Raw genomic sequence first — 57,671 nt, 5'->3', positions numbered from 1 at the left:
CATCGGCGCCGAAGGCATGGGCGACGAGCAGCCCTGGCCTGGGGCAATCGCCCACAGCGCGACGGCCCTGGCCGCAGCCGCCGTCGCGTTGTACGAAGACCCGCAAGCCTGGACCATGGCCCAGCAACGTGGCCGGGAGCTGCTTGCCCAGCGCTACACCACACATATCCATGGGCCTGCACTGGTCGAGCGTTTGCAACACTGTCGTGACGAATTGGCACAGCACCGGCGCAACAACTTTACCGGCAGCATGTTGCGCCACCATTTGCACAAAAGTACCCAATACATGGCGCAATGGATCGAGGCGAAAAACCGCGTGCTTTAAACACCCATGCTGGCGAGGTGGCACGCAACGGGGCATTATCGGCTGTGCAACCACAATAAAAGCGACGTCAGCATGACCCGAGCCGCGCGAATCACTGACCCTTCCTACGAGTTGATGGACGACCACAACGGCCTGTCCATCATCTATCGCCAGCACGGCTTCCCCTGCCCTCTGGTGCGCTGGCACTTTCACAAGGAGTACGAGCTGCACCTGATTGTTGCCAGTTCCGGCAAGGTGTTTATCGGCGACTATATCGGCAACTTCTACCCGCAAAGCCTGTTCCTCACCGGCCCCAACCTGCCCCACAACTGGATCAGCCAGGTGGAGGAAGACGAAGTGGTGCCAAAGCGCGACATGCTGGTGAATTTCACCGATGAATTGCTGGAGGGCGGCAGCCAGATCTTCACTGAACTCAAGAGCCTGGCACCGCTGCTGGAGCGAGCACAGTACGGCATCGAGTTTCGCTGTAAAAAAACCATCGCCCAGGCCATGACCCTGATGCAGCGTATCGAGGACGCCCAGGGCATGACGCGGCTGGGGCACTTTTTTATCTTGCTGGAGGCACTCAGTACCTGTGAGGACTACCAGTTGTTATCAGGTGTGACCACGGCGCAACTGGCCGATGAGCACAGCATCGACCGCACCAACCGTGCGGTGGACTATATTTTTGCCCACTACGCCCGCGATTTGTCCTTGGAGGAAGTCGCGCACTATCTGGGGATGAAGCCGACCTACTTCTCTCGGGTGTTCAAGCAAGCCACCGGGCGCACCTTCGTCGAGTTCGTCAATCGGCTGCGCATCAGCAAGTCCTGCGAGTTGCTGGCCGATGGCGATAAGGCCGTGACCGATGTGTGCTTTGAGTCAGGCTTCAACAACATTTCCAATTTCAACCGCCGGTTCCAGCAGCTCAAGGGCATGACGCCGTCCCACTACCGACGCCTGGCGGTGCAGCGCTTGACGGAGCAGAACCTGGCCTGAGCGTCCCCAGGGACGGCTAATTCACGACCACTCGTCGCCACTGTCAATGTTGACAGTTACCCGCAGCACCTCCGTGGGTGTGTGATTCCCTTGTCCAGTTTTCCCTGCACAAGGATCTCCCGCTATGAAGAAGCCTGTGTCATCCATCTCGACCTCTTTGCTCCGTGTACCTCATGACAATGGAACTTCTCGACCGACTGATGATGACGAGCTGGAGCCCCCTTTCGTCAATGACCCTGTGCGCCCGCTACCGGGAGCTGCTTTCGGCCTGGGTCTCCAGGAAACCACGCCTTTTCTGATTGTAAACATCCTACGCTGGCTCCAGTTCAGCGTAGGTGATAGCTACAAGCTGTACATGGGCAATGATCGCTTTGCCATTGCGGCGGGTGAGGTCAGGAACGAGGACCTGGACAAGGCGCAAGTACAGTTGGTAATCACTGCGAATCCCAACCCCGGCGGCCCTCCCAATACGCCGGTGGGCTTTGTCTATCCGTGTTTTTGCGAGGTAATTCGATCAGGCAGCAACACGATCAGTCGCTCTCCCAAACAAACCTGGTTTATCAAGTACACACGTCCAGGAGGGGTCAGTCGGGATCCAGGGTTGCCCTATCACACCGAGTTGATAATCCATCTGCCTCCAGACCTGGAGAACGGCGTGCTCGACCGCGAGCGTGCAAAGCATGGGGTGGAGTTGACAATCGACAGCTACCCCAACATAACCGAAGGCGACACGGTCGAGGTGTATTGGAACGGCTATCTCATAACGCTGACGATTGATCACGAGCATGTCATCGGCATCAAGCCGATCACCGTGTTGGTTCCTGAGTCAACCATCCTGCAGAAGCTCAACAACACGGCAACCATTCGTTTTCGACTCTATGACACAGTGTTCAACTTTTCCGGGCCAGAGCAGCAGTGGTCACAGGCCCTCACGCTCAAGACCACGCTGGACCCTAGCAAGCTCGAAGCACCACACTTCGTGGTGGACGGGGATATCGTCTACACAGTCAATCTTGATTTCCATGCAGACTTGATTTTCAACTTAGAAATGGTTGTTCCCAAAACGCTTCCAAATGGAACAGCGACACCTAGCGGTGCCTTGATCGTCATGAAATTGAAGTGGGCAGTTAATGGCATGCCCTTTGAAAAGACATTGCCACCGGTTAAGGCCCGAATTGGTCTGTCGACCTTGGTCGACGTCGATCGTAAAGACCTTGAGGCAGTGATCAATGGCCATATGGATTTCGAATACACGCTGACAACCTCCACGGGTGTGTTCCTTGCCATCTCCAACCCCCTGACCATTGGAGTCTCCGGTACGAAGAGCGCCATGCCCGCCATGCGCATCGAGCAAGACGAAGGTGGCAACATCGACCCTGAACACGACTACATCAGAGCCTTTTTCCCGCGCTACACCCCTTACGACCGTAACTACAATGTGACGCTGCGCATGGAGGCCATACGGTCAGGGGGCGGTCTGGTTTCCTATGGAGAAACACTATTAGCAGGTGCCGAACCACCACCGGAGCGCTTTCGCATTGTGCTCCAGGCGATTTTCGCTCGCTTCTTTGGCCTTGGCCCGGTCCGGGTGTACTACCTCGTTGACAACGGCATGATGCGGCCCATGGTTCCCGGCACTCAGGCAATACGCAAATCCGACGAGCTGATAGTGACCTTCGGCCCACGATACGCCGAGCTGCCAGCGCCGCAGATGCAATATGTCGACGAATTCAACAACCTGGACCCGGATCGCATAAAAGGGGGTCAGCTCCAGGTGACCCTGCCGTACACGCGCACGGTCCCAGGCGACATATTCAAGTGGACCTTACTAGGCGCGACCAGCAGCGGTAGCGCCAGTGGCGAGATACTGATCAATACGGGGACGGCAGGCAGGCTAATCCTGTTCATTCTGGAAGACACGTTGATCTATGCCAGTTTGAATCGGGAAATTCGCCTCAGCTATTCATTAGTACCCGCAAGCGGCGGCGATACACTTTACTCAGAGGTATTGATCGTCACCGTGGGGCAAGCCCTGGACCTGCTGCGACCAGAGGTGCTGCAAGCCCAGCGTTACCCCGACCAACTGCCACCCGAGGCGGTACTGCGTGGCGCAACCATCGCTGTCGCCTACCCGCAAATGCTCCCCAGCCATCGTATCCGCGCTTGCTGGACCGGTATTCCCGAGGTCGGTACCTATTGCGAAACGAAGGATGGCAACACCTCCAGAACCGTGCACTTCGAGGTTCCGCCAGAGGTCATTGGTGCCAATCTCAATGAATATGGGCGCTATATCAATGTGCAGTACTTTGTATTGCTGGGTACCCATCAGACACCATCGCCGGTACTGAGCCTGTATGTGTTACCACCGGTACTCCCCCTGCCCTACCTCGAAGGCCATACCAGCAGCGTACTGGACGTCAGCACATTGATCGGTACTGAACGCGCCATGGTCGATCGCTGGAGCTTTATCAATCGCAATCAACGGATGTGGTTTGAACTGCATGGCACCTATGCCAATGACGCCCCATTCTTTTTTGCGCTCTACAACGGCGACCTGGTGACGTACAACGGTGAACAGATCGGTATCCGGCCACAGGCGCCGGTGAGCGAGCTGCGCCAACTCAAGGATGGCTCGCAATTGCTCATGCGCCTTGGCGTAACGTTTGACCAAACGGCCGATGAAGCCAATGCCCTGTGGTTCCCGGAGCGCAGGTACACCGTGCAGGCGATTCCAGCGGAATTTCCGGTGCCCAAGGTGGTGCAGGCAACGGGTTCCGGCACTGCTGTAACGTTAACAGCGCTGAGTGTACAGTCCGGTGCGACGGTAGAAGTGTCCTACAGCCCAATGTACGCCAGCGACATCATCACCCTGGAAGTGAGAGGCGCCGATGGGGCAGGCTCGGCAGAACTTGGGCCAAAAGCTGGCGAAACCGATGGAACGGTCAATTTCAATCTGTCAGCGGCACTGATTGCCGCCAATATTGGCAACCGTGACACCACCTTTACCGTGAAATATACGGTCCTGCGCACTGGCCAACTCCGTTCGTCAGTCGTGTTGACCGTTACGCTGAAGGCCATCCCATTGGCCGAATTGAGCAAAACCGTAATCCGTATCGATGAAGCGGCTAACGGTGTACTCAATGTGGACGAGTTGATCGGTGATGCAACAGCAAGGTTGGGGACCTGGCCGTTCATTGCCAGGGACCAGCCCGTATGGCTGCGTTTGTTCGGTAACAAACCCGACGGCACGGCACACAACTTAACCCTGCTGGACGGTGCCCAAGGTGCCCGGGTGAGTGATACGTGGTTGAACCAAGGGTATCAACTGCTGACGGTACTCAATACTTACCTGAGAGACCTTGGAAACGGCACTCGACTGTCGATGCAGTTCAAAGTGGCCCTCAATCACAGTACCGATGAGTGGAAAGCACTTGAGTTTCCAGTGGTTACGTACTCCATATTGAGCCTGCTGATCTCAGACAAAACGCCCTTCACCGGTGGGTTCATGAATGGTTGGATCAGCCAGTACCCCAAAGAGAAAAGCATCCAGCGCGAGGCGGATGGCAACTATTACCTGCGGCACGGCCCTCTGACGGGGGATGGTGTCAGAATCTACAAAATATATACCCCGGTAGACTATGGGTATTATCGAGTCAGGTTCAAATACAGGATCAACAAGTTTGCCAGTATTGGTGGGCCAACCAGTATGTTCATTCACCTGGCTAATTTGACGCGCAACATTATCGTCCCCAACCTCAACACATGGAACTATGTCGATGAATACCTGGGTTATTGGAAAGGCGGGAATTTTCAAGCCTCAATAGCTGTTATGAACCCGACGACTGGTGGGATCTACGATATAGATGATGTCTGGATCCAACAGCGACACTTTCCGGGTTGAGTTGCAGCAAACAAGGGGATAGGTGCAATGCACTTATCCCCTGTTTTTTTGTGTTGATTCACCCTGCTGCCAGCGCTCTCCGAAAATGCTAGGGCCTTACACATGCCACCAGTTTTTCGTCAAATTCCAGCCCGATTGGGCATGTATAAGGATACTGAGTCCACCGTTGGGTCGCTGAGTTAAACACACATCGGTAGAACCCCCCCACTCTGTCAGTGCTTTTGAAATACCCCGCCCTCGTACAAGGAGGCTCTCGTGATTCCGGAGGTGTTGTTGTACAAGCACCGATAGAAACCGCCATGAGTAAGCCCAGTGCGATTTTATAGAGGGGGTGACCTTTGGGGTTTACGCGGGAACAGTTCATAAACATCTCCTGATTAGGTTTTGCCAAACTATTAACCCTCTGCTGTTCCCTTGCGTCTACTGTCAGAAATAACAGGTTGCTGCTCTCGTGTGAGGTTTTGACTGCCCAGCAGGCTCAGTGCAAAAAAGTATTAGTTAAAGTGTTCACAAGGATTTGTCACCACGCCTGCAGCAGGCTGTAATCAACGCACACTCTTCCTGCTGCCATGGAAGACACAACAACAATAACTGTCCTTCTGCAGCCCCCGGGCGCAGAACTGGAGTGCGCGATGAATCTCACAGCAAAAGCACTGCTTGCCTGTACCTGCATGACCCTCAGCGCCGTCAGCCTTGGCGCACAAACCCTGACCATTGCCACCGTCAATAACAGCGACATGATTCGCATGCAAAAGCTCTCGAAAACCTTCGAGGCCGAGCACCCGGACATCAAGTTGAACTGGGTAGTGCTGGAAGAAAATGTCCTGCGCCAACGCCTGACCACGGATATCGCGACCCAGGGCGGGCAGTTCGATGTATTGACCATTGGCATGTACGAAGCCGCACTGTGGGGCGCCAAGGGCTGGTTGGAGCCGATGAAGGATCTGCCGGCCTCCTACGACCTGGACGATGTTTTTCCTTCGGTACGCGACGGTCTTTCCGTCAAGGGCTCGCTGTACGCCCTGCCGTTCTATGCCGAAAGCTCCATCACCTACTACCGCACTGACCTGTTCAAGGCTGCCGGGCTGACCATGCCTGAACATCCGACCTGGGTGCAGATTGGCGAGTTTGCGCAAAAGCTCACCGACAAGAACAAGGAACAATACGGCCTGTGCCTGCGAGGCAAGGCCGGCTGGGGCGAGAACATGGCGCTGATTGGCACCCTGGCCAATGGCTATGGCGCCCGCTGGTTCGATGAGAAGTGGCAACCCGAATTCAACGGCCCCGAGTGGAAAGACGCGCTGAACTTCTACGTGGACAACATGAAGAAGTCCGGCCCGCCGGGCGCGTCCAGCAACGGCTTCAATGAAAACCTGGCGCTGTTCAACAGTGGCAAGTGCGCGATCTGGGTCGATGCCAGCGTCGCCGGTTCGTTCGTTACCGACAAAACCCAGAGCAAGGTCGCCGATCACGTCGGCTTCACCTTTGCCCCGCAACAGGTCACCGACAAGGGCACCTCATGGCTGTACTCCTGGTCGCTGGCGATCCCCACCAGCTCCAAGGCTAAGGAGGCTGCCAAGGTCTTCAGTGCCTGGGCGACATCCAAGGAGTACGGTGCGCTGGTGGCCAAGACCGATGGCATTGCCAATGTCCCGCCAGGCACCCGCGCCTCGACCTATAGCGAGGCGTACATGCAGGCCGCGCCATTTGCCAAGGTGACGTTGGAGTCACTGAAAGTTGCGGACCCAACCAAACCGACCCTCAAGCCAGTGCCTTATATCGGCATCCAGTTGGTGACCATTCCTGAATTCCAGGCCATTGGCACCCAGGTGGGCAAATTCTTCTCCGGCGCCCTGACCGGCCAGCAGACAGTCGACCAGGCCCTGGCTGCCGCACAAACCACCACCGAGCGGGAAATGAAGCGGGCCGGCTACCCCAAATAACCCAGGCTCACCCCTGTCAATGTGGGAGCAAGTCCACTCCCACACTGACCGCGCTCCGACTCTCGTTCTGCAAACTGGTTCTGATCCTATGAATGTGCAAACCGCTGCTGCGGATAAACCGCGCAAAAACCGCCTGCTCAACCCAGGCTGGTTCCTCGTCAGCCCCTCGGTAGGCCTACTGCTACTGTGGATGATCGTGCCCCTGGGCATGACCCTGTACTTTTCACTGATCCGCTACAACCTGCTCTACCCCGGCGAAAACCAATTTGTGGGCCTGGAGAACTTCACTTACTTCATCACCGATTCGGGCTTCCTGCCCGGTGCCACCAATACCTTGTTGCTGGTGGGCAGCGTGCTGCTGATCAGCGTGGTGCTGGGGGTGTTGATCAGTGCCTTGTTGGAGGCCAGCGAGTTTTTCGGCCGTGGGCTGGTGCGGGTGCTGCTGATCTCGCCGTTCTTCATCATGCCCACCGTCGGTGCGCTGATCTGGAAGAACCTGATTTTCCACCCGGTGTCCGGTGTGCTGGCCGCCCTGTGGAAGCTGTTTGGCGCGCAGCCGGTGGACTGGCTGGCGCACTACCCGCTGCTGTCGATCATCATCATTGTGTCCTGGCAATGGCTGCCCTTCGCGATCCTGATCCTGATGACCGCCATGCAGTCCCTGGACCAAGAGCAGAAAGAAGCGGCGCGCCTGGACGGTGCCGGCCCGATTGCGATCTTCTGGCACTTGACCCTGCCGCACCTGGCACGGCCCATTGCCGTCGTGGTGATGATCGAGACCATCTTCCTGCTCTCGGTGTTCGCCGAAATCTTTACCACCACCAACGGTGGCCCCGGCTACGCCTCGACCAACCTTGCCTACCTGATCTACAACCAGGCGCTGGTGCAGTTCGATGTGGGCATGGCTTCGGCAGGCGGCTTGATTGCCGTGGTCATTGCCAATATCGCGGCGATCATCCTGGTGCGGATGCTCGGCAAAAACCTGACTGACAAGCCTTGAGGGCCGCGCCATGACACTTCAACAATCCCGCCGCCTGCAAAGCTTGTTGCTCGGCACTCTGGCCTGGGCCATCGCGATCGTGATTTTCTTCCCGATCTTCTGGATGGTGCTCACCAGTTTCAAGACCGAAATCGATGCGTTTGCCACGCCGCCGCAGTTCATTTTCACGCCAACCCTTGAGAACTATCTGCACATCAACGAGCGCAGCAACTATTTCAGCTATGCCTGGAACTCGGTGTTGATTTCCTTCAGCGCGACCGCCTTGTGCCTACTGATTGCGGTGCCTGCGGCCTACTCCATGGCGTTCTACGAAACCCAGCGCACCAAGGGCACGCTGCTGTGGATGCTGTCGACCAAAATGCTGCCACCGGTGGGGGTGCTGATGCCGATCTACCTGCTGGCCAAGAGCATGGGCCTGCTGGACACGCGCCTTGCGCTGATCATCATCTACACCCTGATCAACCTGCCGATTGTGGTGTGGATGGTTTACACCTACTTCAAGGACATTCCCAAGGACATCCTCGAAGCCGCACGCTTGGATGGCGCCACGCTGTGGCAGGAAATGGTCCGGGTATTGCTGCCCATCGCCAAGGGCGGCCTGGCCTCCACCGTGCTGCTGTCACTGATCCTGTGCTGGAACGAGGCGTTCTGGTCACTGAACCTGACCTCGTCCAACGCCGCGCCATTGACCGCGCTGATTGCCTCCTACTCCAGCCCCGAAGGCTTGTTCTGGGCCAAATTGTCCGCCGTCTCGACCCTGGCCTGCGCACCGATCCTGATCTTTGGCTGGATCAGCCAGAAGCAACTGGTGCGCGGCCTGTCCTTTGGCGCTGTGAAATAACGACCCCTATAAAAAATGGAGGCCCATCATGGCCAACCTGAAAATCAAGAATTTGCAAAAAGGCTTCGAAGGTTTTTCCATCATCAAGGGCATCGACCTGGAAGTGAACGACAAGGAGTTCGTGGTCTTCGTCGGGCCGTCCGGGTGTGGCAAGTCCACCCTGCTGCGCCTGATTGCCGGCCTTGAGGAAGTCACTGAGGGCACCATCGAACTGGATGGCCGTGACATCACCGAAGTGACCCCGGCCAAGCGCGACCTGGCCATGGTGTTCCAGACCTACGCCCTGTACCCGCATATGAGCGTGCGCAAAAACATGTCGTTTGCCCTGGACCTGGCCGGCGTCGACAAACAGATTGTCGACAGCAAAGTCAGTGAAGCCGCCCGTATCCTTGAGCTGGGCCCGCTGCTGGAACGCAAGCCCAAGCAGTTGTCTGGCGGCCAGCGCCAACGCGTGGCCATTGGCCGGGCGATTGTGCGCAACCCGAAAATCTTCCTGTTCGATGAACCGCTGTCCAACCTCGACGCGGCGCTGCGCGTGCAAATGCGCCTGGAACTGGCGCGCCTGCATAAAGAACTGCAAGCGACGATGATTTACGTAACCCACGACCAAGTCGAAGCCATGACCCTGGCCGATAAAGTGGTGGTGCTCAACAGCGGCCGCATCGAACAGGTCGGCTCCCCCCTGGAGTTGTACCACCAGCCGGCCAACCTGTTTGTCGCGGGCTTCCTGGGTACACCGAAAATGGGCTTTCTCAAAGGTCAGGTCACCCGTGTCGATGGCCAGGGCTGCGACGTACAACTGGATGCCGGCACCCTGATCAGCCTGCCGTTGAGCGGGGCCAGCTTGAGCGTGGGCAGTGCGGTAACCCTGGGCATCCGCCCCGAGCACCTGGAGCTCGCCGCGCCGGGCGATACCACCCTGACCGTCACCGCCGATGTGGGCGAGCGCCTGGGCAGCGACACGTTCTGCCATGTGCTCACCAGCAGCGGCGAGCCGCTGACCCTGCGCATTCGTGGCGACATGGCCAGCCAATATGGCGAGACGCTGCAACTGCACCTGGACCCGGCGCACTGCCATCTGTTCGACACTGCTGGTGTTGCCGTGGCTCGTCCACTGCGCGCTGCCGCCTGATCTCGCGAGAACTTTTGATGAAACTGAACAAGCAAAACCTCACGCAGCTCGCGCCGCAAGTCCGCCTGCCGGCCTACGCCATTGCTGATACACGCCAGGGCATCGCCCACATCGGCGTTGGTGGTTTTCATCGCGCACACCAGGCGTATTACACCGATGCCTTGATGAATACCGGCGAGGGCCTGGACTGGAGCATCTGCGGCATTGGCCTGCGCGCTGAGGACCGCAAGGCGCGGGATGACCTGACTGGCCAGGACTATCTGTTTACCCTGTTTGAGCTGGGCGACACCGACGATACCGAAGTACGCGTGATCGGCGCCATCAGCGATATGCTGCTGGCCCAGGACGGTGCCCAGGCCCTGATCGACAAACTGGCCAGCCCAGAGATTCGTATCGTATCGCTGACCATCACCGAGGGCGGCTACTGCATCGACGACAGCAATGGCGAGTTCATGGCCCACCTGCCGCAGATCCAGCATGACCTGGCCCACCCCGACGCGCCCCAAACCGTGTTCGGTTTTATCTGCGCGGCCCTGACCCAACGCCGGGCTGCAGGTATTGCAGCCTTTACCGTGATGTCCTGCGATAACCTGCCCCATAACGGCGCCGTGACTCGCAAGGCACTGCTGGCCTTCGCGGCGCTGCACAATGCCGACCTGCATGACTGGATCAAGGAAAATGTGAGTTTCCCCAACGCCATGGTCGACCGCATTACGCCGATGACCAGCACTGCGCATCGTCTGCAACTGCATGATGAACACGGCATCGACGATGCCTGGCCGGTGGTGTGCGAGCCCTTTGTGCAATGGGTGCTGGAAGACAAGTTCGTCAACGGCCGCCCGGCGTGGGAACAGGTGGGGGTGCAGTTCACCGACGACGTCACGCCTTATGAAGAAATGAAGATTGGCCTGCTCAACGGCAGCCACCTGGCCCTGACCTACCTGGGCTTTCTCAAGGGCTATCGGTTTGTCCACGAGACCATGAACGACCCGCTGTTTGTCGCGTATATGCGTGCTTATATGGACCTGGACGTGACGCCCAACCTCGCGCCCGTGCCGGGTATCGACCTGGGCGACTACAAACAGACCCTGGTAGACCGCTTCTCCAACCAGGCGATTGCCGATCAGTTGGAGCGCGTATGTTCCGATGGCTCATCGAAGTTTCCCAAGTTCACCGTACCGACCATCAACCGCTTGATCGCCGATGGCCGCGAAACTGAACGGGCAGCACTGGTGGTGGCGGCCTGGGCCTTGTATTTGCAAGGTGTGGATGAGAACGGCGTACGCTACCGGATCCCCGACCCTCGCGCGGACTTCTGCCGGGCGCTGGTGGCGGACGATGCGTTGATCAGCCAGCGGTTGCTGAGTGTTGAAGAGATTTTTGGTACGGCGATTCCCAATTCACCCGCGTTTGTGGCAGCGTTTGAACGGTGTTTTGCCAGTTTGCGTGACAAGGGTGTCGCAGAGACCCTGAAGCTGCTGCTCGCCAACCTTCACTGACACAACTTGGGCAACATAATGTAGGAGCGAGCTTGCTCGCGAAAAACGTCAACGATAACGCGTGCTTACTGAATGAATGCGGCGCCTGTAAGTTTTTCGTCGGAACGCCGCCCGGAGACAAGCTCGCTCCTACAAAAAAGCCTTAACTGACTGGCATTAGGGCTTGCTCCCACATTTTGACCGCGTTCCACTGAGCGATAACTATGATCCGACAATCTCTGTTCCTCGGCATCGACTGCGGTACCCAAGGCACCAAGGCCATTGTCCTCGACGCTGCCAGCGGCAAGGTCCTGGGCCTGGGGGCCGCTGCGCACACCCTGATCAGCGGTGCCAATGGCCGTCGCGAGCAGCACCCCCAGGAATGGCTCGATGCATTTACCGAAGCCACCCACCGCGCCTTGCAACAGGCCGGTGTAGACGGCCAGGATATCCTCGGGATAGGCGTTTCCGGCCAGCAACATGGCCTCGTGCTGCTGGACGACAATGGCCAGGTACTGCGTCCGGCCAAACTGTGGTGCGACACCGAAACCAGCGCCGAAAACCAGCGATTGCTGCAGTACCTGGGCGGTGAAAGCGGCTCCCTGGAGCGCCTCGGTGTAGCGATTGCACCGGGTTACACCGTGTCCAAGCTGTTGTGGACCCTGGAGCAGCACCCGGATGTTTTCGCGCGTATTGCGCACATCCTGCTGCCCCACGACTACCTCAACTATTGGCTCACCGGCCGGGCCTGTGCCGAGTATGGCGATGCCTCGGGCACCGGTTATTTCAACGTGCGCACCCGGCAATGGGACTTGCCCTTGCTGCGGCATATCGATGCCAGCGGGCGCCTGGAGGCCGCGTTACCACCGCTGATCGAAGCCAATCAGGCGCTGGGCAGCATTCTGCCGGCCGTTGCCGAGCGCCTCGGTATCAACCCCAATGCCATCGTGTCCAGTGGCGGCGGCGACAATATGATGGGAGCCATTGGCACCGGCAATATCGCGCCGGGGGTAATTACCATGAGCCTGGGCTCATCAGGCACTGTCTATGCCTTCGCCGAGCAGCCGAATGTCAGCGTCCAGGCCTCGGTAGCGACGTTCTGTTCATCCAGTGGCGGTTGGCTGCCACTGATCTGCACCATGAACCTGACCAACGCCACCGGCGTTATCCGCGAGCTGTTCGAATTGGACTTGGTGGCGTTCAACGCCCTGGTGGCCCAGGCTCCGATCGGCGCCGAGGGCGTCAGCATGCTGCCGTTCCTCAATGGCGAGCGCGTGCCTGCCCTGCCCCACGCCACCGGCAGCCTGCACGGCCTGACCATGACCAACCTGACCCGTGGCAACCTGTGCCGTGCGGTGGTCGAGGGCACCACTTTTGGCTTGCGCCAAGGCCTGGACCTGTTGCGCGAGACCGGCCTGCACAGCCAGAGTATCCGCCTGATCGGCGGTGGTTCAAAAAGCCCGGTGTGGCGGCAAATGGTCGCCGATATCATGGACACCGAAGTGGTCTGTACCGAACAAAGCGAAGCAGCGGCCCTGGGCGCGGCGATACAGGCGGCGTGGTGCCAGTCCGGCGAAAGCCTTGAGGCCTTGTGCGCACGTTGCGTCAGCGTCGACCCGGCAAGCCGCACCCAACCCGTCGCCGCCAGCGTCGCGGCTTATCAGCAGGCCTATGAGCGCTATCAACAGCACGTGGCAACCCTTTAAGAGTGAATAACTATGTATCTGGTGTGTGGCGAAGCGCTGTTTGATTTTTTCAGCGAAGAGGATGCCAGCGGACAGGCATCCAAAGTCAATTTCAAGGCCATTGCCGGCGGCTCGCCGTTTAACGTCGCCGTCGGCTTGCGTCGCCTGGGGATCGACGCGGGCCTGTTCGCCGGTTTGTCCAGCGACTACCTGGGCCAGCGCCTGCGCCAGGTCCTCAGGGCCGAAGGTGTGCGCGACGATTACCTGGTCGAGTTTGCCGCACCGACCACCCTGGCGATGGTTGCCCTGGGGGCCAATGGATCACCGCAATACAGCTTCCGTGGCGAAGGCTGTGCGGATCGGCAATTGCAGATCGAGCATCTACCTGTCCTCGATGCGCAGGTACGAGGCCTGCATTTCGGCTCGTTTTCCCTGGCGGTGCAGCCGGTGGCCGACAGCCTGCTGACCCTCGTCCAGCGGGAAAGCGGCAAACGCCTGATCAGCCTCGATCCGAATGTGCGCCTCAATCCCGAACCCGACATCGAACTGTGGCGCCAGCGTGTTGCGCAGTGGGTGCAACATGCCGACCTGATCAAGGTCAGCGACGAAGACCTGCACCTGCTCTACCCCGGCCAGGCGCCGGAAAGCGTGCTGCAAGGCTGGTTACAGCACCGTTGCCAGTTGATTTTCCTTACCCGTGGCGGTGACGGGGCCAGCGTGTTCAGTCGCCAGCATGGCAACTGGTCGGCGCCGGCGGTCAAGGTAGTGATGGCTGACACCGTGGGTGCTGGCGACACCTTCCAGGCGGCCTTGATTGCCTGGTTGACCGAGCAGCAACTGGATTCGATCGAGGGTTTGCGCAGCCTTGCCAGGGATCAAATCGATGCAATGCTCAAGTTCGCCATTCGTGCGGCGGCGTTGACGTGTGGCAAGACTGGCCCGGACCTGCCCTATCGCCAGCAATTAAACGGATAACCCCCAGGCAGTTTCACTATGCCATCACTGCAGGCCACGGATTGCGTGGCTTTTGCTGCTCCTAAATATTGCCAGTCGCCACAAACTGTACTAGACCCTTACAACGTAGAATTTTCCTACAAAGACAGGGACGACCGATGGGCAATGACCGCTTCTGTATCAAACCCGCCGTTTTCGTGACTGGCATCCTTTCACTGCAAACCCCGGCTCAGGCCGCTTGCGTCTTCACCCCGGGTCCTGGTGACGACAGCTATACCTGCGACAGTGGCACCTCTGCCGGTGGCCTGACCGACTTGTTCGGTAAAAACACCTTGAACTTGCCTGTAGGCGGCTCGGGCACTGTCAATGGCAGCGTGGTGTTTGGCGCGGGCGACGATGGGGTCGCGATCAATTCCGGGCGTATCGTCGGTTCGGTGACTCAGGGTGACGGTGCCGATCGCTTCTAGATCAGTGGCGGCACTGTCACCGGGACGGTCTCCCAAGGTAACGGCATCGACGACTTTTTGATGAGTGGCGGGCAGATCCAGGCCCTGGCCCAGGGCGATGGTCGGGATACGTTCAGCATGACGGGTGGCACCATCGTCGGCGCGTTTGAAGACGGCGATGTCGCCAGTCAAACCGCCGGGACTATCGGCCGGGTAGATATGAAACTGGACAACAATATCTATGACATGTCCGGTGGCGCCATCCTTGGCAACCTGGTGACCGGCTTTGGTACTGACTGGATCCGCGTGACCGGTGGCAGTATTGGCGGCAACGTCAGCGTCAGCGGCGGCAATGACACCATTCTCGTCAGCGGCGGCGTGATCAATGGCGAGATACGCGCCAGCGTGGGCAACGACACCTTGGAATGGCGCACGGGTGGCCAGATCAAATCTGCCATCTTGATGGGCGACGGTGATGACACTGCGCTGCTGGCTGGCCTGGGTGCCAGCCAACTGGCTGCCACGCCCTCGATAGATGGTGGCCTGGGCAATGACCGATTGACCTTCGACAACACCACTTCGAGTAACGCCGGCCGCTATATCGGCTGGGAAACCTTCGACCTCAACAATGGCTCGCGCCTGGACCTGGCGGGGGATCTGTTCCTGGGCGATAGCGCCAGCGGCACCGGGGTGTTCTCCATCGACAACAGCAGCGTGCTGGCGGTGACCCAAGGCAGTATCCGGCCCTATACCGCCGCCCAACTGGCGACGGTCAATAACGCCGGGACCATCGATATGACCAGCGCCAGCAACAGCGCCACGGACTCGCTGACGGTGTACGGTAATTATGTCGGCAACAATGGCCAACTGTGGCTGCAAACAGTGCTGGGTGATGAGACCTCGGCCAGTGACAAGCTGGTGGTGTCCCAAGGTGCGATCAGCGGCAATACCCAACTGGCGGTGAGCAACCTTGGTGGCCTGGGTGGGCTGACCCGCAACAACGGGATTGAAGTGGTGCAGGCGCTTAACGGCGCAACCAGCACTACCGATGCGTTTGCCCTCAAAAGCGCGGTGTCTGCCGGGGCCTATGAATATTTCCTGTTCAAAGGTGGCGTAACGGCCGGTTCAGAGAACAACTGGTACCTGCGCTCCTCCGTGGTCGCCGTCCAGCCGCCCGCCGTGCCAACGCCGCCGGTTGTACCACCGGTGATCGTTCCGGAACCACCGATCCCGGCCGTGCCGCCGGTGGTCGATCCTGACGAGCCACCGGTTGAGCCACCCACCGACCAGCCTGTGGCACCGGTCGAGCCTCCGGCTCCGCCACCGACCCAGATCCCGGCTGAGGTCTCGCCCACGCCTGCCGACACCACGCCACCCTTGCCCACCGCCGTGGCCGGCGCCGAGCCGATCCCGCTGTATCGCGTCGAAGTACCGGTGTACTCGGTGGTGGTGCCGGCGGCCCAACGCATGACCTTGCAAGCACTTGGCACCTTCCATGATCGCCAGGGCGAGCAAAGCCTGTTGGGCGAAACCGGTACGGTTCCTGCTGGCTGGGGCCGGGCCTATGGCAGTGACTTCCGGCAGAGTTGGTCGGGCACGGTGTCGCCGAGTTTCGACGGCAGCCTCAAGGGCTATCAGGTGGGCCATGACCTGTACGCCTCGGTAACCGATGGCGGGCAACTCCAGCGCCTGGGGCTGTTTATCGGTCAGAGCCGTTTGCAAGGCGATGTCAAAGGCTTTGCCTTGGGTTTTGAGGGCCAGCGTTCCGGGCAGGTCAAACTCACCGGCGACAACTATGGTGCTTACTGGACACTGACGGATCCAAAGGGCTGGTACGTGGACCTGGTAGCCATGGGCACGCGCCTGGACGGTGATAATAAATCCGAGCGCGGGATAAAAATGGATACCAAAGGCCATGCGCTGGCCTTGTCTGCCGAAGCGGGTTACCCGTTTGCCGTTTCCGCGAACTGGGTGGTGGAGCCGCAGGCCCAGGTGATCCACCAACAGATTGACTTGGACCGCCAGAACGACGGGATCTCCAGTGTGTCCTTCGACTCCCAGGATTACTGGACAGGACGCGTGGGTGCCCGCTTGAAAGGTCGCTATTTGCTGCAAGACACCCCTGTCGAACCTTATCTGCGGGTCAACGCCTGGCGCACCTTCGGCGGCAGCGACACGGTGACTTACGATGACGTTGACCGGATCAAAAGTGACCACAAATCGGCCTATGCTGATCTTGGCGTCGGCGTGGTCGCCAAACTGTCCTCCAGCGTCAGCGTGTACGTGGCCGCCGACTACAGCACCCAACTGGACACCAACACACAGGAAGGTATCAGCGGCAATGCTGGCATCCGGATGAGTTGGTAGCCCGGGTCACGGCCGTTCCCGTATAGCCCTGGCTACCACGGCGCCGACAATGCCACCCGCCAGGGGCGCCAGCCAGAACAGCCAGAGCTGCATCAGGTAATCACTGCCGGCAAACAAAGCCGCCCCGGTGCTACGCGCCGGGTTGACCGAGGTGTTGGTCACGGGTATCGACACCAGGTGAATCAGGGTCAGCGTCAGACCGATGGCAATCGGTGCAAACCCCGGCGTCACTCCAGGCGCCGTGGTCCGCATGACGATGAACACCAGGAAGAACGTCGACACCGTTTCCACCACCACCGCAGCCAACAGGCTGTACTGCCCCGGGCTCAAGTGACCATAGCCATTGGCGGCGAACTCGCCTATTTCAAACCCCGGCCGGCCGCTGGCAACCAGCGCCAGTATCGCCGCTGCGACTGTCGCACCGGCTACCTGGGCGATGATGTAGGGCAATACATCCAGCCCTGGCAGTCGTCCGCCCACCCAAAAGCCGACGGTCACCGCCGGGTTGAAATGTGCACCGCTGATGCTGCCCACCGCGTAAGACATGGTCAGCACACTCAAGCCAAACGCCAATGCCACACCGGCAAAACCGATCCCCAGACCGGGAAACGCCGCCGACAGGATGGCGCTGCCACAACCACCGAAGGTCAACCAGAAGGTACCGAGAAACTCTGCTGCGATTTTCTGTTGCACGCACTACCTCACCCACTGGCGACAGATGTGGGGAAACAGTAGCAAGGAGGAGTGAAAGAACCGTATCGGAATTATCTGAGGCTGGCAGTGGGCACGGAGATAATGCTGGGCCTGGGTTATCCGGGCCCGCAAACGGCCATGACACCGTCGCCTAGAGCGTGATGATCAGTAGAATCTCGCGCCGGCCCTGCGTGGGGCGGGTGCGTGGGCGTGCTTGAGATCTTCACGTAACTCCGTAATCAGGTTGCAGATGGCCCGACTACTGTCGAGCTTGTCGGCCTGGATGCCGGTGACGGTCAGGTCTGTACCGTCATCGTCGTAGACTTTGATCGTCAACGACGCATCCTCGGCCTTGATGCATTCACAACGTTTAGGCAGAAAACTTCCTTCAATAATGCTGCGCAGTTCCAGTTCCGAAAGCATGGCGACCTCTCCTTCTTATCAATATTCACCTGCTGGCAAACGCCTTCAACCCACTAGCCTACTCCCCGGGCCGGAGCGCGTTGGATCCTTTTCTCATAAGCAGCGACGATGCCTATATAAGTTGTAGGGCAATTTGCAGCCTGGGCCGTAGGCTGGCATCGTGTTCGGGTTTTTCATCCTTCCAGACAAGGACGCCCCATGAACTTCCCTCTGCTCAATACCCTCTCCCTCCTTGGCCTCGCAGCCTGTTGTGCCCAGGCCAATGCGGCAAAACTTGAAGACATTGCACCTTACCCCAAGGCTGATGCCGGTTATGTGCGCCAAGTCATCCACCTGGCCGCACAGCCGCAGGAGCAGGACTTCAAGGTCGAGATCCTGGCCGGCAAGACCTTGACCGTCGATTGCAACCAACAACGCCTGGGCGGTGTGCTGGAAGAAAAAAACCTCGAAGGCTGGGGCTATCCGTTCTACCGGCTGGAGAAAGTCAGCGGCCCCATGAGCACGCTGATGGCCTGCCCCGATGGCAAGACCCGCGAGGACTTTGTGCCAGTGGTCGGTGACGGCTTTGTACTGCGTTACAACAGCAAGCTGCCCATCGTTGTATATGTTCCAAAAGATGTCGAAGTGCGTTACCGCATCTGGTCGGCATCGGCCACCGTCGAGAAGGCCAGCGTGCAATAACGCAGCCAGTTAACGCCGCAGATCAACTGTAGGAGCTGGCTTGCCTGCGATGGTCGTTAACGATGACGTTGGCCATCTGACACCCCGAGGTGTTTTGGCTGGCGCCATCGTAGCCTCGCTGAAGCTCGACAACTCCCACATTCAATCTGTGCTATTGCGCCGCCACCCGTTCGGCAACGTGACGCAAACTGTCAAAGTTGATATTGGCCCCGGAGTTGATCGCCACCAGCGTCTGCCCCAGGGCCCCGGTACGTGCCACGTAGCGGCGGATCCCGGCAACCGCCAGTGCGCCTGATGGCTCGGTGATGGAACGGGTATCGTCGTAGATCAGCTTGATCGCACTGCACAGTTCATCGTTGCTGACGGTGATGACTTCATCAACATAGTGGCGGCAGATTTCAAAACCGTAGGCGCCGATCTGTGCGACAGCGGTGCCATCGGCGAAGCTGTCCACGCTGGGCAATACCACCCGCTCGCCCGCGCGCAGGGCTGCCAGCAGGCAACTGGAGCCTTCAGGTTCCACGCCAATGATGCGCACCTCTGGGCGCAAATACTTGATGTAGGCAGCGATCCCGGCGATCAACCCGCCACCCCCCACTGGCACAAAGATCACGTCCAGCGCACCTTGTTGCTGGCGCAGGATTTCCATCGCGACCGTGCCTTGGCCGGCGATCACATCCGGATCGTCGAACGGCGAAACAAAGGTAGCGCCCGACTGTTCGGCCAACTGCAATGCATGGGTCAAGGCAAACGGGAAACTGGCCCCATGCAGCACCGCGTCGGCGCCTCGCGAGCGCACGCCCAGCACTTTCAATTCGGGCGTGGTGCAAGGCATCACGATGGTCGCCTTGATCCCCAGTTCACGCGCCGCCAGTGCCACACCCTGGGCATGGTTGCCCGCCGACGCCGTGATCACCCCGCAGGCTTTTTGCGCGTCGGTGAGTTGCACCAGCTTGTTGTAGGCGCCGCGGATCTTGAAGGAAAACGTCGGCTGCAAGTCTTCGCGCTTAAGCAGGATCTGATTGCCGAGCAACGCCGATAGCGCAGGCGCGGGCTGCAAGGGAGTGCGCACGGCCAGGTCGTAGACCGGTGCGGCGAGGATTTTCTTTACGTAATGCTCAAGCAATCCATCGTCGGCGTTGGACTGCGGCAGTGGGCTACTCATGGGGGTCTCCTGACGTTTAGCAGAGCCCAGGAGACGGAAAAACAAAACCCGCCTCTAGGGCGGGTTTGGGTACAGCCGAGCGCTATCCCGCCAAATGAGGAATGGCGGTAATAATGCTTGGCTGGGAACGATAGGTTTGAAAGGTCATGAAGCAAAACTAACTGGCGGCCTGTGGCAAGTCAACTGCCGGGGTTTACGAGCGATATACGAAACGTATACGCTTTGTATATCAATCCCGCACAGTGAAGCTCATGGGCATCGTCAAGATTACCGACCAACTGCATGAACAAATCCGTCTCGCCAGCGCCGCCATGGACCGTTCCATCAACGCCCAGGCCGAGTTCTGGATCAAGATCGGCCTGCTGGCCGAGCTAAATCCGCACCTGGCCTACAACGATCTGATCAACAAACTATTGCTCGACAAGCCCGATCTGATCCGGGGGCGCACCTGATGATCAAGACTGCCCCACAGCTCGCCGTGATGCGCGAAGCGGGCCGCCTGCTGGGCCAAGTATTCAGCATGCTCGACAGCCGGGTCTGCGCCGGCCAGTCAACCCTGGAACTGGACGCCGCCGTCGAAGCGTTTATCCGCCACGACCTGCAGGCGCGTCCCGCCAGCCTTGGGCAATATGACTACCCCTTCTGCATCAACACGTCCATCAACGAAGTGGTGTGCCACGGCATGCCGGATGCCAAGGCCGTGTTGAAGGACGGCGATATCGTCAATATCGACATCACCCTGGAGAAAGGCGGGTTTATCGCCGACTCCAGCAAGATGTACATGATCGGCGCGGTCGCCCCCAAGGCCCGGCGCCTGGTCGAGATGACGTTCGAGGCCATGTGGGCCGGTATCCGCCAGGTCAAGCCCGGCGCACGGTTGGGCGATATTGGCCATGCAATCCAGAGCCACGCGCAAGCCAACGGCTACAGCGTAGTACGCGAGTACTGCGGCCACGGAATTGGCCGCGAAATGCACGAAGAACCGCAGATCCTCCACTTCGGCCGGCCGGGCACCGGCTTGACCCTGCGCGAAGGCATGGTGTTCACCATCGAGCCGATGCTGAACCAGGGCAGCGCCAAGGTACGCAGCCTCAAGGATGGCTGGACCGTGGTCACCCGCGATAACAGCCTGTCGGCGCAATGGGAGCACACGGTGGCTGTCACCGCTGATGGCTTTGAAGTGCTGACACTGCAGGAGGGTGCCTAGGCACCCAAGTGGGAAGCGGGCTTCAATCACCCCGCTTTCCCACCGCCCCTGGCAATCCGCCTGAGCCCCAGCACCATCCCCACTGCACCCAGCGCCATCGCCAGCAGAAACAATGGATACGCCACCCACCACGGCGTCCCTGCCGTCATCATGCTGAACTCGGACATCCCTCCAATACTGGCGATCAGGTTCAACGGCAGGAACACTACGTTGATCAGCGTCAGCTTGCGCAGCAGGTTATTCATGCTGTTGTTCATCAGGTTGCCCCGGGCATCGATCAACCCGGAGAACACATTGGAGTAGATCTCCGCCTGCTTGTAGCACTGGTTATTCTCGATGATCAGGTCGTCGATCAAACCCAGAGTCTGCGAACTGAAATGTTCCTTCTCGCCGTGGTTGCGCAAGCGCGTCAAGACGGCGCCGTTGCTGTGCAGCGCATTGATGTAATAGATCAGGCTCTCGCTGAGGCTGAACATCTGCATCAGGTGGCGATTACTCATCGAGGCGTTGAACTGCTGCTGCAATTCCCGGGCGACTAGCTTGATCACCTTGAGATGGCCCAGATAGTGATGGATGTTGTTGAGCAGCAGATCCAGCAGCACATCCAGCGGTGTATGCAGTGGCCGGCGCGCCCCCAGGCCGGATAGTTGGCTGTCATCGGTGGCAATCACCAGCAGGCGGTCCGGTGAAAACAGCAAGCCACAGGATGACACTTCAAACACTAGGTTACTGCCCCCGGAATAGTTTTGCGGGCGCTTCCAGATCAGGAACAGGTTGTCGGGATGGAATTCAATACGCGACACCTCGTCCGGGTCCAGCGCCGACGCCAGCGCGTGCTCATCGACTTTATAGCGCTCGCGCAGCAATTCACGTTCATCGCTATCGGGGTTGCTGAACAGCAGGATCTCGGCACTTTCGCGCTCGGTGCGGCGCAATGCGCCCTCGCTGAGCTCAAGGCAGATCACCAGACCTGACCCTGGCGTTTGAGCTCCAGGCGTCGCACGAACTCCTCCAGCACCAGGGAATACAGGTCGTCCTGCAAATAGGCGTCTTCAATCCCGGCATCCATATTCGGGTTGTCGTTGACCTCAATCACCACCACCTTGTCACCAGACTGCTTTAAATCCACGCCGTACAACCCGTCGCCGATCAGGTTTGCGGTCTTGACCGCCAGTTCCACCACCGCCTTCGGTGCCTCGTGAACCGCCAGGGTGCGACACTCACCGTTGATATCCTGGCCGATGGCCTTGTGGTTGTAGATCTGCCAATGGCCCTTGGACATGAAGTATTGACAGGCAAAGATCGGCTTGCGGTTGAGCACACCAATGCGCCAGTCGTACTCGGTATAGAAAAACTCCTGGGCCAGCAGCAACACCGAATGTTCGAACAGCTCCGCCGTGGCGGCCAGCAGCGCCTCCTGGCTTTCGACCTTGATCACCCCACGGGAAAAACAACCGTCGGGGATTTTCAGCACCAGGGGAAAGCCCAGGCGCTCGCCAACCCGCTCGAAATCTTCCGGTCGTTCCTTGTAGAGGATTTCGGTGGCGGGCATGCCCAATTGATGGCTCTTGAGCAGGTCCGTGAGGTAGACCTTATTCGTACAGCGCAGGATCGAAGCAGGATCATCCATCACCACCAACCCTTCACTCTCGGCTTTCTTGGCGAAACGATAAGTGTGGTTATCGACGCTGGTGGTTTCGCGGATCAACAAGGCGTCGTACTCGGCCAGCCGTGCGTAGTCCTTGCGTTCGATCAACTCGACATCGATCCCCAGCCCCTTGCCCACCCGTACGAAATTATCCAGGGCCTTGGCATTGGACGGTGGCAACTGTTCCTGGGGATCATGCAGGATCGCCAGGTCATAACGGGCCAGACGCCGCGAACGCGGCTGGCGCCAGATCCTGCGGCTGAAGTTGTCCAGCGCGTGGGCAAATTGGTCTTCTTGATCATCACGCAACTTATGTAATGCCCCGGATTTAATGCCTTCGATGTGCCAGCCATTACTCTTGCGAAACTCAACTAACAGGATCGGACTTGGAAAGACTTCAAACAACTGACGGGCCAAATCCTGCAAAGGCTCAATATTGGTTCGGCCAAAATAAAGAGTCAGGGTAAAACCTTCAGTATTGCTGTAGAGGTGATGACTCAATGCTTTGTCGAGGGTTTTATCCAGGTCATCCAGGGCCAGGCCATACAGGGATTTTTTCGTCAGTTCGCTGATGGTACGCACTGACGGAATTACCTTGTGCCCCCGCGCCTCCGCAAGCAGCGAGCAGTAGTAGCCATGGCCCAGGTACTTGTAGCTGCGGCACAGGTTGATCACCTGCACCCGCTTGCCAGCCTCGTTTTCCCTAGGGTGTTCGAGGTATTCCTGGGCGGTGACAATATCTTCGCTGGGAAAATAGGAAGCCCAGTCTTCCCTGCGTTCAACAATAATCACGACCTGACTTGTACTCTTGGGCGGTGTAGAAAAATATCCGCTGGAAGTTATTGTAGTCGCGACAGTTTGCTCGGATACTTCTCGCCAATGACTTTGTACCGCTGACATATTGATTGATCCGCTAGAGAACTTGACCTTTTCTATTAAGCACGATCTTTCAGAGAAGTCTCGTTTAGTTACGCAACTTTTACGGCGGTTACATGACTCTTTCCTTTCGCGTTGCAACGCTCGATGATTTGCCAGAATTGGTGGCATTGGAACAGCACTGCTTCACCACAGATCGACTGTCCCCTCGCAGTTTCCAGTGGATGATCAGCCGTGCTCACGCACAACTGCTGGTGGCCGAGAAAAGCGGGCATTTGCTCGGTTATGCCCTGGTGCTGTTCCATCGCGGCACCTCGTTGGCGCGCCTGTATTCCCTGGCCATCGCTACGCCTGCCCGAGGCCTGGGCTTGGGCAAGCAACTGCTGGCACGCATCGAAGCCTGCGCCGTGGCGCACGACTGTGCTTACCTGCGCCTTGAGGTGCGCACCGATAACCCTGGCGCCATCGCCCTGTATGAGCGCAGTGGGTACCGGCGGTTTGCCCTGATCAACGACTATTACGCCGACCATACCGACGCCCTGCGCCTGGAAAAACGTATCCTCCAGCATACTGACGGCCGGGCCTTGAGTGTCCCCTATTACCAGCAGACCACCGACTTCACCTGCGGCGCCGCCTGCCTGCTGATGGCCATGGGTGCCCTGACGCCAGGGCGTGAGGCCCAGCGCCGTGAAGAGCTGCAGATCTGGCGCGAGGCGACCACCGTCTTCATGACTGCCGGCCACGGTGGTTGCAGCCCACAGGGCCTGGCCCTGGCCGCCTGGCGCCGAGGGTTTCGCGTGCGCATGCAGGTCAACGTGTATGGGCCGCTGTTTCTCGACGGGGTGCGTGACCCGCATAAAAAGGAGGTCATACGCCTGGTGCATGAGGGATTCGAGGAAGAATTGGCGGGCAGTGATGTGCAGCAAATACACGGCGGTGCATTGGATCTGACACAGGTCTTGGACGACGGCGGCCAGCCGCTGGTGCTGATCAGCAGCTACCGACTGACACGTTCCAAGTCACCGCACTGGGTGATTGTGACTGACTGTGATCAGGAGTTTGTCTACCTGCATGATCCTGACGTGGACCATAGCCAGCACCGCCAGCCCATGGACTGCCAGCATTTGCCGGTCAGCCACGGGGAATTCGAACGGATGTGCCGCTTTGGCAACAACCAGCTACGCGCGGCGGTGGTGCTATACCGGTAACGCGACCGCCCTGGCGCTGCCGGTCGCAGCGGCCTTGGCTTCCAGCTCGCGCACCAGGGGCAATACGCGCTGACCAAAATATTCCACCTCCTCCTGGAAATGCAGGAAGCCCGCCAGCACCAGGTCCACCCCCACCGCCTTGAGCGCAACGATGCGCTCGGCGATCTGCCGGGGCGTGCCGATCAGGTTGGTCTTGAAACCGTCGTTGTACTGCACCAGGTCGGCAAAGCTGGACTTGGCCCAATTGCCCTCTCCTTCCGGCGAAGCCCTGCCCGCCTGCTTGGCCGCATCACCAAAGGCATTCACCGCTTGCGGGTCGGCCTTGTCGATGATCTCGGCCAGTACCGCCTGGGCCTCTTCCTCGGTGTCGCGGGCGATCACGAAGGCGTTGACCCCGACTTTTACCGAATGATTATTGGCGGCGGCCTTGGCACGGATGTCATCCACCTGAGCCTTGATACCTTCTGGCGTATTACCGTTAGTGAAATACCAATCCGACACCCGCGCCGCCATATCCCGCGCCGCACGGGAGCTGCCGCCCTGGAAAATCTCCGGGTGCGGCTGTCCCAGGGGCTTGGGCTTGAGGCTGTAATTGTTGAAACGATAGAAATCGCCCTTGAAGGTGAACTCGTCCTGGGTCCAGATACCTTTCAACGCGCGGATGAATTCTTCGGAGCGCCGATAACGCTCGTCATGCTCCAGCCAGTGCTCACCTATGGCCTGGAACTCGCCCTTGAACCAGCCGCTGACGATATTCACCGCCACCCGGCCATTGGTCAGTTGATCAATGGTCGCCAGTTGCTTGGCCGCCAGCGCCGGCTGCCAGGGACCTGGCAGGATCGCCGCGATCACCTTGAGCTTGGTGGTAGCCGCCAGTAACGCGTGGCTGAAGGCCACGGATTCATGCTGGTACTCGGCGCCGTAACCAGCGGTGAAGCGGATTTGCGTCAAGGCGTATTCAAACCCCGCCGCCTCGGCCAACTGGGCCAGCTTGCGGTTGTAGTCGATGCCCCAGTCGGTGCGTTGTTCGACCTTGCTGACCACCAGGCCACCACTGACATTGGGCACCCAATAGGCAAATTTCACGGCTTGCTGAGTCATTGTTCGGTACCTCGCACACAGGGGATGTGCAGGTTGTGGAGCAGCAAGCGTGCCAGTGTGCGCAAAGCCCCATGCTAGGGGCGCTCGGCTGTTGCGGACCTGGGTAGGGCAATGTTGCCCAGGTGGGTGAATTGTTGAATCACTGTTGCTGCTGCAACAGTCGCCGTAACAATCGGTTATAGGTAAGCTATCGGACTTTCGCGCAGCCCCGTTCTGCGCCTCGCCGAAAATAAGTCGCCTCCATGCCTTTTGAACTCAGCGTTGACCTCACCACCCTGGCCATTCTGGCTGTGGTTGCCTTTGTTGCCGGTTTTATCGATGCCATTGCCGGCGGTGGCGGTTTGCTCACCACACCCGCCTTGCTCACTGCCGGCATGCCGCCCCATCTGGTATTGGGTACCAACAAACTGAGTTCGACCTTCGGCTCGGCCACCGCCAGTTTCACCTTCTACCGGCGCAAGTTGTTCCATCCGCGCCAGTGGGTGCATGCCATCGTCGGTACGCTGGTCGGCGCGCTGCTCGGTGCCATCGTCGCCCATTACCTGCCCGCCGAATGGTTGAACAAGATGCTGCCGGTGATTGTCTTCGCCTGTGGTATCTACCTGCTATTTGGTGGCACGCCCAAGGCGCCGCTGGACGCGGATGCGCCGATCAAGAAGAAATGGCAGTCGACCCAGGGTTTTGGCCTGGGCTTCTATGATGGCGTGGCAGGTCCCGGCACCGGCGCGTTCTGGACCGTCAGCACCTTGCTGATGTACCCCGTCGACCTGGTCAAGGCCAGCGGCGTGGCGCGCAGCATGAACTTCGTCAGCAACGCGGCGGCGCTGTCGGTGTTTATCTTCAATGGTTCGGTGGACTGGATTGTCGGCCTGAGCATGGGCCTGTCGGTGATGGTGGGTGCGTTCTTTGGCGCACGCAGTGCCATCAGCGGCGGCGCCAAATTCATTCGCCCGGTGTTTATCACCGTGGTCCTCGGCCTGACTGTGCGCCTAGCCTGGCAGCACTGGTTCAGCGTGGCCTAAGCGGCGCGCCACATACAGGTCGATCAGGTAGCGGGCAATCGAGCGCGACGCCGGCAATGGTGGCAACTGGTGGATGTTGAACCACTGCGCATCCTCGATCTCGTCGGCCTGGGGCACGATCTCGCCACCGGCATACTCGGCATGAAAGCCCAGCATCATTGAGTGCGGGAACGGCCAGCACTGGCTGCCCACGTACTGGATGTTCTGCACCTCGACCTGCACTTCCTCGCGCACTTCGCGGATCAGGCAGTCTTCGGCAGACTCCCCTGGCTCGGCAAACCCGGCCAGGGTGCTGTAGACCCCAGTGACGAAACGCGGTGAGCGTGCGAGCAGAATCTCATCACCACGGGTGATCAACACAATCATGCTGGGGGAAATACGCGGGTAGCTGCGCAGGTCGCACGCCTGGCAGAACATTGCGCGCTCCCGGGGCACCTGCACCATCGCCTGGCCGCAGCTGCCACAAAAACGGTGCTCGCGGGCCCAGGTGCCGATTTGCGCGGCATAGCCCAGGACTTTGTACAGGCGGTGGTCGCCTTGCAGCATAAAGGCCCGCAGGCCCTGCCAGCGGCAACCTTGCACATCGCCAGGGCTGTTCAGCTCCAGCAGGTATACCGGCTCGCCATCCAGGTGGCCGATGCCATGCTCGGCCAATACCGACAAGTCCTGGCGCTTGAGCCATTCCCTGGGAAACAGCGGCCCGTTGTCGTCCAGCAAAAAGCCTTCACGGCTGCGGGCCACGGCCCAGCCGCCGGGGGCGTCATTGTCCAGCAGCGTTGTGGTCATCCAGCCTGGGGTCATGTTCAGTCAATCCACGAATTCGGGTTTCTGCTTGCTCATATGGGCCGCGATGGCCACGCGCAGGTCGTTGGATTGCAACATAGCAGCGTTCCAGGTGGCAACGTATTCCAGGCCATCGTTGATGGTGTGGTCACGCATGTAGCTGATCATGGCCTTGGTACCGGTCACGGCGATCGGCGATTTGGCGGCAATTTGCGTTGCAAGCTCCATTACCCCGGCCAGCAGGCTTTCATGATCGGCAAAGGTGCGGTTGACCAGGCCGATGCTGCGCGCTTCTTCTGCCCCAAAGGTACGGCCGGTGTAGGCCAGCTCGCGCAGCATGCCGTCGCCAATGATGCGTGGCAGACGCTGTAAGGTGCCAACGTCGGCGGCCATGCCGATGTCGATTTCCTTGATCGAGAATTGTGCGTCGTCAGCGGCATAACGCATATCACAGGCGCTGATCAGGTCGATCGCGCCGCCAATGCAACAGCCCTGGATCGCCGCGAGGACCGGCTTGCGGCAGTTGTCCACGGCATTGAACGAGGCTTGCAGTTGCAGGATCTTGCGTCGCAGCAAGCGCGCATTACGGCCCACGTCCTTGCCAAACTCATTGGCTACCGAGGCCAGCATCATCAGGTCGATGCCCGAGGAAAAATGCTTGCCGGCGCCACTCAGGACCACGGCGCGTACCGCATCGGTGTCTTCGACCCATTGGAAAATCTCGATGATCTCGCTCCAGAACGCCGCGTTCATGGCGTTGATCTTTTCTGGGCGATTGATCTGCACATGGGCGACGTTGTCGTGGAGTTCGACGACAAAGGCTTGGTATTCGGACATGGCAGTGATCCTTGGCTGGCGACTGATAAAGGCCGAACTATAGCAAGGGTGCGTCAGGGGCGGTAAGGCTGTGCATGTGCCAAAAACAGGACTCTTAATGCCAGTCAGTTAAGCGGATTCTGCTTTCTGTAGGAACGAGCTTGCTCGCGAAGAACTTGAGAGCGCCGCGTTTACCTAGCAAACACGCGTTATCGTTGACGTCCTTCGCGAGCAAGCTCGCTCCTACAAAAAAGCCTTAATAACACAAGCCCCGCCCCACCGCAGGGTCAGGTGGGCAGCCACAGGCGCATGCGTGCACCGCCCAAGGGCGAGGCCTGGGCGGTGAGTGTGCCGCCTTGTGCTTCTACCGCCCGGCGGCTGATCGCCAGGCCCAGGCCGAAGCCGCCGGTGGCGCGGTCACGGCTGCGGTCCAGGCGGTAGAACGGTTCGAAAATCCGTGCGCGCTGTTCCTCGGGGATGCCAATGCCATCGTCATCCACCCAGATCTCGCAGCCCTTGGCGCACACCTTGACGCCAATCTGGATCCGCCGCTCGCAGTAACGCATGGCATTGCGCAGCAGGTTTTGCAGGGCGCGGGCGGTAAGGCGCGGGTCGAGGGCAAAACGCTCGACGGCGCAGTCGAGCACCACATCAATCACGATCTCGGGGTTTTCCAGTTCGTCGTCGATGCTGCCCAGGATACTGTCGATGAATTCATCCAGCACCACGTCCACCCGCTCGGGCAGTTGCGCCGGGTTTTGCAGGCGGCTGTAGGACAACAGCTCCAGCACCAGCTCATCCAGCTCGCGGATGTGCGCCACCAGGCCTTGCAGGCGTTCGCGGCTGGCCGCCGGCTGGTCTTCGGACAGCGCCAGGGCCAGGCCGAAGTCCAGGCGCGTCAGCGGGGTGCGCAGTTCGTGGGAAACCGCGTTGAGCAAGTCGCGCTGCTGGTTGAGCAGGTGCTCGATGTCGTTGGCCATGGTGTCGAACACCGCTGCCAGGCTGCCGATGTTGGAGCTGGGAGGAATGTGCGTGCGTTCTTCCAGATGCCCCCGGCCCAGTTGCGCCGCTGTCGCCTTGAGGCGCTCCAGATCACGCCAGTGCGGTCGCAGCCATATCAACAGCCCGCCCAGCAACGCCGCACCGATCAGCACGTTCATGGTCCAGTACAGCAGGTTCATGTCCAGCGGGTCGGGCGGGATGGTCAGCTTGACCGCCAATTGCCCATTGAGCGGCGAGCTGATTTCTTCCATCCAGCCCCACTCCCCCAGGCGAATCACCGGCTTGCCCTGCTCCAGCAATTGCTCTTCGGCCGGTGTATAGCGGGCGTCCTGGCGATGCATCAATTGCACTTTCAAGGGGGCAAAGTCCCGGGCCAACTGGTCGGTGACCTCGGACCAGCGCTCCACCGGCCGGCTGTGGTACTGGCGCACGATCAGGCTCTGCAAACCCCGGGACTGCTCGATGCTGTAGTTCATGTAGCGAGTGTGAAAGACCTCGATGATGCCCATGGGGATCAGGTAAATCGCCGCGCTGTAAGTCACGATGGTCAGCAGGTAAAGACGGATCAGGACGCGAAACATGGTCTCAGCATTCCCACTCGGAACGGCTGAACAGGTAACCCTTGCCCCACACCGTCTTGATCTTGCGCGCTTCGCCGGCATGGTCGTCGAACTTGCGGCGCAGCTTGGAAATGGCCACATCCACCGAGCGGTCGGTGCCGTTGAACTCGATGCCGCGCAGGCGCTGCAGGATCTGGTCGCGGCTGAGCACTTCACCGGCATGCCGGGCCAGCACCACCAGCAGGTTGTATTCGCCGCTGGACAACTCCACCGCCTGGTCGCGCCAGGTCACCGAACGTTCCGACAGGTCGATGCACAGGTTGCCCATCAATATCTGGTCGTTAGCCGCCTGGGGTTCGCTGAGGCTGCTGCGGCGCAACAAGGTACGCACCCGCGCCAGCAGCACCCGTGGCTCGCAGGGCTTGGTCACGTAGTCATCGGCGCCCATTTCCAGGCCCAGTACCTGGTCGTGGCTGTCATCGCGGGCGGTGAGCATCAGGATCGGCAGGCCGGCCGAATCGGCGCGTAACAGGCGGCAGACTTGCAGGCCGTCGAGGCCGGGCAGCATCAGGTCGAGGATCACCAGGTCCGGCGGATTGAGCCTGGCCCGCTCGCGCACATGGTCACCACGGCTGAGCACATTGACGTGATAGCCATTGCGCTCAAGGTAACTGGCAATCAGCTCGGACAGCGCGGCGTCGTCTTCGACCAGGAGGATGTTGGGCATGGTGCTTCCAATTAATACGGTTTTTTGTCGTACACAAATCCAATGTGGGAACGGGCTTGCTCCCACATTAAATCGTCATTGCTCACAAGAGCTTGTTAGGATCCACGGCGGTGAAGGATATACGCACGTGCCTCGGCGTGCGCCGTACCTTACATTTCTTCACACACCACCTACAGAGCTTCACAGCACAGTGACGGGGGCGCCCGTAGGATGCGCCAGTCAATATTGGGATAAAAGCATGTCAAAGAATCTGTTTGCGCCGTTTTGCCTTCTCGCACTGACATTGGCCCTGAGCGCGTGTGGCAACTCCGCAGGCGACGCCCCCGAAATGCCCCTGGCCAAGGTGCGCGTCGAAACCCTCGCAGCCAAGCCGCTGTCAATCAGCAGCGAGTTGAGCGGGCGCATCGCCGCGCCGCGTATTGCCGAAGTGCGCGCACGGGTCGCAGGCGTGGTGTTGCAGCGGGTATTCAAGGAAGGCCACGACGTCAAACAGGGCGACGTGCTGTTCCGTATCGACCCGGCGCCGTTCAAGGCTGACCTCGACAGCGCCCAGGCGAGCCTGCGCAAGGCCGAAGCCAATGCCTTCCAGGCGCGCCTGCAGGAGCAGCGCTACAGCCAGTTGGTGGAAGGCAATGCCATCAGCGCCCAGGACTACGACAACGCCCGCGCCGCTGCCCGGCAAACTGCCGCCGATGTTGCGGCCAATCAGGCGGCGGTACAACGCGCCAAGCTCAACCTCGGCTATGCCACGGTGACCGCGCCGATCTCCGGGCGCATCGGCCGTGCGCTGGTGACCGAAGGCGCCCTGGTGGGCCAGAACGAAGCCACGCCCATGGCCGTGATCCAGCAACTGGACCCGATTCACGCCGACCTCACCCAGTCCACCCGCGAACTCAATGACCTGCGCCGTGCTTTTCGCGCCGGGCACTTGAAGCAAGTAGGCCAGGACCAGGCCAAGGCCACGCTGATCCAGGATGATGGCAGCCTTTACCCATTGCCGGGCAAGCTGCTGTTTGCGGAAATTTCCGTCGACCCCGGCACCGGGCAAATCATCCTGCGCAGCGAGTTCCCCAACCCGGACCTCGACCTGTTGCCCGGCAGTTTTATCCGTGTGCGCCTGGAACAGGCAGTCGACCAGCAAGGCCTGAGTGTGCCGCAACGCGCAATCACCCGCGACAGCGCCGGTATCCCAATGGTGTTGTTGGTGGACGCCGAGCAGAACGTCAGCCAGCAACCCGTGGAATTGGGCGCGGCGATCAATGATCGCTGGGTGGTCAACCGCGGCCTGAAGGCCGGTGACCGGATTATCGTCGAAGGCCTGCAGCATGCACGCCCCGGTGAAAAAGTCGACGTCGATGCCAGCTCCGAACCTGTCGCCCAGGCAGCCGGCCAGTAATCAAAGGGATCAGAGACAATGCCGCAGTTCTTTATTGACCGCCCGATCTTCGCCTGGGTGGTCGCCTTGTTTATCCTGCTGGCCGGCGCCCTCGCCATCCCGCAGTTGCCGGTGGCGCAGTACCCTAACGTCGCGCCGCCGCAAGTGGAAATCTATGCGGTGTACCCCGGTGCCTCAGCCCAGACCCTGGATGAAAGCGTGGTCAGCCTGATCGAGCAGGAGCTCAATGGTGTCGACCACCTGCTGTATTTCGAATCCCAGAGCAGCCTGGGCTCGGCGACCATTACCGCGACATTCCAGCCGGGCACCAACCCGGAAATGGCCCAGGTGGATGTGCAGAACCGACTCAAGGTCGTCGAGCCGCGCCTACCGCAAGCGGTGACCCAGCAGGGCTTGCAGGTGGAAAAAGTCTCCGCCGGCTTCCTGCTGCTGGTCACGCTGACATCCAACGACGGCAAGCTCGATGACGTGGCGCTCAGCGATTACCTGGCGCGCAACGTGATGAACGAGCTCAAGCGCCTGGACGGTGTGGGCAAAGCCCAGCTGTATGGTGCCGAGCGGGCGATGCGGATCTGGATCGACCCGCAGAAGCTGATCGGTTTCAACCTGACCCCGGCCGACGTCAATGCCGCGATCAGCGCGCAGAACGCCCAGGTCTCGGCCGGCAGCATTGGTGATTTGCCGGGCACCAACACCCAGGAAATCACCGCGTCGATCCTGGTCAAGGGCCAGCTCTCAACCCCGGCCGAATTTGCCGACATTGTGCTCAAGGCCAACCCGGACGGCTCCACTGTGCGCATTGGTGATGTGGCGCGCGTCGAGATCGGCAGCCAGGAATACCAGTTCTCCACACGCCTGAACGGCAAACCGTCCACCGCTATCGGCGTGCAACTTTCGCCAGGCGCCAACGCCCTGAACACCGCGACCCTGGTGCGGGCGAAGATGGATGAGCTGTCACGCTACTTCCCGGCCAATGTGGAATACAAAATTCCTTACGACACCTCGCCGTTCGTCAAGATCTCGATCACCAAGGTGGTCTACACCTTGCTGGAGGCCATGGCGCTGGTGTTTGCGGTGATGTTCCTGTTCCTGCAGAACGTGCGCTACACCTTGATTCCCACGCTGGTGGTGCCGATTGCATTGATGGGGACCTTTGCCACCATGCTGTTGCTGGGCTTCTCGATCAACGTGCTGACCATGTTCGGCATGGTGCTGGCCATCGGCATCCTGGTGGACGATGCGATTGTGGTGGTGGAGAACGTCGAGCGGATCATGGTCACCGAGGGCCTGTCGCCCAAGGAAGCCACGCGCAAGGCCATGGGCCAGATTACCGGGGCGATCATCGGCATTACCCTGGTGCTGGTGGCGGTGTTCCTGCCGATGGCCTTTATGGCGGGCTCGGTGGGGGTGATCTACCAGCAGTTCTCGCTGTCGATGGCCACCTCTATCCTGTTCTCGGCGTTTCTCGCCCTGTCCTTGACCCCGGCCCTGTGCGCTACGTTGCTCAAGCCGATTGCCAAAGGTGAGCACCATGCCAAGGGCGGGTTCTTCGGCTGGTTCAACCGCCGCTTTGAACAACTGACCGATCGCTACGAAGGCTGGGTCGCCTATGCCCTCAAGCGCAGCGGCCGCTACCTGCTGATCTACCTGGTATTGCTGGTGGGCCTGGGCTTTTTGTTCAGCCGCCTGCCCGCCTCGTTCCTGCCGGTGGAAGACCAGGGTTACACCATCACCGATATCCAACTGCCACCGGGTGCGAGCAAGAACCGGACGGTACTGGTGGCCGAGCAGATCGAGGCGCATAACGCGACCGAGCCGGGCGTCGGTGATACGACGATGATCATGGGCTTCAGTTTCTCCGGCTCCGGGCAGAATGCGGCGCTGGCGTTTACCACGCTCAAGGATTGGTCGCAGCGCAGCAGCGACGACTCCGCCGCCTCGATTGCCGATCGCGCCAACATGGCGTTTACCGAGCTCAAGGATGCGATGGCCTATGCCGTGCTGCCGCCGCCGGTGGATGGCCTGGGCACCTCCAGTGGCTTTGAGTTCCGCTTGCAGGACCGGGGTGGCGTGGGCCATGCCGCGTTGATGGCGGCCCGCACCGAGTTGCTGGCGGCGGCAGAAAAAAGCCCGATCCTGGCCAACGTGCGTGAAAGCGCCCTGGCTGAAGCACCGCAGGTGCAGCTTGAGGTAGACCGCAAGCGTGCCAACGCCCTGGGCGTGTCGTTTGCCGATGTCGGCAATATCCTCTCCTCGGCCATTGGTTCGGCGTATATCAACGACTTCCCCAACCAGGGCCGCATGCAGCGCGTGGTGGTGCAAGCCGAAGGCGACCAACGCAGCCAGGTCGAAGACCTGATGAAGATCCATGTGCGCAACAACGCCGGGAAGATGGTGCCGTTGTCGGCCTTTGTCGAGGCACGTTGGGTCCAGGGCCCGACGCAGTTGACCCGTTACAACGGCTACCCGGCCATCGCCATTTCCGGTGAAGCGACACCTGGGCATAGCACCGGCGAGGCGATGGAGGAGATCCAGCGGCTGGTGTCGCAACTGCCGGCGGGCCTGGGCCAGGAATGGACCGGGTTATCGTTGCAGGAGCGGTTGTCGGGCGCCCAGGCGCCACTGCTATTGATGCTGTCGCTGCTGGTGGTGTTCCTGTGCCTGGCCGCGCTGTATGAAAGCTGGTCGATCCCCACCTCAGTGTTGCTAGTCGTGCCGCTGGGGGTGTTGGGCGCGGTCATGGCAGTGTCGCTGCGCGGCATGCCCAATGACGTGTTCTTCAAGGTCGGCTTGATCACGATTATCGGGCTATCGGCAAAAAACGCGATCCTGATCATTGAGTTTGCCAAAGACCTGTATGACCAGGGCGAAGACCTGGTCGAGGCCACGCTGAAAGCCGCACGCCTGCGCCTGCGACCGATCATCATGACGTCCCTGGCGTTTATCCTCGGCGTGGTGCCATTGGCGATTGCCACCGGTGCCAGTTCGGCAAGCCAGCAGGCGATTGGTACGGGTGTGATTGGCGGGATGATCACCGCGACATTGGCGGTGGTGTTTGTGCCGGTGTTCTTCGTGGTCGTCATGAAACTGGTGCGCAAACGCCACGATTGATAGCGCCACCCTGTAGGAGCCGGCTTGCCGGCGAAAAACCTGAGAACGCTGCGGGGCATCAGGATTCCCGCGTTAGCGTTGACGATTTTCGCCGGCAAGCCGGCTCCTACAGGAATAGGCTATGGTTGCTCACCAAACCTGCATTTGTGAGCACCATGTCCTACCTCGCCCGTACCCACCCTCGCCTATCCGCTGCCGCCGTCCTGGGCCTGGCAATCGGCATTCTGGCGCCCTTCGACTCAATCCTCACCAAAGTCCTGATCGGCTGGAACGCCGGGGTCTGGACCTACCTGATACTGATGGTACGCCTGACCATCCGCGCCAAGGCCGAGGACGTCAAACGCATCGCCGAAGTCGAAGATGAAAACGCCGCCCTGGTGTTGTTCATGGTGTCTATTGCCGCAATTGCCAGCCTGGCAACCATCGCTTTTGGCCTTGCCGGCAGCAAGGACCTGGGCACCGCCGAGCGCCTGTTGCATTACGGCTTTACCGGGGTGACGGTGATGGGGTCGTGGTTGTTGATCGGGGTGATATTCAGCGTGCACTACGCCAGGCTTTATTACACCTGGGACGGCAAGGAGCCGGCGCTGCGCTTTGCCGAGGGGCTGCTGACGCCCAACTACTGGGACTTCCTGTATTTCTCTTTCACCATCGGCGTCGCCGTGCAGACCTCGGACGTGGGTGTGGCCACCCGAGCCATGCGCAAAGTGGTGCTGGGGCAGTCGTTGATCGGCTTTTTGTTCAATACGGCGATCCTGGGATTCTCGATCAATATTGCGGCGGGGCTTTTCGGATGAGGTTTGACGTCCTTAGTTCCAGACAGTATTAAAAATCGATTATTAGACTGTCATTCCTCACAGTAGAAAAAAGTTTGGAAAGGCGTCTAATAGCCTTCAAGTCAGGTTCCGAATCACTCAGAAGCCGATGCCTTCGTATACTGTCATTTTTGACAGTATACAGTCTGGACGCACTGCTATTTCATGACTCGGACAGAGCCGCAGACACCTCTGTTACTCGCACAATCATCAGCGATGGAGAAGCGATCATGACCGCAAACGCACAACAGTTATCCCCCGAGCAACAAAAATTGCTGCGCCCCAAAGCACTCAATGCAACAGGCACATTCAACGCACTTATCGATACGGTACAGGTCGACTTTCAGACCTTGACCCTGGTGCATGACCGCGAGCAGGCTATCTATCGCCTTATAGCTCGACACGCTGACAACTCAGTCACCGTCACGAAAATCACGATTGAACTACCCAACAACCTTCGCCCGGGACAGGTAATACCGCTGGACCAGTGGAGGTCTAACAAAGTCAACGCCTGGTATGCAGTGAAGTCCCCGACAACTCATTACATAGTAAGGTGTTCCACAGGGACTCTGATCCTTGGTAGCTTGCAAGCTGGCACCATCAAAATCAGCGGCACGCTGGATGGCATCACCGATAAAGATGTCAACGGGAACACTCACACCCTGAAAGTCGAATTCGACCTGACCAGTTGATTGCTTATGCAGGAGCAAAAAAACGCCCGTATCTTTCGATACGGGCGTTAATGGGCTTCAGGTATTTACCAGGAGTAGCGAATCCCTAGGTTGGCCCCCCAAGGCTGCTCGACCCTACCGCCGCTGCTGTGTTCAAGGTCCGCATGCAGTTGCAGGTTTTGCGACAGTTTCAGCGCCATACCCGCACCGAACTCAGCGCGCGAGCCAGACAGGTCGTTATTGAACACATTGTTGTTCACCTTGACCTTATTGTTGTTGGCAAACTCATGCACCATCGCCGCCCGCAAGTAGGGCTGGACTACGCTGCCACTGTCGAGCTGGATGTCGCGCCCAACGGTCGCACCAGCCTTGGCCAGGATCGAGCGGGTACGCTCGCCATCGGCGTGCAGGTCATTGTCCAGGTTGTAATTGGCGCCCTGGATCACCACGGTGGACAGCTGTGCATATGGCTCGACAAAGTAGCCGTCGTCCAGCTTGATGTTGCGACCGAACTCTGCCGACAGGCCGCCACCGGTATTGGTGTACTTGCCCTTGGCCTTGGTACCGTCACTCAAGCCGACTTTTGACTCGTTCTGGAAACGGTTGAGCTTGGCCACTGCATCGAAATACAGGCCACTTTCCTCATCCAGCCACGTTGCATAAGCACCTACGTAGTAGCTCTTTACCGTGCCTGAAGTACCGCGTTTGAGATTGAGGTCAGAGGTACTGTGACCGGCCATCACACCCACCAGCCACTGGCTGTCGGCCAACGGCGTGTCGACACCCAGGGTGAAGCCCTGCTGGTTCTGGTTGTAGCCCACGCCGGTGCTCTCGGCCACCTTGTACTTGTTGCCATAACCGCGCATCCACACACCCGCCTGGCCAGGTTCGAAACGCAACTCGCCCATGCGCGTACGCAATGAAGTCGCCTCGCCGTACCACACAGTCGGTGCCGTATTGAACAGCGCCATCACCGAGCGGGTGGCTGGGCTGATTACGCGGTTGTTCGGGTCGAGGAACCAATCGGTGCCGTCCTTTTTCAGGCCGTAGGAGTAGGCACCTACATCGACCACATCACCCTTCAGGGAGAACTGCGCGTCCCCTCCGCCAGTATGTACGACGCGAATCTCTTCGGGGTTGACCGGCTCCGCGCCGCTGGCAGCGAGCAACAGGCTGTGATTACCATTGGCTTCGCCCGTGATATTCAGGAAGTCCGTGATGCCATTGGCAAAGTCGGTGCCCATGACGAAGGTCCCGTTGCCGTCAAGGCTGTCCAGGTCCAGTTGATAGAACGCGTCGGCATGACCGAATATCACCGTCCCATCCGTCAGGTTCAAGGCGCCCACCTGGCTGTCACCGGTCAGTTCCCAGTATGAGGCGTCACCAACGTTCAGGCTGGTGACATTCTGCAGTTGCCCCGTCAGCCCAGCGCTGTTTTCCAGGTTCAAATGTGCGGTGCTGCCGTGTTCTACAATCACGTCGCCTTTCAAGCGGCTGTTGTCGACATTCATGCTCGCCTTGGCACCCCCATTGACTTCCAGCAAGGTGCCATTGCCACCGGTCAGGGTCGAGCCGTTGCGCACGTCGACTTCAACTTCCATTTCTTCGCCTGGGTAACCTTCGACGACAATGGCCGAACCGCTGCGACCTTCGACGCTGGAGTTGTCCAGCACCAATTTGCCAGGGCTCTCACTGCCCAGGTCATTGGTGAACAGCACGCCATTCTTGTCGCCGATAATCCGACTTTGGCTGGCTGTCGCGGTTGCACCATCGAGCAATACGCCATAGCTGCCGACACCGGTACCTTCAACCAAGGTGTTCTGGTGGAACTGCAGTTCGCTGTTGCCATAGGCCATCGCACCGCCCATCACGCCGCGAATAGTGCTGTTGTACACCTGAGCAAGACCGCCCTTTGGCGAATCGAAATTCTGAAACGCTTGCAGACCTACGGTGGTATTGCTGCTGATGCTGCTGCCTTTGATAACGGCCGTGCTGTCATCCAGACGCACTGCGCCGAACGTCGTGTTGTTCGATTCAACCGTGGCACCGTCAAGGCTGACGTTGGAGCCCTGGGTCGCGCGAATGTCATCGACCAGGCTGCCTGTATTGACACTCAGTGTCGAATCGTTGACCAGGATATTTCCTGTCCGCGCGCCGTTGACGGTCAGGTCGGACTTGTGATCGAGCTGCCAGTCATTTTTCAGCTCTCTGGCGTCAATGACTTTAGACTCGCCAATCAGGTGAGCCGCCTGGGCATGGGTTTGCACAGCTGCAAACATAAGAAACGTAATAGCCGGAAATTTCATCATCTTGCTCAAAGGCTTGAGCTCGAAGTTAGTAGGTGCTGACATGGTGGTTCACTCTCTGGGATAGAGCCTCTGAAAACGGCTTGGCTCGTTCCTCGGAATGAAGCCTTACCTGTACGGCGCAGAGAGTACGGAGTGAAGATACCGGCGGCTGTAGGATAAATCTGAACGCAAATTGGTAATAATCAGTTGAGACGTGACGAAAACTGCACGTTGCAAACAAGAAAAAGGCGGTAATTACCAGACATACAAAAGGGAAGCCATGCTTCCCTTTTGTCATTTCAGGTTTTGATTGATCTCAAGGTGTTGGTACAAACGGTACTCGATCGCAGAAGGAGTCTGGGTTCGAGAATCCGGTGTACACCTCGGCCAATGCACCGCGTCCCGTCACCCCGCCCACCAAGGTCGTTGTGTAGCTGACCTCGCAAGGCCCAAACGGCACCTGGGCCAGGAATGGACGGTAAGGGACATCAACGGTGAAGCCATTTTGCACATCATCAAGCGTCAACGGCAGGGTTGTAATCGTCAGCACAAATGGCCCAGGTGGAAGACCGGGGAAATCGTTGCTGATCGTAACCGTTACCGTCACGGTATTGCCCACCAGCAACCTTGGGTCGCCCGGAATGCGAAGCTGCCCAACCAGAACCGGTGGAGATCCCGGCATGCGCATAAGCAACGATTCGCAAGACCACTCGCCCAAGCCGTCAAGGCGCAAATACACTGCTGGATCCAGCATCACCGTTACCGCATCGATCACGTTGACCATGGTCACGCCCGAGGGGTTTTCGTTGGTGGTACCGGGACCAATGACCGAATAGCGAAAGGGCTGCAGGTTGTTACCATGTCGGGCAACGACCTCCCAAGGGATGGTGAACGTTGCATTGGCCCCGGGCACTATCGTACTGAGGGGGAAAGGCCCAACGCGCTCTTCGGAACGCCCCCAGTACCCGAAAAACTCATTCCCAATATGGGGCAGCGCAGCGATGGTCCAGAGGGGAATCACGATAGTGACAGGCCTGTTCGCGTCGCCAATGCGCAGAGTGTTCAATTCCATTGAATCTTCACCAAACACCTGTGCCAGATTCAACGCAGGGTTCACATCACCTGGCTCAAGGGTGCCCGGCAGAACAGGCCCTTCGACCGACAAGTCAAGCCGCACCGTTTTAACGGGAGAATTGAAGAATACTCCGTTGCGATCGATCCGGTAGTCCACGGTTACCGTCTGCGGCCCCAGCAACGCCGTATAGGCAGCCTTGATTGCAGCCCTCATATTGTTGAAAACCACCGGGAAACCAGTAAGTTCTGTGGTTTGCGGACCATAAGGCCCGGCCTCCCACCGCACTTCGAACTTGTCCAGCCCGATGGCATGCTCTGGATAGGTTTCAATGTGGCCGTCGATTCCTTGAGCAAAATCCTTGATGTCGAGCAAGTCATCCGTGCTACCGCCACCTGGAGCCGGGGCCAATGGCAGGAAGATCGGCAATGGCATGGGATCTTCCAGTAACGCAACCGTGCGAAATTCATTGAACGATGGGCGGCTGACATTACCCGCTCGGTCCGTAATGGTGTAGAAAAGGTAATACAACCCGCTCAAGATTATCTGCGTAGCAGGCAGGAAGAACGTACTTATCGCGGGTGGTGGCAGCATCGGTACCCCTGAACCACTCACCAGATACTCTGGGCGCGGGTCCATTACCGGGCTGAAGTAAACGTTAATCCTGTCCCCGGCTTCAAAACGCCCTGTCTGCGGGCCAAAGGTGTTGGCAGGAAAGCCGAACTCCAGGCCGCCCTGATTCACCAGAAACGCATTGTTGATAATTGTGCCCGGTGGCGCATTGATGAAACTTGCAACGGATGGCTGCTCGCGTGACGACGCTACGGCATAGGGCGCAATGGTATCGACCCGGAATGCGCAAGGGTTGGAGCTGTCAAAGGCAGCGCCTGGCACGTTACCGGCAGCATTTCGATACTGCGTATTCATGAGTTCATAGAAGCCATGTTGGAACTCGGGCGGTGGCGCAGGTATAAACCGGTTGATGATGGCCGGTACCGGGGTCTGGTTGATTTGAAAGGGCTCTACCAAGCGGGTCCAGGTCGGTGGGCTCACGGAGGTATCGCGAATCTCGATACTCATCCAGTCGGTTGGTCGGGAGATCCCCCCTGATCTGCATTCGAGCGTGATGCCTACAGGTGCAACGACCGCCGGGATCAGGCCTGTTGCATCATCCAGCGCCTCTGCAATCGTGGGAGCATCGATAATCAGAGGTGTTGGCGTAGTCGTGACGTTTGGGTTGCTACTCATTTCAGTCTCTCCTTAGTACTTAATGTAGGCGTCGCACAAACACTCATAAAGTGGCCAAGCCGCCATCGCCCAATTGCTTGAGTGATTGCCGGATGACTGAAATCGCAGCAACACTCTCTCCAGCCGTATGACGTGCGGCCAAACAAAACAACGGTGGTATTACTCGTCAGAAGTTCAATGAAACGTACGTGTTCCAACACTCATGACACGAAGCCCTCTGAATCAGGGCTCAGGGCCATTACCATCAGTCCAGCAATAAATGGGGTTGGGCGGTGGTGGCGAGGTCGGTACCACGCGATCGAACGGCACATACCGGGAAGAAGATCGACCGATGATCACTCCGCCCCTGGACACTGTGTAGCTCGCCTCCCCTCCTGCGTTGTTTTTCAAGGGCCGGATCAAGCGCTCGACATCAAGGATCCAAAAAGCGTAGCCCGTCGCATCGGCGACACCATTCCAATAATGAGTGAGGGTTTCCACGATATTGGGATCTGGATTGACATCCGGGTACAGGCCATAGCCCTGGAATCGCAGGGTAATCAGGTCGCCATCATGTATGTCCGCGTGAGGGGCGATGAACACCTCGACCCCGAACCAGATCGGTGGCTGGGTGCTGCACGTCATGTACCGGTTGGGGTGCGACTCCGACTGCGGGAACGTAGGCCGAGGGTAGCGGGCCGGTGGCAGGTCGGCTTGCAACCGCGCTCGCGCCACCTGTGAAAACAGTGGGTTGACGTTGCCGGCCTGGTCTTTCAGGCGATAGAAGCAAAAGATCCAGAGAGCCCCCGGGAAGCTACGGAAGACGTCGCTGGGAACCTCAACGAATAGGCGGCCGGTGGCACTGGCCAAGGGCGGTGAAACCAGGGTTGGGGCGCCCGTTGGCAAGATATTCATGTCCGAGAAATACATCAGCACCTGGTCACCGACCTCACGCCCCAGATAGCCTCCGGGAATCTCCATGGGCACCAGAGGATTGGCAATCAGGTAGGCCTCTGTAAGCGGGTCGATGGGGAAGATCGCCGGTGGCAGCAATGCGCCGCCGCCGGGGGCATCCCGGTCGATCCTGATCGTCACCACCTCGGACTCATCGAAACTGGGGCTATCGGGCGTGCTGTTATGAATGCGAAACCTCAGATCAACGATTGCACTGTTCAGCATAAAAGCCTGAGGAATATGCACGAGGAAGGGAAAATCGGCAGGCGTCATCGGATTGGGCAGCAAAATGGGTGGCGCTTCGGCGGGACGCGCTCCGCGAACATTCCACTCAAGCACGAGGTATTGGTTCCTGCCTGGGGTCGGTAGAAATGCCCAGGGGCTCGGAATTTCGACCCTCAGGTCGCTGAAGTAAAATTGCGCGGGCACCAACCCGTCCGGCAAGGCGTCAATCACATTGGGCGCGGTAATTGCCAGCGTGCTCCCAGGGCCCTGGGGAGCATTCGTGTTCGACTTGCCAGCATTGCGGGTGCTCATCGAAACCTCCTATGACTACGCGCCGGCATATGGTTTGCGCACCATGCTGCAGGCTCTGTTGGGGTAATTGAACACCTCCTTCAACCTACCGGATACTGTCAGAACTAACAGGCAGGCTCGCCGCTCGTCGGTTTCAGCAGCTTGGTTTTGCGGTTGAATCAACAAAGATTTTCTTGACGACACGCGCTTGCTGGTGTCTCCTGAAACCGGTTTCAATCCAACCTTTACTGTGCACTCAATTCCAATAAGAAAGGCCCAGCCGTGACTTCATTTTCCGCCGCCCAGCGCAGCCGCGTGACCATGCTTGACGTCGCCGAGCGCGCCGGGGTTTCCAAGGCCAGCGTTTCACGCTTTATCGGCGACGACCGCGCCCTACTGTCCGATGCCATCGCCTTGCGTATCGAGCAGGCCATCGAAGAGCTGGGCTACCGCCCCAACCAGATGGCCCGGGGCCTGAAACGGGGCCGCACTCGTCTGATCGGCATGCTGGTGGCCGATATCCGCAACCCCTATTCGATTGCCGTGATGCATGGCGTGGAAACCGCCTGCCGCCAACACGGTTACAACCTGGTGGTGTGCAACACCGACCGCGATGACGAGCAGGAGCGCCAGCATCTGGCAGCACTGCGTGCCTATAACATCGAAGGTTTGATCGTAAACACCCTTGGTCATCACCTTGAACAACTGCTGGAGCTACAGAGGGAGATGCCTCTGGTGCTGGTGGACCGCAAGGTCGACGCGTTGCACAGCGACCTGGTAGGCCTGGATAACCCGCTGGCCGTACGCATGGCGCTGGAGCACCTGGAGCAGCAGGGCTACCGGGATATATTGCTGATCAGCGAAGCGGCCGATGGCACCAGTTCGCGTGTCGAGCGCCTGCACAGTTTCCAGAGTCAGATCAGCCGACGCAAAAAACTGCGTGGCAGCGTGCTGGAAATCACCCCGGATTTGAACGCTCACCTGCAGGCGTTTCTTGGCATGTCGCCTGCAGGTCCGAAAGCCTTGTTTTGTGCCAACGGCATTGCCGCGCTGGCGTGCACCAAGGCCTTGCGCGAGTTGGGTTGCCGGTTATTCGAGGACGTCGGCCTGATTGCCCTGGATGACCTGGATTGGTACCCGCTGGTGGGCAGCGGCATTACCGCCCTGGCCCAACCGACTCAAGCGATTGGCGCCAGTGCCTTTGAGTGTCTGCTCAAGCGCTTGCGCGGCGATACCTCGCCGACTCGCTCTCTGGACTTTGCTCCGCAACTCATAACACGTGGTTCAACCCAGCCCTTGTAGGAGCCAGCAAGTCGGCATCTATAAAGGGGATGTTTTTTATCTGCAAATGAAACCGGTTTCAGAGATCAATAACAATGCATAGATACCCCGTTTCCATCAGCCTTTCCAGCTACGGCTCCGACTTGGTTCGCCAACGTGGCCAATTGAGTTTCGTCGAGTTGTTGGCCGCTGCCGGCGCCAGGCGCATTGAATGGCGTGAAGAACTGCTCACCACCGAACAGCCTGCGGAACTGGCCCAGGCAGCAGCAGCCCAGGGCCTGGAATGCGTGTTTTCCTCCCCCCTGGAGTTGTGGATCGCCGGGCGTGCGCAAGCCAATAGCGAACTGGCCGCCACCCTCGACCGGGCCCAGGCGTTCGGTGCGCGCTGGCTGAAGGTTTCCCTCGGCTACTTCACCGACACCAACGACCTGCACAGCCTCAGCGCCCTGCTCAACCGCCACCCGGTGCGCTTGCTGGTGGAGAACGACCAGACCCTGCATGGCGGGCGCATCGAGCCGCTGCAACGCTTCTTCGATGAGGCAGAACGCCTGGCCGTCCCCGTGAAAATGACCTTCGATATTGGCAACTGGCACTGGCAGGACCAATCCGCCCACACCGCCGCGCGCTTGCTCGGCCGGCATGTCGATTACCTGCACTGCAAGGCCGTCGCCCGCCGTGCCGATGGCAAGCTGATCGCCCTGCCGCCCGGCGCCGCCGACCTGCACCTGTGGGAACAATTGCTGCAGCTGATGCCCCAAGGTATCAGCCGCGCAGTGGAGTTCCCGCTGCAAGGCGCAGACCTGGTGCAAGTCACAACCTTGCAGGTCGCCGCCCTCGCCTGCCTTGGCCAACCCCGCATGGAGAACGCCCATGTCTGAGATCGATATCCTCTCGTTCGGTGAAACCATGGCGATGTTTGTCGCCGAGCAAACCGGCGACCTGACCCACGTTGGCCAGTTTCAAAAACGCATCGCCGGTGCTGACAGCAACGTAGCGATTGGCTTGTCGCGCCTGGGCTTCAACGTGGCCTGGCTGAGCCGCGTGGGCGATGACTCATTGGGCCGTTTTGTGGTCCAGAGCCTGGAGCGCGAAGGCCTGGATTGCCAGCATGTGGCGGTCGACCCTGCGCACCCCACCGGCTTTCAGCTCAAGTCCCGGGAAGAGACCGGCGACGATCCAACCGTCGAGTATTTTCGCCGCGGGTCAGCAGCCAGTCACTTGTCCAGCGCCATGATCACGCCTGGGCTGCTGCAAGCACGGCACCTGCACGCCACCGGGATTGTGCCGGCGCTGTCGCACGCCTGCGCCGAACTGTCGCGCCAGTTGATGACGCAGATGCGCGCGGCAGGCCGCAGTGTGTCCTTCGACCCGAACCTGCGCCCGTCGCTATGGCCCAGCGAGCAAAAAATGATTCGCGAAATCAATGCCCTGGCCTGCCTCGCGCATTGGGTATTGCCGGGCTTGAGCGAAGGCCGGCTGCTGACCGGCTTCGAAGACCCCGAGGATATTGCCGCCTTCTACCTCGACCAGGGCGTGGAAGCTGTGGCGATCAAGCTCGGCCCCCACGGCGCCTACTACCGCAGCCATCTGGACCAAGGGTTCATCGCCGCCGTGCCAGTGGCCAAGGTGGTGGACACCGTAGGGGCCGGTGATGGTTTTGCCGTGGGCATGATCAGTGCCCTCCTCGAAAACCTCAGCTTTGCCCAGGCGGTGCAGCGCGCCAACTGGATCGGCAGCCGCGCGGTACAGAGTCGCGGCGATATGGAAGGCCTGCCCTTGCGCGCTGACCTGCCCGCCCTGCAAAAGGCCGGCTGACCCCCGGCGTTACACCCGTTACCTGTTGCCACAACTACAACAAGCTCAGGAGCAACCCCATGAACAACCTGAAACTCGCCACCCGCCGTTGGTGGTACATCATGCCCATCGTGTTCATCACCTACAGCCTGGCGTACCTGGACCGCGCCAACTACGGCTTCGCCGCCGCCTCCGGGATGGCCGAGGACCTGATGATCACTCCGGGCATGTCCTCGCTGCTCGGTGCGCTGTTTTTCCTCGGCTACTTTTTCTTCCAGGTGCCGGGGGCGATCTATGCCCAGCGCCGCAGTGTGAAGAAGCTGATTTTCGTCAGCCTGATCCTGTGGGGCGGCCTGGCCACCCTCACCGGCGTGGTCTCCAACGCCTATATGCTGATCGCCATCCGCTTCCTGCTTGGGGTGGTCGAGGCCGCCGTGATGCCGGCGATGCTGGTGTACCTGTGCCACTGGTTCACCCGTGCCGAACGCTCGCGGGCCAACACGTTCCTGATCCTCGGTAACCCGGTGACCATGCTGTGGATGTCGGTGGTGTCCGGCTACCTGGTGCAGCATTACAGCTGGCGCTGGATGTTTATCATCGAAGGCCTGCCCGCGGTGTTCTGGGCCTTTATCTGGTGGCGCCTGGCCGATGAGCGCCCAGCAGATGCCAAGTGGCTGAACGCCGCGGAGAAACACGATCTGGAAACCGCCCTCGCCGCCGAGCAAGTGGGGCTCAAGGCGGTGAAGAACTATGCCGAAGCCTTCCGCTCCCCCCAGGTGATCATCCTCGCACTGCAATTCTTTTGCTGGAGCATTGGCGTGTACGGCTTTGTGCTGTGGTTGCCGTCGATCCTCAAGGCCGGCCTGCAGATGGATATGATCGAAGCCGGCTGGTTGTCGGCGCTGCCTTACCTCGCCGCGGTGATCGGCATGCTGCTGGTGTCCTGGGGCTCGGACAAGCTGCAAAAGCGCAAACGTTTGGTGTGGCCGCCGTTGTTGATCGCCTCCGTGGCGTTTTATGGCTCCTACCTGCTGGGCGCCGAACATTTCTGGTGGTCCTACACCTTGCTGGTGATTGCCGGGGCCTGCATGTATGCGCCTTATGGGCCGTTTTTCGCCATCGTCCCGGAAATTCTCCCGGCCAACGTTGCCGGAGGCGCCATGGCATTGATCAACAGCATGGGCGCACTGGGTTCGTTTGGCGGTTCGTACCTGGTGGGTTACCTCAACAGCAGCACCGGCTCGCCGGGTGCGTCCTACCTGCTGATGAGCGGCGCGTTGCTGCTGTCGGTGGTGCTGACGATTTTTCTCAAGACCGGGGCCCGTGAAGCGTCCCCGGCAACACCGTTGCACTCCCTGGATTTGAAGGTCAGAACCTGATGAAAAAGCATGTCGTGCTGTACAAGAAACTCTCCGCGCCGCTGATGGCCCGCTTGCATGAAGCGGCCGAGGTAACGCTGATTGAAAGCCTCGACCCCACGGGCCTGGCACAGCTGCGTGATGCCTTGCCCCGCGCCCACGGCTTGCTGGGCGCAAGCTTGCGCCTGGATGCACAACTGCTGGACCTGGCACCCCGCCTGGAAGCGGTGGCCAGCGTTTCGGTGGGGGTCGACAACTACGACATCGACTACCTGACCCAGCGCGGCATCCTGCTCAGCAACACCCCGGATGTACTCACCGAAACCACCGCCGACACCGGTTTTGCGCTGATCCTCGCCACCGCCCGACGCGTGGTGGAGCTGGCAAATATGGTGCGCGCCGGCAACTGGAACCAGAATATCGGCCCGCTGCACTTTGGCTGCGATGTGCATGGCAAGACCCTGGGCATCATCGGCATGGGCCGGATCGGCGAAGCACTGGCACAGCGTGGGCATTTTGGCTTTGGCATGCCGGTGATCTACCACAGCCACTCGCCCAAGCCAGCGGTAGAGCAGCGTTTTGGCGCCGAATATCGCAGCTTGCGGGACTTGCTGCAGCAAGCCGACTTTGTCTGCCTGACGTTGCCGCTGACGGCCGAGACTCAAGGTTTGATCGGCGCCGAGGAATTTGCGCAGATGGGGCAGGAGACGATTTTCATCAATATTTCACGGGGCAAAGTGGTCGATGAAGCCGCGCTGATCGAGGCCCTGCAACAGCGCACAATTCGCGCTGCGGGGCTGGATGTGTTTGAACGTGAGCCGTTGAATCATGATTCGCCGCTGATGCGCTTGAGCAATGTGGTGGCAACGCCGCATATTGGTTCTGCGACCCATGAAACCCGTGAAGCGATGGCGCGGTGTGCGGTGGATAATCTACTGGCGGCACTGGCCGGCGAACGCCCAAAAAACCTGGTCAATCCCACCGCCTGGACACCCTGATTCTGAAAGAGCGGATTCTGCTTTCTGTAGGAGCGAGAACTAGGCGTCCCCCTCGCTCCTACAAAAAAGCCTTAACTGACTGGCATTAGGGCTTGCTCGCTCCCACGGGTAAGTGTTCAGCCTCTAGCGCCCGGTGCGGATGGTGTTCCAGATCCGCGTGCGGATACGGTCGATCTTCATCGGCATGGCTTCGAGGGCGAATAGCTTGCCCATCATTTCTGCGCTTGGGTACACCTTGGTGTCGCTCTTGATCACCGGGTCCACCAGGCTGTCGGCAGCACTGTTGCCGTTGGCGTAGTGCACGAAGTTGGTGATGTCGGCCATCACATCCGGGCGCAGCAGGTAGTTCATGAAGGCGTAGCCGGCCTTTTCATCCGGGGCGTCGGCGGGCATGGCCACCATGTCGAACCAGATGGCGGCGCCTTCCTTGGGGATGTTGTAGCCGATGTTCACGCCATTCTTGGCTTCCTTGGCACGGCTTTCGGCCTGCAACACGTCCCCCGAGAAACCCACCGCCACGCAGATGTCGCCGTTGGCCAGGTCGCCGGTGTATTTCGAGGAGTGGAAGTAGGCAATGTACGGCCGTACTTTGATCAGCAATGCCTCGGCTTTTTTGTAGTCTTCGGGGTTCTTGCTGTGGTGCGGCAAGCCCAGGTAATTCAGGGCGATGGGCAGCAGTTCCGGGCCGTTGTCGAGGATTGCCACCCCGCACTTGCTGAGTTTTTCCATGTACTGGGGCTTGAAGATCAAGTCCCAGGAATTGACCGGGGCATCGTCGCCCAACACCGCCTTGACCTTGTCGATGTTGTAACCGATGCCGGTGCTGCCCCACAGGTACGGGAACCCGTGCTCATTGCCCGGGTCGTTGGTTTCCAGGGCCTTGAGCAGCACCGGGTTGAGATTCTTCCAGTTGGGCAACTGGCTCTTGTCGAGCTTTTTCAGCGCCCCGCCCTGGATCTGCCGGGCCATGAAGTGGTTGGACGGGAAGACCACGTCGTACCCCGAATTGCCGGTCATCAACTTGCCGTCCAGGGTCTCGTTGCTGTCGTACACGTCATAGCTGAAACCGATCCCGGTTTCCTTCTGGAAGTTCTTGGTGGTGTCTGGCGCAATGTAGCTCGACCAGTTGTAGATTTTCACCGTTTCGGCGGCCTGGGTCAGGGAAGCCACCAACATCAAGGGCAACAGGGCAATGGGTCTCATGGTTCGATTTCCTGGCGGTTATAGGGCTGTTTTTATGGCAGGCGATCAAGGATCAGAAGGTTAGAGAATCAACACATAGGTCTTGCGTACGGTCTCCTGGATATCCCAGATTCCCGTGCTGTTGGCCGGCAGCATCAGTGCGTCGCCGGCTTCGATATGCAGGGTTTCGCCGTCATCGGGGGTGAAGGTGCAGCGCCCCTGGATAAAGTGGCAGAACTCCTGCGCCACGATCTGGCGCCGCCAACGGCCTGGGGTGCACTCCCAGATGCCGGTCTCGACGCCGTCGCTGCGTTCCACGCTGAGGGTGGAGGCCACGGCAACCGGGGTGCCTAGTGGTACGGCGACCGGGCTTGAGTCCGGCAAGTGGCGGTTCAGGGTGTCTTTGAACTGGGTAATGTTCATGGTCATACCTGTGGTGTTTGAAACGACTTAGTGCATGAAACCTTCCATGAAACCGGCAACCCCGCTGGCCAGCTTGCGCCGCCAGGGCGCGGTGTTCGGGTCGGCCAGGGTCTGGTCTTCATGGACAAAACTGCGAATGATCGCGTTGTAGCCCAGCCAACGGCACGGCTCCGGCTCCCAGGCCCTGAGAGCATTCAGGCCGCCTTCACGCAGCACCCAGGGCTGCTCGACCAGCGATGTGGCGCGCCCCAGGATCAGATCGGCCAGGGTGCGCCCGCCAAGGTTGCTGGCACCTACGCCCTCCCCGCCATAACCACCGGACAAGGCAATGCCGTTTTGCTGATCGCACAGCATGTGCGGCCGAAAGCGCCGCGACATGCCAAGGTTGCCGCCCCAGGAGTGGGTCACGCGCACATGCTTGAGTTGCGGGAACAACTCGCAGAACAGATAGCGGCGCAGCTCCACTTCGCTGTCGGTAAGGTCGAAGTTGTGGCGCAGCTTGCCGGCAAACTGATAGCCGCCACGGGCCCCGAAGACCAGGCGATTGTCGGCGGTGCGCTGGCCGTAGGTGACCTGGCGACTGCTTTCACCAAACGCCTGGCCCTGGTCCAGGCCGATTTCCTCCCAGGTACTGGCCGACAGCGGCTCAGTCGCCACGATCAGGCTCTGCACCGGCAGTTGATAGCGGCCCAGAGGCTTGAGCGTCGGCGCATAGCCCTCTACTGCCGGCACCACCCACGAGGCCCGGACCCGGGCCTTGTCGGTACGCAGGCTGCCCGACTGCCAATGGGTGACCGGGCTGTTCTCGTAGATAGCCACGCCCATGGACTCGACCACCCGCGCCAACCCGCGCACCAGCTTGGCCGGATGGATCGTCGCGACATGCGGCGTGTACACCGCGCCATAGGCCGAGGCGATGCGGATCTGCCCGGCCAGTTGCTCGGGGCTGAGCCAGCGGTAATCCTCTTCGGTCAAGCCTTGGGCATGAAGCTTGGCCAAGTAGTCGCGCAGGCTGGCTTGTTGCTCGGGGTAGCGGGCGGCACAGTGCAGCGCCCCACCCTTGCGGTAATCGCAGTCGATGCCTTCGCGCGCCAGCACCTGGCCGACCTCATCGGGAATGCCGTGCAGCAGGTCAAACGAGGCCCGGCGCTGCTCGGCAGGCAAACCTGCAAGCAAGCGGTCTTCGCCCAGCAGGTTGCCCATCAGCCAGCCACCGTTGCGCCCGGAAGCGCCAAAGCCAGCGGTCTGCGCCTCGATGATTGCGACCTTCAACTGCGGCGCATGGCGCTTGAGGTAATAGGCGGTCCACAGCCCGGTGTAGCCGGCGCCAATAATGGCCACATCGACATCCAGGTCCTGGCCGAGGGACGGACGCGCCTCCAGTGGCTCTTGCAACTGGTCCATCCATAAACTGATCTTGCGCCATGCCTGCATGCCAAAACTCCACCACCCAACGTCGATGGCGTGATCCTAGTGCCTGGCTTCAGCTGTCGTCTTGCGCGCGTGCACGCAGGGAAATTTGTTTGACGTAGGCCTTGGGCGACAAACCCGTGTGCTGGCGAAAACAGCTGTAGAAGGCCGATAGCGAGTTGAAGCCGGCGGCAAACGCCAGTTCATCGATACGGATTGGCGGCGTGGCGCCATCCAGTGCTGCCAGCAAATGCTGCAGGCGGGCCTGGTTGACGTAGCGGTAGAAGCTCTGCCCCAGCACCTGGTTGAGCAGGTAGGAAATCTGGTTGCGACTGTAGCCACATTCCTTGGCCACCCGTTGCAGGTCCAGTTCGGGGTCGAGATAGGGTTGCTGGCGCTGGAAGTACTGCTGCAAATCGTTGGCCAGGTAGCTCAGTTGCTGTGGCGACAGGCCCAGGCGGCTGACGGTCGGCCGCGTGGCCTGGGACGAGGAACGGCTGGTGGCGGGCTCATGGACCAGGGACGCATATTCGTTGACACGCCAGATCAGCCCGTCGCGCACGGTGATCGCCTCGCTGGTGCGAAACGACACCAGGCCCTGGCCGCCGCGCAGCGTCACGCGATACTGGATGAACGCGGTATCGCCGTCGGTACGGATGCGATCGGTGTGTTCAATGGCCTCGTCGGGGTCCCGGGGCATGCTGGCTTGCAGATACTCACGCAACTGGTCGAAGCACACCACGCGGTTCTGGAAGAAGTCGTGATACTGGATATCCGGGTGGTAGTGCGCCATGACCCCGTCCAGGTCCCGGCGCTTCCAGCACAGGTGATGGCGTAACACCACCTCGGCAGTCGCATGCGTCTGTTGCGGGCTATCGGCCAGGACGGTCTGTGGCATACAACACTCGCAAACGGCTAAAGCCTGGAGCTTGCACAACTTTACCGAGGGCTTCAATGGCAAAATGACAGTTTTAAGTAATGGCCTTTTGCCTAAGCATTTGTAAGACATGACCCACGTCATACTTCTTGTAAGGAACTGCCGAACGGACAGCAAAAAACCCGGTGCCAATTGCGACTGAGTGCTATTTTTTAGGCTTCACGGTCAGGACCATTGATGGACCTGACGCCCTTGCCGCGAGCTAAAGGAAGCGCTCAATGAACAAGGTGGGCAACATGAATAAAGTGACATTCCCCAATGCATGCCAGCTGATGCGCTGGCATTTTCACCCGGTTGGCTTTGAAGGCAGTATGGACGCGCCTGGCAGCATGATCGCGCGGTTGTTTGACCGAGAGAGTGGCGAAACCCTCATCGCCATCGCCGGCATCCCCTGTGCCACGGTGATGAACGCCACGGAGGTGGAACTGATTATCGAGGCGATCGAGGCTGAGTTGGATTCGTTTGTGCCGCCGCAGTTGCTGCAGGCCTGACAGATACCCTTGTAGGAGCCGGCTTGCCGGCGAAGAGCCCGAGAGCAACGCGGGGCAGCAGGTACCCCGCGTTATCGTTGACGACTTTCCCAGGCAAACCAGCGCCTACAATGGGCCTTGCTTCAATGCCGGGGTACCCCGGCGATCATCAAAGAACGCCTTGCCCCCCGCCACCCGGTCCGACGCCCTCGGCGCATTCGTACCTTGGCCGTCCTGCCCTTCGACATACCAGTAGCAATGACTCACCGCCCGGGTAATCCCGACATAGGCCAGGCGCAGCACTTCGTCTTTTTGCGCATTGTCGTAGGGTTCGGTATCACCGTCCTTGCCAAGCCCGGCCATGCGGTACACCTGGTTCTTGTAGGGCGAGCGGGTCAGGTGCTGGCAATCGCCCAGCAAAAATACGGCGTCCGCCTGCAGCCCCTTGGCGCTGTGGTAGGTCAGTTGCTTGAGGCGGCGCATACCGGACGGCAAGCTAGAATCCAGATTAACCACAGACTCAATATGCTGCTGAATCAATAGCTTATCGATACTTTTTCGATACAACATTAATACCGATTCGCCCCGTTGATAGTGCGCCAGCAACTGCTGCGCCAGGGCTGCGTCGTCCCGGTCAAGCACCTGTACCGGCACCAGGGCCCTGGTTGCACCACAGGCCTTGGCTTTCTTGCCGCTGATCGCCGGGGCGGCTTTAACGATATGTTCCGCCGCATCAATGATGTGCTGGTGGCTACGAAAGTTCTCCCCCAGCATCACCCGGGTGGTGGTCGGGGACGGGAACTCCTTGGTGAACTCCATGAAGTACTTGGGCGAACTGCCGCGCCAACCATAGATCGACTGCCAGTCATCCCCCACACATAACAGCGAGGAGTGCTGGGCACCGCGCCCCACATGCATCGCCGGCCCGCGACGACGAATCTCGCACAGGCTGGCGCGGATCCACGACACAATCTGCGGCGAGACATCCTGGAACTCGTCAATCATCAAGTGCGACAGCGGGCGCAAGAGTCCGTCGCTGAGCAGCTTGAGGTTTTCCGGGGTGTTCTCGCCAAACAGCGAAAACATGCGGTTGTAGGTCATGACCGGCGGCGACTGATCGAGCAGGTGATCCTCCAGGGCCTTCCAGAAAATACCCAGGGCCTCGAAGAAGCCGTGATCCGGGTCATCCTTGGCAAAGCTCATCTGGCCGACTGCGGTGGGTACGTCCAGGCCGAGGTTCTCGATAAAACCGGCTGCCGTGACAAAACAGTCGAGCAACGGTGCCGAAGCCAATTCGCCCTTGACCTTGTAATCAAACCCCGGGCCTGAAGAGGCATCACCGGCCAGACTGCTCAGAAGGCGTTTGGACGATTCGTAGTTATCCAGCCAGATCAATGGTTTGCGGCAGAATGCTTGAAATAGCGTACGCTTGACCGCCCATTCGGCCCGGACCGACAGCTTGGCACCGGGGCGTGCGATCTGCGGGTTTTCCCTGGAATCGAAGCCCAGCACCACCCACGCATCCAGTTCGGCGCTGTAGCCATGGCAGTGGAACGACGCGCCATTGATTTCAACGCTCTGGCGGTTCGGCTCGATCCCCTTGATCGGCCACGCGCCGGCGCGGAACCACAGGTCCTCGATCACATCACACAGTTCTTCGTCACGCTTGGCCGCCAACTCGGTGACCGCCACGCGTTTTTGCACATCCGGGTGGTCGCGCTCCAGCTCCTTGAGCTGCAAGGCGTGGCGTGCCATTGGCGCAATCAGCTCACGAAAGCGCGTATGCCGGCCGTAGAGCCCGTGATAACAGGCATTGAGTTGCTGGCGCTGGGCATCATTGATGCGCAAGTCAAAGGGGTTGCTGTCGGCCTCGTCATCGTAGAGGCCGCTGTGCAGGTTTTCGAAGGCCTGCAATCGCTCGAAGCCCGGCAGGCTACGCACCATGGGCAGGATCCGTGAGTGGAAGGTCCGCACCACGGCCTGGGCCTCTTTCAATGCAAGGGGTTGGCCCCACAGACTGAGAATCTCCATGAGCTTGCTGATGAAGTCCTTGCGCGACTCACGGGTGAAGGTCACCACGGTCATGGAACTCAGCTCAAAGCCCAGGTAATGGGTCAACAACAGGATCCGCAGGACCAAGGACGTGGACTTGCCGGCCCCGGCACCGGCAATCACCGAGGTTGACGGGGTGTCACTGAAGATCATCTTCCACTGGGCCGCGCTGGGTTGCGCATGAGCTGGCAACAGGCGCGCTACATCAGCCTTGATGCGCTTTTTCAGCTCCGGGGTCAGTGGCAAGCGCCAATCGTCGAACAGGCTATCATCCACGCCAGGCGCGCGGTGCTCATCGCTGCGAAAGTCACGAATCAACAGGACCTGGCGCCCTTCCTCGATGCCATCACGCTTACCTTCCTGGTAGCCATACTCCACGCCTGCCTCGTGCCCGCTGCGAAAGCCATCCGCCTGGCCATGCAACCACGAAAAACGATGCTGGGCCCGCAGGCGCGTCAAGCCGTGGCCAAACAGCCGGGCAGCCAGGCGCTTGAACAGCGGCATTTGCGCCAGGGGGCGCAGTTCGGGGGGCAGATCAGGGGTGTGTTGCGGCACGCGGACTCCTGCGAGGACTTGAGCGAACAGAGGCCCTATGGTCGCTGGAATCTCCCGACAGTTCCAGCCAATTGCTTTGGCTTCATGCAGTTAGGCGATGAAGTGAAGCTGGGGTCTAGTTCTGGCGCTGGAAAAACAATCGAATAACCCGATAAGAATCAGGCATTTTTTACGCTTTTTATCGATTATGCCTCGGCGGATGATAAGCCCATCAACAGGAGACGATCATGCTTGAACTTCGACCTTTTACTTCCCTGGGCGGTGCCAATCACGGTTGGCTGGATGCCCATCATCACTTTTCATTCGCCGAGTACCACGACCCACAGCGTATGCACTGGGGCAACCTGCGGGTATGGAACGACGACATCATCGCGCCGGGCACTGGTTTCCCGCAGCATCCACACCGGGACATGGAAATCATCACCTATGTGCGTGAGGGTGCCATCAGCCATGCCGATAACCTGGGCAACAAGGGCCGTACCGAGGCTGGCGACGTACAGGTGATGAGTGCCGGCACCGGGATTGCCCATAGCGAATACAACCTGGAGGCCACGGCGACCAAGATTTTCCAGATCTGGATCATTCCCAATGAAGCGGGCTTGCCTCCTTCCTGGGGCGCCAAGCCTTTTCCCAAGGGCGACCGCGAAGGGTTTGTGACCTTGGCCAGCGGCAAACAGGGTGACAATGAAAGCCTGCGCATCCGTGCCGATGCACGCCTGGTGGCGGCCAACTTGAAGGCCGGGGAAAGTGCCGAGTATCACTTGGATGCAGGACGCCGGGCGTACCTGGTGCCGGCGACCGGGGTGATTGAGGTCAATGGCTTGCAGGCACAGGCGCGCGATGGTGTTGCGGTGCAGGATGAGCGCGTACTGCGGGTGACCGCGATCGAAGACAGCGAAGTGGTGCTGGTGGACCTGGCCTGATCTCAAGCCAGACTCAAAAACCAAGCGGGCTTGCTCGCGATAGCGGTGGGTCAGTCACAGTAATATCGACTGATCCACCGCCATCGCGAGCAAGCCCGCTTGTATGTTTAAACTTGAAGGGGTGGGCGGTGACTAAAAGCCCGATTCCGACTCTAGCCAGTACGGACCGTGGGAGACTTCTCGTCCCGCCCTTTCTACCCCAAGCGCCGATAAGGAATTCATCGGGAAAACCGACGATAGAGGCAAGCCAGCGCTGGGGTAGACCCCGACAAGCCCTTAAACACTAGCTCCGAGGATTTGTTATGACAATCCTTACTTCACCAACGGTTCTGGGTATCGATGTGGCCAAGGCCGACGTCGTCGCCTACCGCGAAGACCTCAAAGCCATTCAAACCATTACCAACGACCGCGATGCTCTTGGCCGCTGGCTCAAAACGCTACCTGCCAACAGCTCAATTGCCCTGGAAGCCACCAGCACTTACCACTTGGACACAGCTGAACTCGCCCATGAAATGGGACATCGGGTTTACGTTGTAGACGCTTATCGGTTGAGCCATTACCGCGAAAGCATTGGCCAACGGGCGAAAACAGACCCTTGCGATGCGCGTTTGCTGGCGCGCTACCTGAGCAGCGAGCAGGAACGGCTGCGGCTCTGGAGCCCACCTCCGCAGGCTTATAAGCTATTGAAAAGCTTACTGCACCGACGTGCAGAGCTTATCAACTTGCGCGTGAGCCTAACGCTGAGTTGGTCGGGCGAACCGCTTTTGAAGGACGAATTGGCCCAGCAGTTAAAGTCCTTCAAACAAGCTGAGCTGGTCATTCAGAAGTTGCTGCACAAAGTCAGCAAAGAGGCAGGCATCACCGAAAACATCAAGCGCTGCAAAGCCATTGAAGGGGTTGGTGATCTTACGGCTACGGGTCTAGCGACAGCCTTCATGCGTGGCCATTTCGCCAGTGGCGATGCATTCATCGCTTTCTTGGGGATGGATCTGAGACCAAAAGACTCCGGAAAGAAGGCCGGTCCTCGGCACCTGAGTAAAAAGGGCGATTCGGAGTTACGGCGCCTTGCTCACAACGCAGCAATGGCCGCTAGCCGATCGCCGACCTGGAAACCCTATTACGAGTCCTACCTGGCCCGAGGATTGGCAAAGACCCAAGCCCTGGTGATCCTCGCCCGCAAGCTCTGCCGGGTGGCATTCGCGCTGATGAAAAACCAGAGCGAATATCAGCCGAATTTAAGGTTGCAGGGTTTCCCTGCAACATAGAATCTCCCACA

Annotated in this window: 45 protein-coding genes and 2 pseudogenes (1 of these 47 running past the window's edge); 28 read left to right on the top strand and 19 right to left on the bottom strand. The window is 59.5% G+C overall.

Annotation, left to right across the window (positions count from 1 at the left end; all coding sequences use genetic code 11):
• The 11 genes and pseudogenes from BFQ03_RS10270 to BFQ03_RS10220 all read left to right on the top strand — a co-directional run.
• Positions 1-325: the 3' end of a glycosyltransferase gene (locus BFQ03_RS10270; protein ID WP_065943000.1), read on the top strand. Its footprint begins 968 nt before the window's first position; the window shows 325 of its 1,293 coding nt (coding positions 969-1,293); its start codon lies off the left edge, out of view; it ends in the stop codon at positions 323-325.
• Positions 326-397: 72 nt separating this feature from the next.
• Positions 398-1,303 carry an AraC family transcriptional regulator gene (locus BFQ03_RS10265; RefSeq protein ID WP_032860388.1) on the top strand — a complete coding sequence of 302 codons (906 nt, stop codon included), beginning with the start codon at positions 398-400 and terminating at the stop codon, positions 1,301-1,303.
• A 124-nt stretch (positions 1,304-1,427) separates the two neighbouring features.
• Positions 1,428-5,204 carry a hypothetical protein gene (locus tag BFQ03_RS10260; protein ID WP_065942999.1) on the top strand — a complete coding sequence of 1,259 codons (3,777 nt, stop codon included), beginning with the start codon at positions 1,428-1,430 and terminating at the stop codon, positions 5,202-5,204.
• Between the two features lie 632 nt (positions 5,205-5,836).
• Positions 5,837-7,147 carry an ABC transporter substrate-binding protein gene (locus BFQ03_RS10255; RefSeq protein WP_032860389.1) on the top strand — a complete coding sequence of 437 codons (1,311 nt, stop codon included), beginning with the start codon at positions 5,837-5,839 and terminating at the stop codon, positions 7,145-7,147.
• Between the two features lie 88 nt (positions 7,148-7,235).
• Entirely contained in the window at positions 7,236-8,147 is a 912-nt protein-coding gene (locus BFQ03_RS10250; RefSeq protein WP_032860390.1) for a carbohydrate ABC transporter permease, read from the top strand.
• Between the two features lie 10 nt (positions 8,148-8,157).
• On the top strand, positions 8,158-8,988 hold the full coding sequence (locus BFQ03_RS10245) for a carbohydrate ABC transporter permease (RefSeq protein ID WP_032860392.1): 831 nt from the start codon (positions 8,158-8,160) through the stop codon (positions 8,986-8,988).
• A 28-nt stretch (positions 8,989-9,016) separates the two neighbouring features.
• Entirely contained in the window at positions 9,017-10,120 is a 1,104-nt protein-coding gene (ugpC, locus tag BFQ03_RS10240; RefSeq protein ID WP_065942998.1) for an ABC transporter ATP-binding protein, read from the top strand.
• 17 nt (positions 10,121-10,137) lie between these two features.
• On the top strand, positions 10,138-11,619 hold the full coding sequence (locus BFQ03_RS10235; RefSeq protein ID WP_065942997.1) for a mannitol dehydrogenase family protein: 1,482 nt from the start codon (positions 10,138-10,140) through the stop codon (positions 11,617-11,619).
• A gap of 203 nt (positions 11,620-11,822) precedes the next feature.
• Positions 11,823-13,304, top strand: a complete 1,482-nt coding sequence (xylB, locus tag BFQ03_RS10230) for a xylulokinase (protein WP_032860395.1) — start codon at positions 11,823-11,825, stop codon at positions 13,302-13,304.
• A gap of 12 nt (positions 13,305-13,316) precedes the next feature.
• Positions 13,317-14,258 (top strand): carbohydrate kinase family protein, encoded by a 942-nt coding sequence (locus BFQ03_RS10225; RefSeq protein WP_065942996.1) that lies wholly within the window; start codon positions 13,317-13,319, stop codon positions 14,256-14,258.
• Between the two features lie 137 nt (positions 14,259-14,395).
• Positions 14,396-17,050, top strand: a pseudogene (locus BFQ03_RS10220) (autotransporter outer membrane beta-barrel domain-containing protein).
• A 6-nt stretch (positions 17,051-17,056) separates the two neighbouring features.
• Here BFQ03_RS10220 and aqpZ read toward each other — a convergent pair.
• Together aqpZ and BFQ03_RS10210 are read right to left on the bottom strand one after the other, a co-directional pair.
• Positions 17,057-17,743: an aquaporin Z gene (gene aqpZ / locus BFQ03_RS10215; RefSeq protein WP_032860398.1), complete on the bottom strand. Its 687-nt coding sequence runs from the start codon at positions 17,741-17,743 to the stop codon at positions 17,057-17,059.
• 165 nt (positions 17,744-17,908) lie between these two features.
• Positions 17,909-18,166, bottom strand: coding sequence for a DUF1652 domain-containing protein (locus BFQ03_RS10210; protein ID WP_065942995.1), 258 nt, complete (start codon positions 18,164-18,166; stop codon positions 17,909-17,911).
• Between the two features lie 198 nt (positions 18,167-18,364).
• Between BFQ03_RS10210 and eco the strand changes: the two genes are divergently transcribed.
• Entirely contained in the window at positions 18,365-18,847 is a 483-nt protein-coding gene (eco, locus tag BFQ03_RS10205) for a serine protease inhibitor ecotin (protein WP_032860402.1), read from the top strand.
• Positions 18,848-18,998: 151 nt separating this feature from the next.
• On the opposite strand, the gene ilvA is transcribed toward eco, so the two are convergent.
• Positions 18,999-20,012 (bottom strand): threonine ammonia-lyase, biosynthetic, encoded by a 1,014-nt coding sequence (ilvA, locus tag BFQ03_RS10200; RefSeq protein ID WP_083204825.1) that lies wholly within the window; start codon positions 20,010-20,012, stop codon positions 18,999-19,001.
• Between the two features lie 251 nt (positions 20,013-20,263).
• Between ilvA and BFQ03_RS10195 the strand changes: the two genes are divergently transcribed.
• On the top strand, positions 20,264-20,464 hold the full coding sequence (locus BFQ03_RS10195) for a ParD-like family protein (protein ID WP_032860404.1): 201 nt from the start codon (positions 20,264-20,266) through the stop codon (positions 20,462-20,464).
• Positions 20,464-21,219, top strand: coding sequence for a type I methionyl aminopeptidase (gene map, locus BFQ03_RS10190; protein ID WP_065942994.1), 756 nt, complete (start codon positions 20,464-20,466; stop codon positions 21,217-21,219). The genes BFQ03_RS10195 and map overlap by 1 nt, the downstream gene beginning before the upstream one ends.
• Before the next feature lie 26 nt (positions 21,220-21,245).
• Here the strand turns inward: map and BFQ03_RS10185 are convergent, their stop codons facing one another.
• Together BFQ03_RS10185 and BFQ03_RS10180 are read right to left on the bottom strand one after the other, a co-directional pair.
• Positions 21,246-22,187, bottom strand: coding sequence for a magnesium transporter CorA family protein (locus tag BFQ03_RS10185; protein WP_065942993.1), 942 nt, complete (start codon positions 22,185-22,187; stop codon positions 21,246-21,248).
• The gene (locus tag BFQ03_RS10180) at positions 22,181-23,767 is read right to left on the bottom strand and encodes a RimK family protein (RefSeq protein WP_032860407.1); all 1,587 of its coding nucleotides are present in this window, start codon (positions 23,765-23,767) and stop codon (positions 22,181-22,183) included. The genes BFQ03_RS10185 and BFQ03_RS10180 overlap by 7 nt, the downstream gene beginning before the upstream one ends.
• 92 nt (positions 23,768-23,859) lie before the next feature.
• On the opposite strand from BFQ03_RS10180, the gene BFQ03_RS10175 reads away from it, so the two are divergent.
• Positions 23,860-24,951 carry a GNAT family N-acetyltransferase/peptidase C39 family protein gene (locus tag BFQ03_RS10175; protein WP_032860408.1) on the top strand — a complete coding sequence of 364 codons (1,092 nt, stop codon included), beginning with the start codon at positions 23,860-23,862 and terminating at the stop codon, positions 24,949-24,951.
• On the opposite strand, the gene sfnG is transcribed toward BFQ03_RS10175, so the two are convergent.
• Positions 24,940-26,052 (bottom strand): dimethylsulfone monooxygenase SfnG, encoded by a 1,113-nt coding sequence (gene sfnG, locus BFQ03_RS10170; RefSeq protein ID WP_065942992.1) that lies wholly within the window; start codon positions 26,050-26,052, stop codon positions 24,940-24,942. The two genes, BFQ03_RS10175 and sfnG, sit on opposite strands and share 12 nt — an antisense overlap.
• Positions 26,053-26,294: 242 nt before the next feature.
• Between sfnG and BFQ03_RS10165 the strand changes: the two genes are divergently transcribed.
• The gene (locus tag BFQ03_RS10165; RefSeq protein WP_032860412.1) at positions 26,295-27,074 is read left to right on the top strand and encodes a TSUP family transporter; all 780 of its coding nucleotides are present in this window, start codon (positions 26,295-26,297) and stop codon (positions 27,072-27,074) included.
• On the opposite strand, the gene nudC is transcribed toward BFQ03_RS10165, so the two are convergent.
• The 4 genes from nudC to BFQ03_RS10145 all read right to left on the bottom strand — a co-directional run bounded on the left by nudC (position 27,042) and on the right by BFQ03_RS10145 (position 30,962).
• Positions 27,042-27,875: an NAD(+) diphosphatase gene (gene nudC, locus BFQ03_RS10160; RefSeq protein WP_065942991.1), complete on the bottom strand. Its 834-nt coding sequence runs from the start codon at positions 27,873-27,875 to the stop codon at positions 27,042-27,044. The two genes, BFQ03_RS10165 and nudC, sit on opposite strands and share 33 nt — an antisense overlap.
• A 6-nt stretch (positions 27,876-27,881) precedes the next feature.
• Positions 27,882-28,694, bottom strand: coding sequence for a crotonase/enoyl-CoA hydratase family protein (locus BFQ03_RS10155; protein WP_065942990.1), 813 nt, complete (start codon positions 28,692-28,694; stop codon positions 27,882-27,884).
• Positions 28,695-28,960: 266 nt separating this feature from the next.
• Positions 28,961-30,256 carry an ATP-binding protein gene (locus BFQ03_RS10150; RefSeq protein WP_032860417.1) on the bottom strand — a complete coding sequence of 432 codons (1,296 nt, stop codon included), beginning with the start codon at positions 30,254-30,256 and terminating at the stop codon, positions 28,961-28,963.
• A gap of 4 nt (positions 30,257-30,260) precedes the next feature.
• On the bottom strand, positions 30,261-30,962 hold the full coding sequence (locus BFQ03_RS10145; protein ID WP_032860419.1) for a response regulator: 702 nt from the start codon (positions 30,960-30,962) through the stop codon (positions 30,261-30,263).
• Between the two features lie 238 nt (positions 30,963-31,200).
• Between BFQ03_RS10145 and BFQ03_RS10140 the strand changes: the two genes are divergently transcribed.
• Both BFQ03_RS10140 and BFQ03_RS10135 read left to right on the top strand, forming a co-directional pair.
• Positions 31,201-32,358, top strand: a complete 1,158-nt coding sequence (locus tag BFQ03_RS10140) for an efflux RND transporter periplasmic adaptor subunit (RefSeq protein ID WP_065942989.1) — start codon at positions 31,201-31,203, stop codon at positions 32,356-32,358.
• Positions 32,359-32,376: 18 nt separating this feature from the next.
• Entirely contained in the window at positions 32,377-35,469 is a 3,093-nt protein-coding gene (locus BFQ03_RS10135; RefSeq protein ID WP_032860423.1) for an efflux RND transporter permease subunit, read from the top strand.
• 11 nt (positions 35,470-35,480) lie between these two features.
• Here the strand turns inward: BFQ03_RS10135 and BFQ03_RS30600 are convergent.
• A pseudogene (locus BFQ03_RS30600) lies at positions 35,481-35,585 on the bottom strand (outer membrane lipoprotein carrier protein LolA); the annotation flags it as partial.
• A 39-nt stretch (positions 35,586-35,624) separates the two neighbouring features.
• Here BFQ03_RS30600 and BFQ03_RS10130 point away from each other — a divergent pair.
• Together BFQ03_RS10130 and BFQ03_RS10125 are read left to right on the top strand one after the other, a co-directional pair.
• Entirely contained in the window at positions 35,625-36,266 is a 642-nt protein-coding gene (locus BFQ03_RS10130; protein ID WP_032860709.1) for a DUF1345 domain-containing protein, read from the top strand.
• Between the two features lie 248 nt (positions 36,267-36,514).
• A complete protein-coding gene (locus BFQ03_RS10125; RefSeq protein ID WP_065942988.1) occupies positions 36,515-36,976 on the top strand; it encodes a hypothetical protein in 462 nt (153 codons plus the stop codon).
• Positions 36,977-37,041: 65 nt separating this feature from the next.
• Here the strand turns inward: BFQ03_RS10125 and BFQ03_RS10120 are convergent, their stop codons facing one another.
• The 3 genes from BFQ03_RS10120 to BFQ03_RS10110 form a co-directional block, all read right to left on the bottom strand.
• On the bottom strand, positions 37,042-39,306 hold the full coding sequence (locus BFQ03_RS10120; RefSeq protein WP_065942987.1) for an autotransporter outer membrane beta-barrel domain-containing protein: 2,265 nt from the start codon (positions 39,304-39,306) through the stop codon (positions 37,042-37,044).
• A 253-nt stretch (positions 39,307-39,559) separates the two neighbouring features.
• On the bottom strand, positions 39,560-41,563 hold the full coding sequence (locus tag BFQ03_RS10115) for a hypothetical protein (RefSeq protein ID WP_065942986.1): 2,004 nt from the start codon (positions 41,561-41,563) through the stop codon (positions 39,560-39,562).
• Between the two features lie 222 nt (positions 41,564-41,785).
• Positions 41,786-43,033: a hypothetical protein gene (locus BFQ03_RS10110; protein ID WP_065942985.1), complete on the bottom strand. Its 1,248-nt coding sequence runs from the start codon at positions 43,031-43,033 to the stop codon at positions 41,786-41,788.
• Between the two features lie 261 nt (positions 43,034-43,294).
• Between BFQ03_RS10110 and BFQ03_RS10105 the strand changes: the two genes are divergently transcribed.
• From BFQ03_RS10105 to BFQ03_RS10085, 5 genes are all read left to right on the top strand, one after another.
• Entirely contained in the window at positions 43,295-44,314 is a 1,020-nt protein-coding gene (locus BFQ03_RS10105) for a LacI family DNA-binding transcriptional regulator (protein WP_032860432.1), read from the top strand.
• A gap of 74 nt (positions 44,315-44,388) precedes the next feature.
• On the top strand, positions 44,389-45,171 hold the full coding sequence (locus tag BFQ03_RS10100; RefSeq protein WP_032860433.1) for a sugar phosphate isomerase/epimerase family protein: 783 nt from the start codon (positions 44,389-44,391) through the stop codon (positions 45,169-45,171).
• The gene (locus BFQ03_RS10095) at positions 45,164-46,108 is read left to right on the top strand and encodes a sugar kinase (RefSeq protein WP_065942984.1); all 945 of its coding nucleotides are present in this window, start codon (positions 45,164-45,166) and stop codon (positions 46,106-46,108) included. The genes BFQ03_RS10100 and BFQ03_RS10095 overlap by 8 nt, the downstream gene beginning before the upstream one ends.
• A 59-nt stretch (positions 46,109-46,167) precedes the next feature.
• A complete protein-coding gene (locus BFQ03_RS10090; protein WP_065942983.1) occupies positions 46,168-47,466 on the top strand; it encodes an MFS transporter in 1,299 nt (432 codons plus the stop codon).
• Positions 47,466-48,443: a 2-hydroxyacid dehydrogenase gene (locus BFQ03_RS10085; protein WP_032860439.1), complete on the top strand. Its 978-nt coding sequence runs from the start codon at positions 47,466-47,468 to the stop codon at positions 48,441-48,443. Before BFQ03_RS10090 ends, BFQ03_RS10085 begins: the two co-directional genes overlap by 1 nt.
• A gap of 123 nt (positions 48,444-48,566) precedes the next feature.
• Here BFQ03_RS10085 and BFQ03_RS10080 read toward each other — a convergent pair whose 3' ends face one another.
• Genes BFQ03_RS10080 through BFQ03_RS10065 form a run of 4 tightly spaced genes read right to left on the bottom strand, consistent with a single transcriptional unit; the run spans position 48,567 to position 52,356 of the window.
• Positions 48,567-49,646, bottom strand: coding sequence for a polyamine ABC transporter substrate-binding protein (locus tag BFQ03_RS10080; RefSeq protein WP_065942982.1), 1,080 nt, complete (start codon positions 49,644-49,646; stop codon positions 48,567-48,569).
• A 60-nt stretch (positions 49,647-49,706) separates the two neighbouring features.
• Positions 49,707-50,048: a cupin domain-containing protein gene (locus BFQ03_RS10075; protein WP_065942981.1), complete on the bottom strand. Its 342-nt coding sequence runs from the start codon at positions 50,046-50,048 to the stop codon at positions 49,707-49,709.
• A gap of 27 nt (positions 50,049-50,075) precedes the next feature.
• Positions 50,076-51,482: an NAD(P)/FAD-dependent oxidoreductase gene (locus BFQ03_RS10070; protein ID WP_065942980.1), complete on the bottom strand. Its 1,407-nt coding sequence runs from the start codon at positions 51,480-51,482 to the stop codon at positions 50,076-50,078.
• A 49-nt stretch (positions 51,483-51,531) separates the two neighbouring features.
• Entirely contained in the window at positions 51,532-52,356 is an 825-nt protein-coding gene (locus BFQ03_RS10065) for a helix-turn-helix domain-containing protein (RefSeq protein WP_065942979.1), read from the bottom strand.
• A gap of 257 nt (positions 52,357-52,613) precedes the next feature.
• Between BFQ03_RS10065 and BFQ03_RS10060 the strand changes: the two genes are divergently transcribed.
• On the top strand, positions 52,614-52,886 hold the full coding sequence (locus BFQ03_RS10060) for a DUF1652 domain-containing protein (RefSeq protein ID WP_032860446.1): 273 nt from the start codon (positions 52,614-52,616) through the stop codon (positions 52,884-52,886).
• Positions 52,887-52,991: 105 nt separating this feature from the next.
• Here the strand turns inward: BFQ03_RS10060 and BFQ03_RS10055 are convergent, their stop codons facing one another.
• Positions 52,992-55,472 (bottom strand): UvrD-helicase domain-containing protein, encoded by a 2,481-nt coding sequence (locus BFQ03_RS10055; RefSeq protein ID WP_032860447.1) that lies wholly within the window; start codon positions 55,470-55,472, stop codon positions 52,992-52,994.
• Positions 55,473-55,699: 227 nt separating this feature from the next.
• Between BFQ03_RS10055 and BFQ03_RS10050 the strand changes: the two genes are divergently transcribed.
• Positions 55,700-56,395, top strand: a complete 696-nt coding sequence (locus BFQ03_RS10050; RefSeq protein ID WP_032860448.1) for a pirin family protein — start codon at positions 55,700-55,702, stop codon at positions 56,393-56,395.
• Positions 56,396-56,697: 302 nt separating this feature from the next.
• On the top strand, positions 56,698-57,660 hold the full coding sequence (locus BFQ03_RS10045) for an IS110 family transposase (RefSeq protein WP_065942825.1): 963 nt from the start codon (positions 56,698-56,700) through the stop codon (positions 57,658-57,660).
• Positions 57,661-57,671: the final 11 nt, after the last annotated feature.

Origin of the sequence: Pseudomonas sp. 25 R 14 (assembly GCF_900004755.1) — a bacterium.
In the GTDB taxonomy this organism is placed as follows: domain Bacteria; phylum Pseudomonadota; class Gammaproteobacteria; order Pseudomonadales; family Pseudomonadaceae; genus Aquipseudomonas; species Aquipseudomonas brenneri.
Note: the sequence above shows the minus strand (reverse complement) of the source record. Positions and strands in the feature narration are given on the sequence as shown.

Bases quoted from the DNA above. Each gene is read 5' to 3' on its own strand.
- BFQ03_RS10080 (WP_065942982.1), bottom strand. From the start codon at position 49,646: ATGAGACCCATTGCCCTGTTGCCCTTGATGTTGGTGGCTTCCCTGACC.
- BFQ03_RS10125 (WP_065942988.1), top strand. From the start codon at position 36,515: ATGACCGCAAACGCACAACAGTTATCCCCCGAGCAACAAAAATTGCTG.
- BFQ03_RS10045 (WP_065942825.1), top strand. From the start codon at position 56,698: ATGACAATCCTTACTTCACCAACGGTTCTGGGTATCGATGTGGCCAAG.
- eco (WP_032860402.1), top strand. From the start codon at position 18,365: ATGAACTTCCCTCTGCTCAATACCCTCTCCCTCCTTGGCCTCGCAGCC.
- BFQ03_RS10180 (WP_032860407.1), bottom strand. From the start codon at position 23,767: ATGTCAGCGGTACAAAGTCATTGGCGAGAAGTATCCGAGCAAACTGTC.
- BFQ03_RS10110 (WP_065942985.1), bottom strand. From the start codon at position 43,033: ATGAGCACCCGCAATGCTGGCAAGTCGAACACGAATGCTCCCCAGGGC.
- BFQ03_RS10075 (WP_065942981.1), bottom strand. From the start codon at position 50,048: ATGAACATTACCCAGTTCAAAGACACCCTGAACCGCCACTTGCCGGAC.
- BFQ03_RS10195 (WP_032860404.1), top strand. From the start codon at position 20,264: ATGGGCATCGTCAAGATTACCGACCAACTGCATGAACAAATCCGTCTC.
- BFQ03_RS10145 (WP_032860419.1), bottom strand. From the start codon at position 30,962: ATGCCCAACATCCTCCTGGTCGAAGACGACGCCGCGCTGTCCGAGCTG.
- BFQ03_RS10060 (WP_032860446.1), top strand. From the start codon at position 52,614: ATGAACAAGGTGGGCAACATGAATAAAGTGACATTCCCCAATGCATGC.
- BFQ03_RS10050 (WP_032860448.1), top strand. From the start codon at position 55,700: ATGCTTGAACTTCGACCTTTTACTTCCCTGGGCGGTGCCAATCACGGT.
- BFQ03_RS10120 (WP_065942987.1), bottom strand. From the start codon at position 39,306: ATGTCAGCACCTACTAACTTCGAGCTCAAGCCTTTGAGCAAGATGATG.
- BFQ03_RS10255 (WP_032860389.1), top strand. From the start codon at position 5,837: ATGAATCTCACAGCAAAAGCACTGCTTGCCTGTACCTGCATGACCCTC.
- BFQ03_RS10095 (WP_065942984.1), top strand. From the start codon at position 45,164: ATGTCTGAGATCGATATCCTCTCGTTCGGTGAAACCATGGCGATGTTT.
- BFQ03_RS10235 (WP_065942997.1), top strand. From the start codon at position 10,138: ATGAAACTGAACAAGCAAAACCTCACGCAGCTCGCGCCGCAAGTCCGC.
- BFQ03_RS10100 (WP_032860433.1), top strand. From the start codon at position 44,389: ATGCATAGATACCCCGTTTCCATCAGCCTTTCCAGCTACGGCTCCGAC.
- BFQ03_RS10260 (WP_065942999.1), top strand. From the start codon at position 1,428: ATGAAGAAGCCTGTGTCATCCATCTCGACCTCTTTGCTCCGTGTACCT.
- BFQ03_RS10250 (WP_032860390.1), top strand. From the start codon at position 7,236: ATGAATGTGCAAACCGCTGCTGCGGATAAACCGCGCAAAAACCGCCTG.
- BFQ03_RS10070 (WP_065942980.1), bottom strand. From the start codon at position 51,482: ATGCAGGCATGGCGCAAGATCAGTTTATGGATGGACCAGTTGCAAGAG.
- xylB (WP_032860395.1), top strand. From the start codon at position 11,823: ATGATCCGACAATCTCTGTTCCTCGGCATCGACTGCGGTACCCAAGGC.
- BFQ03_RS10130 (WP_032860709.1), top strand. From the start codon at position 35,625: ATGTCCTACCTCGCCCGTACCCACCCTCGCCTATCCGCTGCCGCCGTC.
- BFQ03_RS10065 (WP_065942979.1), bottom strand. From the start codon at position 52,356: ATGCCACAGACCGTCCTGGCCGATAGCCCGCAACAGACGCATGCGACT.
- BFQ03_RS10225 (WP_065942996.1), top strand. From the start codon at position 13,317: ATGTATCTGGTGTGTGGCGAAGCGCTGTTTGATTTTTTCAGCGAAGAG.
- ilvA (WP_083204825.1), bottom strand. From the start codon at position 20,012: ATGAGTAGCCCACTGCCGCAGTCCAACGCCGACGATGGATTGCTTGAG.
- BFQ03_RS10085 (WP_032860439.1), top strand. From the start codon at position 47,466: ATGAAAAAGCATGTCGTGCTGTACAAGAAACTCTCCGCGCCGCTGATG.
- BFQ03_RS10155 (WP_065942990.1), bottom strand. From the start codon at position 28,694: ATGTCCGAATACCAAGCCTTTGTCGTCGAACTCCACGACAACGTCGCC.
- BFQ03_RS10175 (WP_032860408.1), top strand. From the start codon at position 23,860: ATGACTCTTTCCTTTCGCGTTGCAACGCTCGATGATTTGCCAGAATTG.
- sfnG (WP_065942992.1), bottom strand. From the start codon at position 26,052: ATGACTCAGCAAGCCGTGAAATTTGCCTATTGGGTGCCCAATGTCAGT.
- BFQ03_RS10140 (WP_065942989.1), top strand. From the start codon at position 31,201: ATGTCAAAGAATCTGTTTGCGCCGTTTTGCCTTCTCGCACTGACATTG.
- BFQ03_RS10245 (WP_032860392.1), top strand. From the start codon at position 8,158: ATGACACTTCAACAATCCCGCCGCCTGCAAAGCTTGTTGCTCGGCACT.
- ugpC (WP_065942998.1), top strand. From the start codon at position 9,017: ATGGCCAACCTGAAAATCAAGAATTTGCAAAAAGGCTTCGAAGGTTTT.
- BFQ03_RS10115 (WP_065942986.1), bottom strand. From the start codon at position 41,563: ATGAGTAGCAACCCAAACGTCACGACTACGCCAACACCTCTGATTATC.
- BFQ03_RS10150 (WP_032860417.1), bottom strand. From the start codon at position 30,256: ATGTTTCGCGTCCTGATCCGTCTTTACCTGCTGACCATCGTGACTTAC.
- BFQ03_RS10090 (WP_065942983.1), top strand. From the start codon at position 46,168: ATGAACAACCTGAAACTCGCCACCCGCCGTTGGTGGTACATCATGCCC.
- BFQ03_RS10165 (WP_032860412.1), top strand. From the start codon at position 26,295: ATGCCTTTTGAACTCAGCGTTGACCTCACCACCCTGGCCATTCTGGCT.
- map (WP_065942994.1), top strand. From the start codon at position 20,464: ATGATCAAGACTGCCCCACAGCTCGCCGTGATGCGCGAAGCGGGCCGC.
- BFQ03_RS10265 (WP_032860388.1), top strand. From the start codon at position 398: ATGACCCGAGCCGCGCGAATCACTGACCCTTCCTACGAGTTGATGGAC.
- BFQ03_RS10210 (WP_065942995.1), bottom strand. From the start codon at position 18,166: ATGCTTTCGGAACTGGAACTGCGCAGCATTATTGAAGGAAGTTTTCTG.
- BFQ03_RS10135 (WP_032860423.1), top strand. From the start codon at position 32,377: ATGCCGCAGTTCTTTATTGACCGCCCGATCTTCGCCTGGGTGGTCGCC.
- nudC (WP_065942991.1), bottom strand. From the start codon at position 27,875: ATGACCCCAGGCTGGATGACCACAACGCTGCTGGACAATGACGCCCCC.